Origin of the sequence: Algoriphagus aquimarinus (genome assembly GCF_007997215.1) — a bacterium.
In the GTDB taxonomy this organism is placed as follows: domain Bacteria; phylum Bacteroidota; class Bacteroidia; order Cytophagales; family Cyclobacteriaceae; genus Algoriphagus; species Algoriphagus aquimarinus_A.
In genome coordinates this window covers 115,344-173,014 of sequence record NZ_VORW01000007.1, presented here as the reverse complement: position 1 = coordinate 173,014, position 57,671 = coordinate 115,344, and the positions used below count along the sequence as shown (strand labels likewise).

Genomic DNA, 57,671 nt, shown 5'->3' with positions numbered 1-57,671 from the left:
TTAATAACCAGAAATTTATTTTATGGGAGTAAAGCTATCTCAATGAAATGTGAATGAATCAAACCTATGTATCAAAAAGTAGCACTAGTGTAACCTAACCCAGTTAATTCTTATCAATACTCGTTTTTGTTTAGGTAAAATACCACCTCTGTTCCGCTCTCGGAGGAATTGCCCTCATGGTCCAGAATTAAAAAATGATAATTGAATTTTTCGCTTTGATTAAAGAATTTAAGTCGATCTGAGGAAAGCGAAATACCGATGGACTGCTTTTGGATGGAATGACTAGATTTTAGTTTCGTGGACTCTGCTCTACCAATTCCGTTGTCTCGGATAGAAACCACAACACTATCGGCTTCAGTAAACACACGAACAAAAATTGATTTAGGGCCTTTTTTACTCATTAACCCATGCCATACAGCATTTTCTAAAAATGGCTGAAAAACCAATGGCGGTACTTTAGTATCTCTGAGACTTATCCCTCTTTCGACATCAATCGTGAAATCAATTCCATCTTCAAACCGGATCGCTTCCAAACTGAGATAAAGCTTTGCAATGTCTAGCTCCTCACCTAGTGAGATTTTAAATTCCCTAGAACTTTCCAATACCATTCTAATGAGCTTTGCAAACTTGTTTAGGTATAAGACAGCGTTCTCTTTATCACTTTCAATCAGAAAAACCTTGATAGAATTCAGGGCATTAAAGATGAAATGTGGATTCATCTGGCTTCTAAGTGATTGAAGATGTAGTAGCGTGATTTGCTTTTCATAATCCGCACTAAGCTTGGAGACCCGCTGTTCTTCTGCATCAGCTTCCAAAAATGATATTTGACTTTCCTTGAGTTGCAACTCACTTTTAAGGTTTTTATTTAACTCTTCGCGAAGCCCTTCATTTTCCTGAAGTTTTGATAAAAGCAAAGTCTGCATTTCAAACTTTTCCTCGTAAACTTCTCGTTGCTTGATTGCAAGAGCATAGGTGTACAAGTAGTTTTCAGCTAAAACCGCCAAGTAGTAGATGTAATGATATTTGTTAGTAAACGAAACATCTTTTCCAAAAGTCAAGGAAGCAAAAATGAATGAACCAACCCCTAAGATCAGGTATCCTGCGAGAATGTAATACCTAACCTTCTCTCCTGTTTTGATAGTGAGATACACTCCAAAAATCAAAAAAATCAATGTACAGGGCATGAACACCGTGATGTAATAACCCCGCATTAAAGCATACCCATCCCAAACATATCTTCCTAAAACCAAGACTCCGAAAATAGAACTGGTAATCAGAGCATAGTAAGTAAAGAAGGAAGTGAACTTTGGGAAATGCTTTCTGAAATTGAGAATCTCGATTAGGAAAAAGGAGAAAATCAGGTAGCTAGCAAATTGAATAGGGAAATTCAAATGGATAAAAACATCTGAATATTCAGTATAAACATTTTCTACAAATACGCCCTTTACTCGCTGAATTAGATTGATACCATTAATCAGCGCGTACATGCTGTAAAACAGATAAAACTTCTCCCTGCTTTTGATAAAAAGAACGAAATGGTATAAGGATAAGTAAAAAAGCACACTTGTAACTCCCCAGCCCAAGCCGTTAAAATTGCTGTTTTCTAGAATTTCGATCAAAGGATACTTATCAAAAAAACTCATCAATTTTTATTTCAGTGATTCGATAAAACCTGCCTTTTTTAACCTAGAGACTGGAAGCGAAATCCCATCAGTAAGCTTCACTTTTCCAGTAGATTTTTCATAGGACTTAACTTTTTTAAGGTTTATCAAAAATGAATGATGTATTCTATAAAATCTAGACTTGGAAAATAGACTATCCAATAATTTCAGCCTTTTAGAAACTAATACTTTCCCACCGTCTACAGTATGGATATAGGAATAACTCCCCTCACTTTCGCAGTAAATCACTTCATCCGGATCAATTAAGATCAATTGATCGTCCATATTGATCGCTATTTTTTCCTTTTGGATAGAGAAATTGGTAGAAGTAGAGCTATTTAATTTATTGATCAAATCTTGGTGGATTCTATTCAATAAATTCATCAAATCAGAACTATCAACTGGTTTGAGTAAGTAATCAAAAGCTCTTTCTCGTATAGCCTGAATGGCATGCTCGGCATGTGCAGTCACAAAAACCACCTCGAAATTGCGATTGGGAAAATGATCCAAAAACCTGAACCCATCCAAACCTGGCATCTCTATATCTAGAAAAATACAGTCAGGGTGAAGTCTATCCACTTCCTGCAATGCCTTTTCTGCTTCCCCAAATTTACCTACTACCTCTACTGATATCCCCGACTGCTTCAATTCCCACTCAAGAGAAATGATGGCCTTAGGTTCATCATCAATAATTACGATTCGAATCATAAACTCCCCATAATTTGGTATAACAAAAGAATCTCTTTTGAAAACATCAATACTCCAAAGTATTGAATAGATTTCAAATTCCAGATTAGTCTCAAGATTTTAGCACAAAAAAATCAAGATTCTAGAATTAAAGGTTTTACCAGTTATGAAGTATCAGCTACATCTAGCTGGTTCAGTTATAATTCTAAGTTTATTGAGAAAGGGATTAAGACTTTTTTCCATGACCTTATCAATTAGAAACTATTCGTATAGATTTTACTTAGCCGTCGTACTCCTACTTTTTGCGGGGAGCCAAACCTATTCTCAAGAAAACCTTTCCTTCCGTCAACTTTCAGTTAATGATGGACTATCCCAAAACAGCGCTATCTCAATAGCCCAAGATCAAAGTGGATTTCTTTGGATAGCTACTCAGGAAGGCTTGAATCGCTATGACGGTCGGGATTTTGTGGTTTATGATAAAAAATTTCTAGATGTCACAGAATCGACACGCCTACTACTTGGAAAAGTATTTTCAGACAGCAAAAATAGAATTTGGATTATTCCTGAAAGCTCGATTCCTGAGATGCTAAATAAGGAAGACGGGATATTCCAAGCAATCGAAGGAATTACTTCAGCGACTAGCATAATTGAAGATCCTCAGGGCAAGATCTGGTTTGGAACCCTTTCCGGTCAACTCTATTTCTGGAATGAGGAAATTAAAAAGGCCGAAATGGGTTGGTCTGACCCAAATAAGGAAATCGTCAATCTGGCCAATCTTGACGATGATAATCTGATTCTAACTTTTAGGGATGAGGTGGTTTTATGGAATAAAAGCTCTGAAATCCAAAAGCTGATCTGGAAACCTGAAAACGAGACAGTTTTGGCGGTCACCATCCAAGATCCCACAGGAAGATTTTGGTTCGGAACACTAAACCGTGGACTCTGGACGAGCTCAAAAGTTGGTGCCGATGCATTAACCATGGATGCTTTTTTTGATCAAAAGGAAAATTCTAACCCACAGACGATGATCTTAGACCTATTGGTTGATTCCAAGCAACGGCTTTGGGTTGCCACTTATGGAAAAGGAATTAAGCAAATAGACTTAAAGAATAAGGCCATGAGGCAGTTTTCATACTCCAAACAGAATCCAAGGTCAATTCACTACAATGACATCCTTTCGATTTTTGAAGATTATACTGGTACACTTTGGTTTGGTTCAGATGGTGCAGGATTGAGCTTTTACGATTCCTATTTAGAGAAATTCGATTTTTTTCATAATCAAGAAGTTCCCGAAAACATTAACATAGATGTGGTCCGATCGATATATGTGGATGAAAACGAAAATATCTGGCTGGGAACCTCTGGAAAAGGACTAACTCGATACAATCCGAAATCTAAAACTTGGAAGACTTTTGTCCATGATTCAAGAAACTCCAACAGCCTCGCCAGCAATAGAGTAATGAGCATTACCGGGGATAATAATGGCAAACTTTGGGTAGGGTATCAGGATGAAGGGTTAAGTATTCTAGACCTTCGGACAGATGCTTTTGAGCATTTTAACTCAGAAAGTAGAGTCAAACAACCTGGTACAACCGTGTGGAAAATCTTCATAGATAGTCAGAAGAGATTTTGGCTTTGCACCAGAAATGATGGTTTGATTTGGTTTGATCCTGAAAAGGGCGCTTTAAAGCAATTTGTCCATGATCCGCTTCGAGCAAACAGTATTCCTGACAACAATATTCGCACGATGCTTGAAGATCCTTCTGGGCAATTTTGGATTGGAACGGAAAATCATGGCATCGCCAAATTTGATTTAGCTACTGAGAACTTCGAAGTAAAAACTCATGATCCCGACAACCCAAATTCAATTAGTAGCGATCATATCAAATCCCTATATCTAGAAAAAAATAAACTTTGGATTGGTACAAATGGAGGTGGATTAAACCGAATGGACATCAATTCAGAGGAAATCAAAATCCTAAATATTGAAACCGGTCTTTCCAATAATGTGATCTATTCCATCTTAGATGATCAAAATGGGAATCTTTGGCTTAGTTCTAATAAGGGGATAACTAAAGTTGGACTGGAAAAAGAATCAGAAGATCAGTTTCAGATAACCAACTACTCCAATTATGATGGTCTAGCCACGGAATTTAATACTGGGGCATACTTTAAACATGAGGATGGCACTCTTTATTTCGGGAGTTTGGATGGATTTTACTGGTTTAATCCAGAGGATATTTCCATGAATGAAACACCTCCTAAAACTGCGATTACTGGACTTTATGTGTTTGATCAAAAAGTAAAAATGAGTCAAAACCTAAAGTTAAATCACAACCAAAATACGCTTACGTTCAATATGGCTAGTTTGGTTTTCTCTTCCCCTGAGAAAAATCAATTTGAATACATGCTTGAAAACCATGATAAAAACTGGGTTTCAAACGGCTATAACCATCAGGCTCGCTATACTAATCTTGCCCCTGGAAAGTATCGCTTTTTGGTCAAAACGAGTAACTACGATGGCATTTGGGCGAAAGCACCCGTCGTTTATGAATTCACTATTTTGACCCCTTGGTATTTTAGCACGTTGGCCAAAGCAATTTATTTGGCTTTACTAGCACTTATCATCTGGAGAGTCTACAACTACCTAAAGTGGAAATGGCAGATTCAGTTTTCCCTTAAAATGAAAGACAGGGAAACACAAACGCTGAAGGAGATGGATGACTTTAAGACCCAACTTTTCACCAACATCTCTCATGAATTTAGAACACCTTTGACGTTGATTTCAGGCCCGATCGATCGTGTAATCAGTCAATCTGAAAATCCCGTCATTAAATCACAATTGAATCTCGTAAAAATCAATTCTCAGCGGTTGTTGACGCTTGTTGATCAGCTTTTGGAAGTAGCCAAAATTAAGGCTGGTAGAAACCAATTGACTATCCGAAAAGGAAACCTGGGATTACTTATCCAATCTATTATTGCTAACTATTTCTATCAAGCTTCTGAAAAGGGCGTACGACTTACAGCAGATATTCCATTGATGACAGAGGTTTGGTTTGATTCTGACAAGGTTGAAAAAATAGTAAAAACCCTGATTCAAAATGCCATCAAATACAGCAAAAAGGACTCTGAGATAAAGTTTGAATGCAATATCTCTGAAGGGAATTTTCACTTAACTGTCAAAAATGAAAGTCTGGAACAATTCACTAAAGATGAGCTGAATAAGATTTTTCAAAAAATTCAAAATTCAAATGAAAACAAACAGGGGTTTGGCCTGGGATTGTCCCTGATCAAAGAAATGATCCATTTATATCATGGAGAAATTACAGTTGATTTCAAAAATTCCCGATGGTTTGAGGTCTCTATATTGCTGTCAGTGGACAAATATGCTTTCCATCCAGAAGAAGTTATCGATGAGGAAAGTGAGGATTTTGACTTGCCAGAACTACAAGTAGTAAATCAAGAAGAGCGAGAAAATCTACCGCATATTCTCGTAGTGGAGGACAACACCAAAGTCCGAGAGTTTATTATCAGAGAACTCAATCCTTATTTTCAAACCTTGGAAGCTTCCAATGGAAAAGAAGGACTTTTTGTGGCACTGAAAAACATTCCTGATTTAATCATTTCAGATGTAATGATGCCAGAAATGGACGGTTTTGAATTTTGTAAAAAAGTGAAAAGCAATGAATTGACATCACATATTCCTGTGATCTTACTGACCGCCAAAGCAGACGAAGAAAGTCAACTAGAAGGTATTCGAGTTGGTGCAGATGACTTTATCCTTAAACCATTCAAAACCAAAAGATTGCTTGTAAGAATCGAGAAGCTAATTGAGCTTAGAGCTCAACTGAGAGAAAGATATTCTAACAGAAATTCGATCACTCCAAAAGACATTGCTATCACTTCTATGGATGAAAGATTCTTAGAAAAGATTCAAGAGATCGTTGACAATGATCTTTCCGATAGCCATTTCACAGTAAATGAGTTCAGTAAAAAACTAGGGATGAGCAGAATGCAGCTCCATCGTAAACTGACGGCTTTGACGGGACTTTCCACAACAGCTTACATCCGAGACCAACGGCTTAGAATGGCACTTCAGCAACTGGAAAAATCAGGAGAAAACATTTCTGAAATAGCCTATGCTGTAGGCTTCAGTTCCCCTTCCTATTTTATCAAAACTTTCAAAGAAACATATTCGGTAACACCTGCAGAATATCAAAAAAGCAAAGTAAAAAAATAAACCACGATGCCTTCGTGGTTTATTTAGTAGTCTTAATAAGTTCTAAAGTTATTAGCCTTTGCCGTAATGCTCAGAATGATTAGTTCTGAATAGACGTTACAGTTTTTAAGGATAAAAGAATCCTTTTTATCTCCGTCCGAATTATATAATTTACTAGTCCTCTGATCCTTGTATTTGGTAAGCAACTATTTGTTCAAGACGAATTAGAAAATAAGCTAATCCAAACAAGAAAAGTTAATATTCCATTGATAGGTTCTATATTCCAGAGATTTCAAAAAAGTCAATCTTGAAAATTGAATAAATAAATGAAGTACCAATTCAATTAAACAACCCAAAATCAACCAATTGAAAATCAAGCGTCAAGATTTTTTTCGATCAATAGAGGAAAGTCCATTCCTTAGAAATGTAGGGTTGAAACCTCATCTTTTGTTTCTGATGCTCATGCCTTTATTTTCCATTTATTTCCAATCAAGTTATGCGCAGACTGAATTTACAGAAGTCAGTTTTGAACAGAAAAATCTTCCCAAAAGATCAAAATACTTTTTAACAGGCAAGGTCATTCAATCAGAGAGTTCCGAGGCACTGGAAGGTGTTTCCATTCATATCGACGGAATCTTTACTGGAAACAATACTGATGCAGCTGGGCAATATGCCCTTACACTTGATTCAGGAAAATACCGGATCGTTTTCCGGCAATTCGGGAAAAAACCAGCTCCTTATATTGTCTTTCTGTATGGGGATGGCCAATTGGATATATCTCTAACCGACCGCGATTTTGAATTGGAAACATTTACTGTTCAGGCAGAGGAGCGCGACAGAAACATACGGAGTGCTATTACCGGTGTCACCAAAATGAACATCAGCGAGATAAAACTTGTGCCGGCGTTTATGGGCGAGGCTGACGTGTTCAATGTGCTCCAATCCATGCCGGGAGTGACTTCTGTAGGTGAAGGGTCGGCAGGAATGAATATAAGGGGTGGTCAGGCAGATCAAAACCTGATCATGATGAACGAGGCCATAGTGCTCAGTAACAGCCACGCATTGGGTTTCCTATCATCATTTAATGGTGATGCGCTCCAAAATTTCACATTGTATAAAGGAACAGTGCCGAGCTACTTTGGGGGAAGGAGTGCGTCAGCATTGAACATTGAAATGAGAAAAGGTAACAGAGAAAACTGGAAAGGCAGTGCTTCATTAGGAACTGCGGTCAGCAAATTCCTGATAGAAGGACCTATCGTCCCAGAAAAGACCTCACTGATATTTGCCTCCAGGTTATCTAACGCTAATTGGATTTTGAACAAAGCAAATGAAGTTGATGTCAAAAACAGCAAGATTAACTTCCACGATTTTTATTTGGGGATCAACCACCAATTTTCTGAGAATAACAGCCTTGATTTTAACCTGCTAAATACCGGAGATTATTTCAGATTTTCCAATCAGTTTGGATTTGAATGGGACAATCTCGTCGGGTCACTGACTAGCCGCAATCTTTTGACCGATAACTTCTCTCTAGTCGGAATGGCAGCTTATGGGTCATTCAACAATGGTTTTTTTGAACCCTCGTCAATAGACCCATCCAAAATTGAAAATGGTCTTTACTATTACCAAGGAAAAATAACAGGTTTATTGACTCTCGAAAAGGTGGACATCAACTTCGGTGCAGAAGCTATCCAATACCAAATGAGGCCAGAATCTCTCAGTCCATTCTCGGCAGAGTCGGGGATTGCAGCACAGACAATTCAGAAAGAAAAAGGATTGGAATATGCACCCTTTGTATCTGCTGATTGGAATCCATCAGAAAAATTTTCTCTTTCTGGAGGAATCAGGTATTCAAATTATGTCCAACAAGGACCTGATTCTGTCTTTAGATATCAAGATGGCAATCCAATGTCGAGATTGACTATTACAGGTGTTGATTTTATAGAAAGTGGACAAGTGTCGAAGTATAGTGGTTTTGAACCAAGACTTTCCTTCCGCTTGACTTTTGACAACTCTAGTTCAATCAAAGGCGGCTATTCGGTCATGAACCAATACCTGCAGACCATCTCCAATGCCACGGGCCCGACGCCAATAGATCTCTGGCAATTGAGCACTACTTATATCCTACCCCAAAGGTCCCAAAATGCTTCATTGGGATACTTCCGAAACTTCAAAGAGGATGAGTGGTCTACCTCTTTAGAGGGTTTTTATCGGTCTACTGACAATCAGTTGGAATACAGAGATTTTGCTAATTTGTTTGTAAATCCGCACATAGAAACCGAATTGATTCAAGGAGAAGGCAAGGCTTATGGTGCGGAAGTATTGATCCAAAAAAACAGTGGCGGTATCACGGGTTGGCTTGCTTATACTTATACCCGATCGTTGATTAGAACCACATCTGAATTTGCTGAAATTCAGGTCAATCAGGGCAATTGGTTTGCTACCAATTTTGACAAACCTCATAACATTTCACTTGTCACCAACTTCCATATAAGAAAGGGTCGGACTTTCAACACAAATTTTAATTTTTCCTCAGGCAGACCGGTTACAGGGCTAACATCTAACTATGTCATAGGAGGGATTTATGTTCCAAATTTTGGAAACAGAAATAAATTCAGAATTCCAAATTATTTTAGGATTGACATCTCTTACCTAACCAATGGATTTGTAAGGAAATGGGATGACAAGATCAATTTTAGTGTCTACAACCTCACAGGTCGGAGAAATGCCTATTCTGTATTTTTTCAAAGAGAAGGAAGGACACCGAGATTGGTACCTTATCAGATTTCAATATTGGGTACCGCTTTTCCGTCATTCACCTACACTGTTTCTTTTGGCAAATGATCTCACACACTAAAAAATCTGTCCGACTGCTTTTGGTATTTTCTCTATACTTTTTTTTGCCGTTTTCCTGCATTGAAAAACTTGATTTTTTAGACGAAACCCAAGAAGTGCAATTAGTAATCTATGGACTTTTGACCGATATACCTGAAAGACAAGTAGTCTCAGTTAGCAGGACATCTGCTATTGGACTTGCACCAATGGGGGTTTCGGATGCGAAGGTTTCATTATTGACAGCATCTGGTGGAAGATTTAGATACTTTTTATCAGGATTTGGGGAATATACATTAGAAGGATTTGCTGCAGTAGATGGGGAAAGTTATGCCATTGAGGTAGTTCTGGAAAACAAGGTCTATATGTCAACTTTTGAGAAGGTTCCTGAGCTTCTTGCGGATGATGAAATCAGTTTTGAATTTAATAAAGAACCATTTAGAACGGAGTCTCCCGAATCAGTTTTTACTGTGTTTTCAGAAACGACACTGCCTAATTCCACAGATCCGATCTACCTTAGATGGATGGTTGAAGAGACTTATTTTTGGCCTTTGGTATATTTACCGGGGACGGGATTTCCTCCGCCGCCGCCTCCACCTTGTTTTATATCGGATGTATTTGAACCCAATAGAATCAATTTATTTGACGGTTCGGGTACAAGTACCAGAAAAGGGAATTTTGTATTGGGCAAAAGATTAGTGGATAATTCCTTCCTATATCCATTTTTCGCGAGCGTCAAGCAACTCAGCATCAATCGGGAAGCCTATGAATATTGGGAAAAAATAAAAATTGTGATCGATAATCAAGGATCCTTATTTGATATCCCCCCTGCTTCGGTATTTGGAAACATCTCCAATGTTGAAGATCGAAATGAAACAGTCTTGGGGTATTTTGAAGTCGCCAAAACCAAGGTGACCAGGATTTATACAACACGTGCAGATGTCCCGTTCAATCTCGTCGACCCTTGTCTGTATATTCCTAATAAACCTGAAAATTCTTATGCCTCTGAATGCACGTCTTGCGAAGGGCGTGCTCAGGGAAGAAGGTGGACAAACGACGCACCTGATTGGTGGAAGTTTGATTGAGATTGTTTGGGTTTGGGCTAGAATAATATCTTAAGATGAAAAAGAACTTTTATTCAAAATTAAAGCTACCTATTTGCCTTGTTTCTCTGTTTTTGGTAACATTCTCTTGTATTGAACCACTTGATTTTTGGCAGGAAACACAGGAGGGACAATTAATCATCTATGGACTGTTTACTGATATTGATGATAAGCATGTTGTCAATATAAGCACCTCTGCACCTTTGGCATTTCGTCCCAAAGGTGTTTCAAATGCAGCAGTTTATTTACTGACCGAAGGGGAAGAAAAAACATCATATTTCAACAAGGGAAATGGTGTTTATGAATTGGAAGGTGTAAAGTCTAAAGGAGGTAAAAGTTACGCTTTGGAGGTGATTTTGGAAGGGGTGACCTACAGGTCAAAATTTCAAGAAATGCCGGATGTTGTTGGTAAAGACAGTCTCAGCTACCAAGTGGCATATGAACCGTTCAGATCCTCGCTGGATGAGCATGTTTTTAAAGTATTTGCCAAATCAGAGTTGCCGGAAACAAAAGACCAGCTATTCCTCCGGTGGATAGTAGAGGAAGCACATTATTGGCAGCTACTCTGGATTCCTCCCGGTACCCCTCCGCCTCCCCCCTGTTTTATTTTTGATGTCATGGATCCAACACGAGTTAATTTATTTGACGGGACAGTTACTTCAAGTCGGCAAACAGAGAGATTATTGGCTATCAGGAAATTTGACAATGCCTTCTTATTCCCATATTTTGTAACAGTCAAACAGTTAAGTATTAACAGAGAGGCTTTTGATTACTGGGAAAAAATCAATATTGTCATCAATAACAAAGGCTCCCTTTTTGACATACCTCCTGCTCCGGTATTTGGGAACATCATAAATACTGAAAATCCAAATGAACTTGTTCTTGGCTTTTTTGAAGTTGCAAAATCATCAGTATCGAGGTTCTTCGTGACCTCTGAGATTTCTCCTATTTATTTGCAACCGATCTGTGATTACATTCCCGGAAAACCTACAAATCAATATCCGGCAGAATGCCTATCCTGTGAAGGTCGAGCAGCAGGCCGTGATTGGACAAGCACAAAACCTGACTGGTGGATTTACGATTGACCTGACAAAGGAAACGGCAATCGTAAAGTAGCTGGCCCGGTAAAACACACAGCCGTAGTCAAAATCGGAGACAGGTCTTACACTCCTCAAAAAATATCAGTCCACTCAGCAACTCATAAAAGAATACATTTCTTATTACAGCAATCAACGAATCAAAACGGAAAGAGCCCGGCAAAACACCGAGCTCTTTCAATAAATTTATACTATTCTTAATCCGTCCAACTTTGGGGCAAGTCCAGTAATGCTAGTGTTTTTTTCAAAGACTATAACGTCTTATCTATTTTCATATAATTCAGAATAGTAATCTTGATAGGCTCCTGAAGTCACGTGATCAAGCCACTCTTGATTATTCAAATACCAATCAATCGTAATTTCAATGCCTTCTTCAAATTGTAAACTTGGCTCCCAGCCTAGCTCCTCTTTGATTTTAGTAGCATCGATAGCATAGCGCATATCGTGTCCAGCGCGATCAGTGACATAGGTGATCAACTTTTCAGAAGTCCCAGCCTCACGACCTAGTTTCTCGTCCATTTTGGCACATAACAAGTTCACTATATCAATGTTCTTCCACTCATTGAATCCACCGATATTGTATGTTTCTCCAGGTTTACCTTGGTGAAAAACTGTATCAATTGCTCTTGCGTGATCCTTTACAAACAACCAATCCCGGATATTCTCCCCTTTTCCATAGACAGGCAGAGGTCTATTTTCCTTGATGTTGTGAATACAAAGCGGTATCAATTTCTCAGGAAAATGATTGGGTCCGTAATTATTTGAACAGTTCGAAATCACCGTTCTCATCTTGTATGTATTGGCATAAGCACGTACAAAATGATCCGAGGAAGCCTTAGATGCTGAATAGGGTGATTGTGGATCGTACGCCGTAGTTTCTAGAAAGAATCCTCCATCGTGCAAAGAGCCATATACTTCATCCGTAGAAACGTGATAGAACAGATGATCTGCAAGATTTTCATTCCAGAAAGTTTTTGCCGCATTCAATAAATTCACCGTACCAAACACATTTGTCTTCACAAAAGCTAATGGATCAGTAATAGACCTATCAACATGCGATTCAGCTGCCAGGTGAATTACATCCGTGATCTTATGCTTTTCAAAAATCGCCTTGAGGGCATCTTCATCTTGAATATCTGCTTTTTCAAAGATGTAGTTTGAAGCACCTTCTACAGCTTTTAAATTCTCTAGATTTCCAGCATAAGTCAATGCATCTAGATTGACAATTTTGTATTCTGAATACTTTTCTACGAATAGTTGCACAACGTGGCTACCTATAAATCCGGCCCCACCAGTGATCAAAATTGATTTGCTCATCTTATTTTTTGTAATAGTCTAAATACCAATCAGTGAAAGATTTTACTCCTTGGTCGATTGGTGTATCTGGTTTGTAGCCTGTATCTCTAACCAAATCAGAAACCTCTGCATGTGAAGCTGGCACATCACCAGGTTGCAACGGAAGCATATTCATTTTAGCTTCTTTGCCTAATCCCTTTTCTACCGCATGGATATAATCCATCAATAAAACCGGAGAAGAGTTTCCAATATTATAGACCTTGTAAGGTGCCTTGGAACTTCCTGGGTCAGGGTTTTGAGAATCAAACTCAGCATTTGGACTCGCAGGTCTATCTGCTACTTTGATTACTCCTTTCACTATATCATCTATGTAAGTGAAGTCTCGCTTCATATTCCCATAGTTAAATACCTGAATTGGCTCGTCTTTCAATATGGCTTCTGTAAACAGAAACAATGCCATATCTGGTCTTCCCCAAGGTCCATAAACCGTAAAGAATCTTAAACCAGTTGTTGGGATATTGAAAAGGTGGCTATAGGTATGTGCCATCAGTTCATTTGACTTTTTAGAAGCAGCATACAAACTGATAGGATGATCCACCGAGTCTGACGTGGAAAATGGCATCTTTTCGTTTGAGCCATACACAGAACTGGAAGACGCATACACCAAATGCTTGACAGGATGAAAGCGGCAAGCCTCCAAAATATTCAAGTAAGCCACAATGTTGCTCTCAATATATACTTCCGGATGGGACAGTGAATACCGAACTCCAGCTTGTGCAGCTAAATGAATAACTACATCAAACTTCTCCTGAGCAAAAAGATCTAGTAATGGCTCTTTGACAGATAGGTCCAACTGAATGAATCTATACCCTGAAATAGTATCTGATTGAACCATTTCGCCCTTTTTTACTTGATCTCGCTGAATACCCATGTGCGCCAAACGCGCATATTTCAGATTGATATCGTAATAATCGTTGATAATATCCAGTCCAACGACTTCATCTCCTCTTTCCAAAAGTTGCTGCGCAACGTGAAATCCAATAAATCCGGCAGTTCCGGTAACCAGGTACTTCATGTGTTTTTAATTTGATTGATATAGGCCAGATGGAATCGCGCAAGGTTGATAATCATTCCAATGCGTGACACATTAGTTATGCTCGATTTCATAGGTAAAAATTCAAGTTTTATCGATGACCAAATATAAGTTATTCCGCGCGATCATTCATCTTCAAAACGAGTTGGTACTGAGTAAAAATTTCATTCTGAACTTGAATTCGTTCATAATTTTCACAAACCTCCTCATATAGCTTAGCTGCCAGTTCTGCCATCTTATCACGCTTGACATAGGCAAACTCCATAGCTTCCTTAAGTATTTCCACATTTTTTACCGGGAAAATCAACCCAGTTTTCTGCTGTGAAATAACATCTGTATTACCAATGATATCAGAACAAATAACAGGAACTTCCATCGCCCCTGCTTCTAAGAGCACATTTGGAAAGCCCTCTCTATGAGATGGATGCACAAGCACATCTGCCAAAGCAAGATAGTGCGCCACATGATCTGACCAATCTATCTGTACGATTCTAGGGTGATCGGTAATGATTTTTATAGTCTCTGGATCAAGAGGATTTAGATCTTGTTCGAAGCTTCCAAGTAGTACGAGCTTTGATTTCCCTACGATTTTCGAGCTCAAAAAAGCATCTACTAATTCTTGTATCCCCTTGTCTTTGACTAGTCTGCCCACCGACAAAATAATAAAATCATCTTCACCAGGGAGTATTCGCATCGTAGCAGCTACCAGATGATTTTCCTTCAAAACTCCACGATTGAATTTCTCGAGGTCAATACCGTTTGAGGAGCCCTTACCTATTACTGTGAGTTTCTCCGAAGGACAAAGGTTATTTTCTATCACAAAATTCTTTAGCCCAATAGAATTTGGCCATACATGAGTAGCGTAACTGTAGGTCAGCTTCTCGATTTTTTCCAAAAGTCCTTTCTTTCTACCTTCAGCCGCCATGAATGGAATACCTGCAAGGGTGTGGATTCTCACTTGAACTCCAGCGAATTTTGCAGCAATCATCCCCAATAATCCTGCTTTTGGGGTATGCGTATGCACAATATCAGGCTGTTCTTTTTTGATCAGCTGATATAGTCTCCAAAGACATTTTAGATCTTGAAAAGGTGTGATTTTACGGGTAAATGGTATGACTTCATGCCGTGCACCTTCTGCGCGGACTACCTGAGGAATTTCTCTACCATCGGCACTTACCATCAGCACATCCCATCCCTGCTCCTTCATATACTTCATTTGCCCTGCAAGCAATAATTTCAGGGAAATAGGAACGGTGGTGATTCGAATAAGTTTTGGCATCAAAAAGGGATTCTATCTAAGGGGACGAATGTAAGACTTTTGAGTCTTTTAACCCTGAAAAAACGCAAATGGTATTCCAAAAAGAAGATTTAATAAGTGTGCAACAGGTTATATCTAGTCCAAACCTGCTGCAGTTATGTGGATCATAATTATAAAAAGAAAAAATTCATTGATTCTAACCCCTATCTTCCAACTCAGAGATCTCCTCCAAAGCTACGCATTGGAGGAGATCATTAAAGAAAGCGCGGTTAAGGACCTATACTTTCCTAATCTGATTAAATATCAATTTGGAGCAGAATGATAAAACCTGCATAATATTTTATGAATCTGCACAAAAACAGCCTTTTTGTTTACCTTTAATCAACAAATCCAATCAATAATTATATTTTCTATGATTTCGAAAGTAAAAATAGCCATCATCGGCTGTGGTAATCTGGGAGCTTCCATCGCAAATGGACTATTGGGACGTGCTGATTTTGATCCAAAGAATCTTACACTTACCAAGAGACATGTGGAAAGCCTGAGTGATTTTGCGAAAAAAGGCGTGAATGTCCAAAGTGACAATATCTCTGCAGCAGCTAATGCTGACATTATCATCTTGGGTGTAAAACCCTATAACGTCGCTCCCATTCTTACCGAAATCAACCCTTCTCTCGATCCTAAAAAACAAATCATAATTTCATTAGCAACTGGAATTTCACTTGAAGAAATGTACCAGGTGATTGATCCGACTAGTATTGCTTTCCGTGCAATGCCAAATATTGCCGCGGATATTCAGGAGTCGGTGACCTGCGTATGCTCACAAAATGCAAATTCAGATCAAGTCAACTTAGTGACTGAATTGTTTAATGGAATCGGGTTTACAATACCTATTGATGAAAGTCTAATGGAAGCAGCAACTGTGTTGGGTGCGTGCGGAATCGCTTATGTATTGAGATTTATGAGAGCGATGATCCAAGGGGGAATTCAAATTGGATTTGACTCAGTCACCGCAAGTAAGATTGTAAATCAAACAGTCAAAGGTGCAGCTGAGCTAATGATCCAAAAGAACATACATCCTGAAGCTGCCATTGACAAGGTAACAACTCCAAAAGGTTGTACAATTGTTGGCTTAAATGAAATGGAGCACCAAGGATTCAGTTCTGCGATGGTAAGAGGCGTGATTGCCAGCTATGAAAAAATAGCGAAATAATTGATTTATTAATGAAATGATAATTTTCAAAGAATATTAACTCTAATTCAGGGAAAATTAATATTTACTTGAATAAGAATAATTTAAAGGTTGTTTTTCTTTTGAATCTTTTCAGTAGATTTGTCTTGGGTGATAAACAACTTTTACTATTCCTTTTTCGGTGACTCGATTTTTAAAGGAAGGACTGTTTGGTACTTTTTCTTCCTTCCTTTCATATTTCTTATCCACAAAAAATCCTTCTGAAAAAATCAGAAGGCTTTTTTGATGCATTATGCTAAGTTCAGATTAGTCAAAAATCTCTTCGAGCTTAGCTCTCAGGCTAGGGCCCCGAAGGTCTTTTCCGATAATTTTACCATCTGGATCTATCAAGTATGTAGCTGGAATGGCAGAAATCTGATAAAGCTCTGCAGCAGCAGAATTGAAATATTGCAAATCCGACACCTGAGTCCAAGTCAAGCCATCTTCTGCAATGGCTTCTACCCAAGCCTCTTTGGTACGATCAAGTGATACGCCATAGATCTCGAAGCCTTTATCTTTATATTCATCATAAAGCTTCACCACATTAGGATTTTCTTCGCGACAAGGCTTACACCAAGCTGCCCAGAAATCTATCATTACATATTTTCCACGCAAATCAGAAAGCTTTACCGTTTCACCAGCAGGATTTGGAAGCTCTATTTCAGGTGCTATTTGCCCCATAGAGAGTGATCTCATATCATCCAACTGCTGCTTTAGCTGAATAATTGTTTTAGTATCAGGATACTTCTCGTCAAGCTTAGCCACCAAACTATCCATAAACTGAAACTCATTCTTTGGATTCAATAAGCCGATAGCAGCAAGAGAAGCAAAACTATCTCCCATGCTGTTGATTACATTCTTAACCTCTGTAGACTGATTACTCTCCAGCGCCATTGCATCAATCTGAATCTGCTTGATCGTTTCTGTATCATTTTCGCCCATAGCCTTGTAATAGGCCTCATTGAGCTGATTTACTTTGGTTTGATATGCTTCCATCAATTTCTCGATTTTTAGCATTTCCTGAGTATCCTTAGAACCTTCAATAACAAGGCTTTCTGGATTAGAAAAGTCATAAGAAAGACTCACATCATCTTTGAATAGCGCAAGTCGAACTAGCTTTTCTCCATAGAAATTCAATTCATAGAAAGTAGGAGAATTCACATCCACCTCATAATTGAATTCACCCTTGTTATCCAGTTCAAGTGTATCCAAAACTATTGGACGGCTATCGGTGAATTGTGATAGTACCACAGCGCCTTCACGGGCATTTTCTATAGTTCCTGATATTTTGACTTTTCCATCTTTTGATTGCTTTTCCTCACAGGAGAAAAATGATAAGAGTACAAGTAAAACGATTACGTTCATTCGATTCAGCATGGGTTAATTCTCTAGTAATTCAGTCAATAATTTTGTTGCAACTTTAGGGTCGGCTTTGCCTTGGGATTTTTTCATTACTAATCCCATAAACAAGCCCATCAAGCCTTTTTTGCCTGATCTATATTCTTTCACTTTGGCAGCGTTTGCAGCCAATACTTCTTCTACAATTGGCTTCAGAGATGACTCGTCACTTTCTTGAATCAGGTTAAGTCTTTGAGCTATTTGCAGTGGGCTTTCCGTTGCACTCTTCAGCATCTCAGCATAGAGATTTTGCGAAGCTACTGTATAACTCACTTTTCCTTCATCCACTAATGCAATCAATGCAACGAAAGCATCAGTGCTGATTGGAAAATCATCCATGTGAAAAGACTGCTCATTCATGGATGACTTTACTGGGCCCATCATCCAGTTAGACGCTGCTTTATAGTTTTGGGTTTTACTGCAAAGCTCATTGAACCACATAGCAACATCCTTTGATTCCGTCAAAAAGCTAGCATCGTACTCCGGCAAGCCAAACTCCTCCACAAACTTCTTGTGGAGTTCTCTAGGCAAGACTGGCATCGTAGATTTCACGGAATTCAACCACTCGTCAGAAACCACCACAGGGCTCAAGTCCGGCTCAGGGAAATATCGGTAATCGTTCAGATCTTCCTTCGTACGCATACTGGCTGTAAGTCCAGTGTTTGCATCAAAAGTTCTTGTTTCAGAGATGACTTCTATTCCTTGCTCGATCAATCCAATCAAGCGCTCATGCTCATGCTCAATGGCACGGAACACGTTTCTGAATGAGTTCATGTTTTTCACTTCGACCTTTTTGCCTAGTTCAGTAGCACCTTTCAGCATCACAGAGACGTTGGCATCACAGCGAAGTGAACCTTCTTCCATATTACCATCGCAGACATCAAGGTATTTTACCAGCTTTTTCACTTCAGCCAGGAACGCATAAGCTTCCTCAGGACTATGCAAATCTGGCTCAGTTACGATTTCTATCAAGGGTGTACCAGCACGGTTGAAATCAACCAAGGTATCATCCTCTTCTGCCAAGTGAATGGATTTACCAGCGTCCTCTTCCATGTGAACACGGTTTAGGATCACTTCCTTTTTTGTTCCGTCGGCTAGTTGAATGGGCACAGTTCCTCCTACACAAATAGGTCCTTTATCCTGCGTAAGCTGATAACCTTTTGGAAGATCTGGATAGAAGTAATTTTTTCTTGCGAAGACATTATGTCGAGTAATCTCAGAATTACAGGCCAATCCCATCTTGATGGCATAGGTAATAGCTTTCCTATTGACCTTAGGCAAAGTACCAGGATGGCCAAGGGTAATCACTGAAATCTGCGTGTTGGGCGCTTCACCATACTGATTAGCGTCAGCAGCAAACATTTTACTCTCGGTCATAAGTTGCGCATGCACCTCAAGTCCGATTACCAACTGGTATTTATTCTTTAATTCTTCACTAAGCATCCGCGCGTATTTTCTATTTGTTTAAAGATATAATTCCTTAGCCTTGGTCACTACATTTTCTAGTCCAGCTAGATTTTTTCCTCCTGCAGTGGCAAAAAATGCCTGTCCGCCACCTCCGCCTTGAATCTCCTTAGCCAATTCTCTTACGATTTGCCCAGCATTTAAACCTTTGCCTGTAATCAGATCTTCGTCTATAATCACTGCAATCTGGGGTTTGTCTTCAATTTTGGCAGCCAAAATCACGAAAGCATTCTCCGTCTCATTTTTCAACTCATACGCCAGCTTCTTCAGAGAATCCGCATTTGGCAATTCTACCTGTGCGATCAGAGTATTGATTCCATCACCAACTACAAACTGCTTAAGCAATTCCACTTTTACACCTGAAGCTTTCTCCATGTGTAAGGAATCAATCTCTTTTTTCAAGTCATTTCTCTCTTGGAGCAAAGATTCAATTGACTTCATCAGGTCTTTAGGATGTTTCAGCAATTCCTCAATCTCCTTCACCAAACTCTCCTGCTTACGGAAATAATCCTCGGCTGACTTAGCAGTGATCGCTTCGATTCTACGAACACCAGAAGCACTTGATGCTTCAGAAATTATCTTGAACAAGCCAATTTTACTTGTTTGAGGTACGTGCGTTCCTCCACAAAGTTCCACGGAGAAATCTTTATCGAATGTAATCACACGGACGAAATCACCATATTTCTCTCCAAAAAGCGCGGTAGCTCCTTGTTTCTTAGCCTCTTCTATAGGCACATTTCTTTGCTCGGACAGCGCGATATTTTGTCTGATTTTCTCATTCACTATATCCTCCACCTTAGCAATCTCCTCATCTGATAATTTGCTGAAATGTGAGAAATCAAAGCGAAGCAGATTCTGATTCACCAAGGAACCACGTTGCTGTATGTGATCTCCCAATACTTCTTTCAAAGCCGACTGAAGCAAGTGAGTTGCTGTGTGGTTGTTCTCTGTCAAAAAACGCTTCTCGGCATCTACTTCGGCACCGAATTGAGCTTCTGGATTACTAGGAAGTTTTTCTACAAAATGAACAATCAGATCATTCTCTTTCTTGGTATCGATTACTTTGACATTCTCAGTCTCAGAAATCAACCAGCCGGTATCCCCTACCTGTCCGCCACTTTCTGCATAGAAAGGTGTTTTGTCCAAGACCAATTGATATTTATCGCCCTTTTTATCCGAAATCACCCGATACTTGATGATATGACAATGCGCTTTAAGGAAATCGTATCCTACATACTCGACTCCATTGTCCTCATTCAATATCACCCAATCTCCGGTTTCAGATTCTGAAGCAGCACGAGAACGGGTTTTCTGAGCTTCCATTTCTTGGGCAAATCCTTTTTCATCCAATGAAAGTCCGCTTTCGCGGGCGATCAGAGAAGTCAGATCCAGCGGGAAACCGAAGGTATCGTATAAATCAAAAGCTGTTTTTCCTGGAATTACTTTTTCGCCTTTTTCACTCAATTCAGCTTTAATCTGATCGAGCATTTTCAGTCCATTATCAAGCGTGCGAAGGAAGGAAGTCTCCTCTTCGAAAATCACTTTGGAAATAAACTCCTGCTGCTGTCTCACTTCTGGGAAAATATCTCCAAAATTATCAGCAATCAGACTTGTCAACTCATATAGGAATGGTTCGTGAAAGCCCAAGAACGTGTAGCCGTAGCGCACTGCTCTTCTCAGGATTCTACGAATCACATAACCAGCCTTGTTATTGGAAGGCAATTGCCCATCAGCGATGGTGAATGAAATAGCACGAATGTGATCTACAATCACACGGAAAGCAATGTCTGTCTGTAAATCTTCTCCGTAAACCTTTCCTGATTTCTTAGCCAAAGCTGCCAAGAATGGCGCAAATAAATCCGTGTCGTAATTGGAAGATTTGTGCTGAATAGCTCTCACCAATCGCTCAAAACCCATTCCTGTATCTACGTGCGTTGCAGGCAGAGGCTTCAAAGATCCATCTGAAACTCTGTTGAACTGCATGAAAACCAAGTTCCAGATCTCGATCACTTGCTCGTGATCGTTATTCACCAAATCTCTACCTGCTACTTGAGCACGCTCAGCATCTGATCTCAAGTCAACATGAATTTCGGAACATGGACCACAAGGTCCTACATCACCCATTTCCCAAAAATTATCCTTTTTGGAACCCATGATGATACGATCTTCGGGCACTATGGCTTTCCAAAGATCATAGGCTTCCTGATCCAAACCTAGGTTATCGCCTTCGTCACCTTGAAATACAGAAACATACAATCTGTCTTTTTGCAGACCATACACTTGAGTCAATAATTCCCAAGCCCATTCGATCGCTTCCTTCTTAAAGTAATCTCCAAAAGACCAGTTGCCCAGCATTTCAAACATGGTGTGGTGATAGGTATCCACGCCCACTTCCTCGAGATCATTGTGCTTGCCACTTACCCGAAGACATTTCTGAGAATTGGCGACACGGGAATATTTGGCGATTTCATTACCTAGAAATGCGTCTTTGAACTGGTTCATTCCCGCATTGGTAAACATCAAGGTTGGGTCATTTTTGACCACAATCGGTGATGAGGGAACGTAGTGATGTTGCTTGGATTGGAAAAACTCTATAAAGGTGCTCCGTATTTTCTTTGCTTCCATGAAGGTGTTGAGGCAATTAAGAATGCTATTTAGGCCGATTTCAGCCTTATATATTGGGTGACAAAATTAATAGAATTGGCGGTGTTACCTGCATTGCGGGGAGAATTTCTCTCTTTGAAAATCTTCCGCAATGGAGGAAACAATAAAAAATATTCTCGCGGCGACGCAACGGCGCGGCGAAGGATAAAGTGTCGTTCCTTTGGCTTTAAAAATTAAATCTCCCGCGATGGCGCTCCAGATAGCTATACGGGAGGCGCAATTTCTAATCTCTACAGCCTAAAGGTGCTTAACTTTTAAAAACCAAGCCTCAACTCCTCGGGAATCTCGTAAATCGTAATTCGTATTTCTTAAATATAAACTGTGAGGTTTTCACTAATCTCTATTTTCGTTGCGTCGCTGCGTCGCCGCGAGCAAAACCAAACTCGTTCAACTCTTCGGGAATCTCGTAAATCGTACTTCTCACTTCGTAAATCTTTCTTACTTTCAATAAAATTTTTAAAAACTCAATTATAACTAATGAGCTACCTCGATCAAATAACCTCCCCTACGCTACTTCTGGATGAAAAAATCTGTCGAGCTAACATTAAGCGAATGGCTGACAAAGCTGCGCGTCATGATATGAAGCTTGTTCCGCATTTCAAAACGGCGCAATCTCACCAAATCGGCGACTGGGCTAAGGAATATAACATCACTGAAGTGACCGCTTCCTCCATCAAAATGGCCGAATACCTTACTGGCCAGGGTTGGGTGAATATTCACATTGCTTTCCCTTTCAATCCACTTGAGATCCCAAAACTCAATAAAATAGCTGCTAAGCAATCCATTTCAGTACAATTGGTCAATGCTGCAACTGCTCAAATGCTAATTGATCAATTGGAGTATCCAGTAGGTTTTTTCATAGAAATCGATGCAGGTTATGGAAGAACGGGTGTTGAAGTATCTGATTTCGGTTTGATTGAGGAGATTTTATTGATTGCCAAAAAGTCTGACAAGCTCAATTTCAAAGGATTTTACCTTCATGCTGGTCACTCTTACTATATGCCAGATATTCCAGCGCTTTATGAGCAAACTCGAAATGCCCTGAGCATGCTGAAGCATAAATACAATTCTGAATACCCAAAATTAGTCACCCGAACTGGAGATACGCCAGGTTGTGCTGTGATGGAGGATTTCGGAGATATTGATGAGATGGGCCCTGGAAATTTTGTGTTTTATGACTTAATGCAAGCAGAATTAGGTGGCTGTGATAAAGAAGACATCGCCGTCTGCTTAGCTGTACCGGTGGTGGACATCAAAAAAGACCGAAAGGAAATTCTGATTCATGGTGGTGGAGTCCATCTGGCAAAGGATGTTTTGGTGGGAGAAAATGGCCTGAAAAACTTCGGGGAAGTAGTTTATCTCAATGAAAATGGTTGGACTATTCCTGAAGATAAATCCTTCCTCAAAAGTATTTCTCAGGAACACGGCATCATCAAAGCATCGGATGAACTCTTAGCAAAAGTGAAAGTCGGTGACATCCTTGGAATTCTTCCTGTCCATTCTTGCATGACTGCTGACTGTATGGGCGAATACATGACTCTGGATGGGAAGATGGTGGATCACGCAGAAGGCAGTGTTTCTTAATCAAATTGACATTAAAAAATATGCCGTTTCGCTATGTTGTACGTGCTAACTCAGGAAGAATGGTTGAGGTTCAAATCCCCCTAACCCACTTTTCTAAAGTGGGTTAGGGGGATTTTCGCATAATAAAACCAACTTAATCCTGATACTTGCAAGATTACAGATACTCATTTTAAAAATCCCATAATAGACCCAGACCAAAACTCTGGGTTTCTTTTTAACCACAAGCAACGCTCATGATCAAGGACATCAAACTTTTAAAAACTGAAGTGCTATCAGACAATTGGTACACGCTTCGGAAGATCACTTACGGATACACAAAGAAATCTGGTGAAGTCATCACCCAAACCCGAGAAGTATACGACAGGGGAAATGGAGCCACAATTCTTCTGTATAATCAACAACAGAAAACCGTTATTCTTACTCGTCAATTTCGCTTACCAACCTACACCAATGGCAATGAAACAGGCATGATGATCGAAGCTTGTGCTGGGCTGTTGGATAAGGATAATGCAGAGGACTGCATCAGAAGAGAAACTGAGGAGGAAACTGGGTATGTGGTCAAAGATGTGAAAAAGGTCTTTGAAGCCTACATGTCTCCAGGTTCAGTAACAGAGATTCTCTATTTCTTTATCGCTGCTTATTCCAAGGATATGAAAGTCAGTGAAGGTGGTGGTGTAGATCACGAAGAGGAAAACATCGAAGTGTTGGAAATGCCTTTTTACGAAGCTTTCGAGATGGTTAGCACCGGTGAGATAAAAGACGCCAAAACGATTATGCTGATTCAGCATTTGAGGTTACAGGGGATTCTTTAAAATCAATATCATTCACTTATTTTAAAAGTCTAAAATCTTATCTTACAGGATGGAAACGATCAAAATAAAAGTCAGTGAGAAGATCCGTGATAAAGTTTTATCTCTTCTCAAGCAATTTGATAAACAAGATCTTCAAGTGATTGAAAATGAGCATGATTTTGGATTTTCAGAACCAGAATTACAGAATGAATATGAGAAACTTAATTCTGGGAAAGCAAAAACCTATTCTTTAGAAGAAGCTGACGAAATTTTAGAAGAAACTATAAAGCGTTATGAATATTGAGATTCAGGATCTATTTCTGAAGAATCTCAATAGACAAGTAGCTTACATAGCAAGTGATAAACCACAAGCAGCTAGGAGGTTTAAGCAAAAACTCTTGAAACAAATCAAAACTCTTGAGCATCACCCACTCAAGCATAGAAAATCCATTTATTTCGATGATGTCACTATTCGTGATATGATTTTTATGGGATATACGATTATTTACAAAACTGAAATTGATAGAATAACTGTTTTTGGCTTAATGAAATACGAGCAAAATTTCTCAAAACACTAATACCCAACTTCATGTCCGCACAACTCGAAATCACCCGATACTTTACACATTCTAAAGATGAAGTTTATAACGCTTTTACCACTTCCGTGAGTCTGCAACAATGGTGGGGACCGGCGGGATATGAGATGGAAGTAAAAACCTTCGAGTTTCATCCTGAAGGAATTTTTCACTTTGTACTCAAAGGAAAAGATGGCAATGAAATGTGGGCAAAATGGGTGATCAAAGACATCAAGGAATCTTCCAAACTTCAGTTTATCAATAGCTTCTCAAATGAAGCTGGAGAAACAGTCAAAGCTCCAGAAGAGCCATTTGGTTCTGATTGGCCTATGGAAACGATCGTAGATCTGGAGTTTTATGTGGAAGACGGCAAAACCAGAATCGACCTAGTCTCCTTTCCCCACCATGCTTCTGATGTGTCCAAACAGGTATTCACTGACAATATTGGTAATATGGAACAGGGATTTGGTGGTACTTTTGACCAGTTGGAAAAGTATCTTTCAAAGAAATAGTCTATGTCAAGATTCTCTTTTCACAACATCTCTCGATCTAAAATCTACCATACATGAAAGCCTACACAAGAAAGATTGTCTGGTGGATATTTACCTTCCTTTGTATAGTCATAGGGCTCTATCCTATCATATACTTTATTATTGATAGAAACTTCGGCTTGCTTCAGTCGAAATCTGAAGAATTGCTAAGCAATCCGCTTTGGAACACTGCATTTTACACCCATATCATTTTGGGAGGTCTCGCCCTACTGATCGGCTGGACTCAATTTCCTAAGGCATTTCGAGACAGAAATAGGAAGATTCACAAGAAAATCGGTATGGTTTACGTCACCGCCGCATTCTTCAGTAGCATCGCTGGAATATACATTGGACTATATGCTACAGGAGGAATCGTCAGCATTCTTGGCTTTGTATCCTTGGGAATTATCTGGCTAGGCACTACGATGATGGGATGGCTTACAGCTAAAAAGGGAGATTTTGATTCGCACGAAAACTGGATGACCTATAGCTATGCGGCATGCTTTGCAGCAGTGATGCTCAGAATCTGGCTGCCTATCCTTATGAATATATATCAAGGAGAATTTATCCCAGCTTATCACATCGTCGCTTGGCTGTGTTGGGTTCCAAATATGTTAGTGGCATTTTGGATTGTGAGAAGAAGGAAGATGGCGAGTGTTTTAAAATTCACCTAGCAGTAAAATGACATCATACATGAGTCTAACATAAAGCTAACCTATGATCGAAATCCTCCTAAAAAATAAAAAGTCCTTCAAGGCTCAACATGTGAGCGAACTGACTGTTTCCGAGCTGGACTTTCACGTCATGCAGTTCTTGGATCATACCAATGCTGATTTAAGATGGCTGGAGGAGAACTATGAGCTGGATTTCACCATTATGAAGCATTACGAGGATATAGAAATCAGTTCTCACTTTTTGGAAAATGAGACACAGGCAGCATTTCACTTTTCTATCCCCTATTACAATCATGAGAAAACCATGATTGAGGAGCCATTATTTATCATAATTACCCAATCTGGCCTTTTCCTTTTTACCAGTGTAAATCTTGATACCTATTTCAATGAGATGTATCCAGCTAAAATAAATTCCCTGCAGCGGATAACGGATTTGAATGACATTTTTAAATTTCAGTTTGAGTTTATCTCTGACTATTTCGCAGATATCACGGAAAACCTCAGTAGAAAAGTGAAAAATCTAGCGAATGATATTCTGATACAAAAGGATTTTTCAAGCAATGTCATGGACATTATCACTAGACATAATTTCAACAACTTACTCATAAAAGAATCACTCCTCGAGACCACACGTGTGTTGAGATTATATATCAAAAGTGATTGGGAGCAAAAAGCGGAATTGAAGGAAAGTATAAGAGGCGAGCTGAATGATCTGACTGTGATTTCTGATTACATACAGTTTAATTTTGACAGATTGGATGACTTAAAAGAGAACGTTTCGAATAAAATTGACTTGGAGCAAAACCATATTTTTAAGATGCTCACGGTAGTTACGGTGTGTATTTCTCTGCCTACTTTCATTGCTGGGGTTTACGGGATGAACTTTGAAATAATGCCTGAACTGAAATTAGGATTTGGCTACCCTTTAGTTTTGCTAATAATGATTTTCTCTGCGATCCTGCCCTTCATTTATTTCAAAAGGAAAAAGTGGTTGTAGCCTAGTTTTCATTGTTTGAGCCAAACAAGATAGTCCTTTGCTGATCTCTGTGGTTAAAAACAAAAAAAAGCCCTGACTTTCAAATCAGGGCTTGTGGTTATAGTTGGCTTAATTATTAAACCACAAAGTTCGCAGGGGTCACAGTTCTAGTTTTAGCATTTCTAGAAACTGGAACGAAGTCAGAATACATAAAAGCTAGTGAGCAATATTTAAATGGTGCAGAATGATATCACCCTGTCAGGGTTTCCAATGGAGTTTTTGGATCATTACTGTCTACAATATTATCACCTCTTCGAGGTTCTTTTTTTGAAATAAAAACCAATCCCAAAGGGATGACATAATTATAGAATAAGCAATTAACAAATTTCGGGAAACCCTGAAAGGGTGGTATTATTTCTCCCTTATTTATAGCACGCTTATTTGGTAAAAAAACACTTATCTATCATTTATAAGTATACCAGTATTTCACACGCTGCTACAAAATCATTACGATCACACCAACACCAAATCAAAAGGCCTAAACGAATCCAAAAGCGGGTCAGAAGGGTCAAGCTCAGTGACCAAGGTATGAACAGCTGTCATATCACAGGTCTTATATTTTTGGACAGAATGAAGCTTGTCTGAAACAGTTAAAATCACCGTCTTTTTCGCCGCTCTGATCATGGCCTGCTTTACCTGAATCACTTCCCAGTCAAACTCAGTCAACCCAAACTCCGCATCCAAATAGCCGGTTCCCAATATGCACATATCCACTCGTAGCTGTGAAAGTGCATTTACGACAGTTCCTCCTACAGCAAATTTAGCGTCGTGTAAGAGTTTACCACCAAGGAAAATAACTTCCACATTTTCATGATCAAGCAAGGCCATCGCAACGTGAAGACTTGGTGTAAACACCGTCAATACCAATTTCTTTGGAATCAGCTTAGCCACTTCCATATTCGTCGTGCCTCCACTCATGAGAATCACCTGACCATCGGTAAGCAACGAAACAGTCTTCTCTGCAATAGATATTTTCTTGGACTTCAGATAGATATTCCCATCGTCTTTGGTGAAAGTCATAAAACCAAAAGAAGTGGCTCCTCCGTGGACTTTCTTCAGTTTTTTCTCGCTATCAAGCTCCTTTACATCACGCCTCACTGTATCGATTGATACATTTAATGACTCAGATAAATCATTGAGCAAAACCCTGTGATGCAGGTGTACTTGATCCAAAATATACTTCTGTCTTTCTTCTTTGAGCATGGAATAATTACTTTCAGTTTGGGAAAGTAACAAAAACAGCAAAAACTTGCAAAAATATTCATGGATTGAAATTTCTGGCAAAAAATCGCTCCTATTACTTGTCTATCCTGCAATATTCTGGGTAGTTTAGCTGTGAAAAGCAATTTTCAACTCATTGAATTTGAAGTTCAAACACACCTGAAGAGCCATGAAAATCAATCCCTTAAATACTATTCTCTTTCAATTAGGGATCTGTATTTTCCCCTTTCTACAGTTTTCCTGTAGCCCCAAATCCACTTTTAGAATAATAGACAAACCCATCACTTGGAATCAAGAGCGCGAAGAGCTTTCGCTGAAATACTTAGAAGACCGCCACGGTCTCGATCAAAAAACTGCTTCCATAGACCCCAAAATGGTAGTGGTTCACTGGACTGCAATTAATACGGTAGAAGTGACTTTTGATGTTTTCGATCCAGCTACGCTGGCAGGAAGGCCTGATTTGACAGGCGCAAGTAACCTTAATGTTTCGAGTCAGTTTTTAATTGACCGAGACGGCACGATTTTTAGACTATTGCCGGACACTACTTTTGCCAGACACACTATCGGCTTGAATTACCTGGCAATTGGAGTAGAAAACATAGGTGGTGATGACATGCCGTTGACTAAAGAACAACTGAAAGCCAATGAAGAACTGATCAGATACCTGGAGAGAAAATATGAAATAGACTATGTAATTGGCCATCATGAATACCAAAACTTCCAGACCACTGATCTTTGGAAAGAAGCCGATCCAGACTATCGCACCGTCAAAACTGACCCAGGAGATGACTTCATGAAGAAACTCCGAAAAAACTTGGCTGACTTAAATTTGAAACCTGTACCAACGCTCTGATTACCCATTTATGAAATCCTTTTCTAGGCATCTCTTTGTTATTTTGGCCTTTGGCCTATTATTTTCCGCCTGTAAATCTCAAAAAAACACACCTACTTCCGGCAGACCATCTGGGCCAGTAATCACTTCACCCAATCCAAACAATGGTGGTAATCTCCCTGTAAAAAACTTACCTATGGCTCCGGTAGCCTTGCAGCATCTGACCTTCCAAATGCCAGAAATGCCCCGTGAATTTCGTGGAGTTTGGATCGCGACAGTAGCGAATATTGATTGGCCTATTTCTTCTACGGATCCCTATGAAAAGCAAAAACGGGATTTCCTGGAGCTTTTGGACTATTACAAGAACCTCAATTTCAACGCAGTAATCGTACAGATCAGAACTGCTGGAGATGCTTTTTACCCAAGTAATCTCGCTCCTTGGTCTAAATATCTCACTGGAGTGCAAGGTCAGGCTCCTAAAACTGATGAGAATCCTCTTACCTGGATGATCAAGGAATCTCATGCCCGGGGCTTAGAGTTTCATGGTTGGTTGAATCCATATCGCGCTACAATGAATCTCAGCACAGAGGGACTTAGCCCTGATCATGCCTACAATCTTCATAGAAACTGGATGCTGAAATATGGCACACAATATTATTTCAATCCAGGACTGCCAGAAGTTAAGGCGCATTTGCTTTCTGTGATCAAAGAAATTGTAGATAACTATGACATCGACGCCATACACTTTGATGACTACTTTTATCCCTATAAGATTGCCAAACAGGATTTCCCTGATAAATCTACCTACGACAAATACAAGAAGCCAGGTCAGTCTCAGGACGATTGGAGAAGGGATAATGTAAATCAATTGATCCTAGCACTTAACCAAACCATCAAGCAAAGTAAGCCTTGGGTACAGTTTGGGATTTCGCCGTTTGGTGTGTGGAGAAACCAAAGTATGGATCCAAAGGGCTCTCCTACCCGTGCTGGACAGACGAATTATGACGACCTCTATGCAGACGTGCTACTTTGGATGAAAAATGGCTGGGTGGATTACATGCTCCCACAACTGTATTGGAGCATGGATCATAAACTGGCATCGCATCGTGTTCTGAATGACTGGTGGGCAAAAAATCATTACAATACCAATGTCTACATAGGCAATGGCCCTTATAAAATCCGTGAAGATTCTGATGTAGCTTGGAACAATCCTCGCGAGATCAACTCCCAAATCTCTTACACGCGTACGCTTCCTACAATTCAGGGAAATGCATTTTTTTCTGCTAAATCCATGAAGCTCAAGAATCAGGATGTTGCACAGTTACTGAAAAGCGAACTGTACAATGAGCCTACTTTGCCTCCCGCATTTCAGCCGAAAAGCCCATCGATCATAGATACGCCTGTTGTATTCAGCGTGGAAGCTAATTCCACATTGACTTCGATCCGCATGGCAAATCCACTCGACCCAGCTATTCGCTACGCATTGATCCAAGGGGCTAATGAATTAAATCAACTCGCAAATGCGGAGATACATCCAGTATGGGTGGGTGGATTACGTGCCAGAACTTTGGAAGTGAAAAGCTTGAATACTAAATATCTCGCCATTCGATGGATTGACCATTACGGCAGAATCGTCCAAACTCAAGTGTACCAAATCCCTTAAATAGCTAGATATGAAAGACATGCTTGTCCGATTGATCGGTTTGCCGGATGCTTCTCTGGAAGAAGCACGACTATTGAAAAAGGAGAAAGTTGTCTTTCGAAGAGCAATTGCACCTGAGAAACACTTATTGAGCAATTGGGTGTTGGAGCATTTCGGTGAGTACTGGCAGTCAGAAGTGGAAGTAGCTTTCAGCAGACAGCCCGTAGCTTGCTGGCTCGCGCAAAGAGGAAATGATATTCTGGGCTTTGCCTGCTATGAAAGTTCAGCCAGAAATTTCTTTGGTCCAACGGGCACTCTGGAGGCCGAACGCGGAAAAGGTATTGGGAAAATTCTATTAATAAAATCTCTCGAATCTATGAAAGAAATGGGCTATGCTTACGCAATCATAGGCGGAGTCGGTCCTGCAGAGTTTTATGAAAAAGCTGTAAATGCTAAAACAATTGAAGGATCAGAAGTTAGTATCTACGAAAATCTGATCCGAAAATCATGAGCAAATCACCCCAAAGAACCCCATGGATCTGGATCCCTTCCCTTTATATGACCGAAGGGATTCCATATATAGTCATCATCGTCGTGTCGGTGATTATGTACAAAAAGCTAGGAGTTTCCAATTCTGAAATTGGTTTATACACAAGTTTACTTTACCTGCCCTGGGTAATCAAACCCATCTGGAGCCCTATTGTAGATCTTTTTGGCACAAAGAGAAAGTGGTTTCTCAGCATGCAATTGGTCTTATCGCTTGTCTTTATCGGTGTTGGACTGACTACTTCAGGTAGCAATTTTTTCTTTATGACCTTGGCCTTTTTCTGGATGGGAGCTTTTGCTTCTGCTACAAATGATATTGCTTCTGACGGTATGTATTTGATAGCTCTGAAGCCAGAACAGCAATCTTTCTTCGTTGGTTTGAGAGGAACATTCTATAGAATCGGAATGATCACCGGACAAGGCCTGATCGTCATGGTCGCAGGTTATCTCGAAACTACTTTAGGAGACAATAACAAGGCATGGTCCTATACCATGATTATTGTAGCTCTTTTGATGCTCACTATGACTGCCATTAACTTCTTTTCTACACCAAAAGTAGAAGAAGTATCAACTGAAAAGACATCCCGTGAAGCGAGCTTTGGAAAGGTATTTAGCACATTTTTCACCAAGAAAAATATCGGGATTTCATTGGCTTTTGTACTCATTTACCGATTAGGCGAATCTCAATTGGTAAAAATGGCCTCTCCATTTTTACTCGATATCAAAGAAAAAGGAGGATTAGGATTAAGTACTTCTGAAGTTGGTTTTATGTACGGAACCATCGGAGTGATCGCATTGCTATTAGGAGGAATCCTTGGCGGAATCGCCATTTCCCGCCATGGACTAGGCAAATGGATGATCCCAATGGCTCTTTCACTCAACCTGCCAAATTTACTTTACATCGCCTTGGCGTACTTTCAGCCCGACAATATTTTCTTCGCTGGTACGGTAGTAGTGATCGAGCAATTCGGCTATGGATTCGGCTTCGCTGCCTACATGATCTTTCTGATCTACTTAGCCGAAGGGCTTTTTAAAACTTCCCATTACGCATTGGCAACTGGCTTTATGGCTTTGGGAATGATGCTTCCGGGAATGCTTTCGGGCTATATCCAAGAATGGCTCGGCTATACAGGATTCTTTATCTGGGTAGGAATTGCTATGATTCCTGCGCTGGCAATTGCTGCAAATGTGAATTATCCGAGGGAGTTTGGGAAAAAACTTGAGTGATCTCGGATTTATGATCTCAGATTTATGATTTACGAGTTTCATAGGGACTTCCAACAACTTATATAGTTTAAACTCTTCGACTTCGCTCAGAGTGACATCAAAAGGCTAACAGGCTACTCAGATTAATTTTGCAATATTTCAATTTTCCAATCTTTCAATGAATCTAATCCAAAAAATAGCCCAATGCTTTTCTCCTGCTGCATTTATACATGATACAGAGGAAAATTACCAAGCCATAGAAAAGCTAATTCAAGAGCAGGAAATAGGCGGCTTGACCTTTTTCCATAGTCGCCATTCTGCTGCTGCCAACTTCGAAAAGCGGGCGGAAGTGTTGGATGTAAGCGGCACATTCGAGAAAATGATTGGATTGATCAATCGATATCAGGCAATTTCAAAAACACCATTGCTCATCAGCATAGACGGGGAATATGGCTTGGCTATGAGAATTGAAAACACACCACAATATCCCTTTGCAATTACGCTCGGAGCAATCAAAGAAAATGCACCGGCACTTCTCGAAGAAGTAGGTTATAGAATGGGTTTGGATATGAAAAAAGCTGGGATTCATTTGAATTTAGCTCCTTGTTCAGATGTAAATACCAACCCAAATAATCCGGTAATTGGTTACAGATCTTTTGGCACAGATCCTCAAAAAGTAGCTGAGTTTTCACTGGAGATGTATCAAGGCTTGGAGAAAGCCGGAATCGGAGCTTGCCTCAAGCATTTCCCAGGTCATGGAGACACGCAGACGGACTCACATTTGGGCTTACCCGTGATCCAAAAGACCAAGGAAGAACTGAAAAAAGAAGAGCTTTTACCATTTCAATATGGCATAGACCATGGTGTAGAAATGATTATGGTTGGGCACTTAGCCGCTCCGGCTTTGTCTGGCGGGAAGGAAACCGCTGCAAGCATCAGCAGGGAAATCATTACTGATTTGCTTAAGACTGAAATGGGATTTAATGGAATAGTGATCTCCGATGCATTGAATATGAAAGCTGTTGCAGACTTATTTCCAGAAGCAGGGCAACTCGAATGGGAAGCTTTTTACGCCGGAAATGACATCTTATGCTTTTCAGATCATGTGAAAGAAGGGATTTCCGCCATATCTAAAAATGCATCGGAAGATGAAATTGAGACCGTTTTTGAAAAAATTTGGGCACTAAAAGAAAAGCTGGGAGTATTTGATTTTAAGAAATTAGCCGTTCCTCAATTTGATTGGAAAAGTCATTCAGAACATCAATCTAGACTTGCAAAAGAATATGTGTCGGTTATTTCCGGAAAAGTTAATTCTGCAGAATTGAAAATACTGGCAAAGGAAGGGAAGCTTTCACATCAGTGCTTTTTTGGAAAAAATGACACAACCTTTTCGAAAAAACTGAATCAGAAATACAATTTAGATTTAGACAAAACCTCAATCGATAAAGCCGAAAAAGTGATCATTTCAGTTTTTGTCCCATCTCACAAACCGCTGAATCAATTCGGAATGGATGAGGAAACATTAGCAGAAATCAAACGTCTAGCACAAGCTAAATCCTGTATCCTAGTTCATTTTGGAAACCCTCTGGCCTTAAAACATATTGGGAATTTGGAAGCCTTTGAAGCGGTTATTTGTGGGTATCAGAGTTTTGAGGAGGCTCAGGAGGTTGTCAGTAAATTCTTTTAACCACAGAGTGCACTAAGGTCACACGGAGAACTACTGAGATACAGTTGACTTAGAATATTAAAGTCGCCTTACTCTCAAATCTATTTAGTCTTAAGGGATTTATAGGAACTAATAACATTCAACTTCATCCCCATTTGCACTAGCTGTATATCTAAATAACTAAACTCCCCTTTACTATAAGTTCTGCTTCTGGAGAAGCAGAACAACTATAATACTGCGACCTCTGCGAAATCTTAGTGCACTCCGTGGTTTTAAAAAGCCAGGGTTAAAAAAACAAAAAAAAGCCGGGTTCCTCGAAAGGAACACCGGCTCAAAAGAAATCATCACGCATTTGCAACTGGGTTAATCAGCCACAATTACATTCTGACTTCTTATAGATTTTCTAAATCTACCTCAGCTTTTACCACAACTGCTTTAGCTTTATGGTCTTTCACCTGGCCTAGAGTTTTGTCGGCATAGCCCTTTATTGTAAAGTTCTGGCCATTGTCGATTTCATTTTCAAACATAGACTTAGAATCATCCAAGATCTCAATTTGAGTTCTTATGAAAGCTTTGTCGAATTCTACTCCAGACAGGACTGCGAGTTCATCGTATTTAGCTTGCATATCTGCAGTAATCCCACCAGAAAGTTCTACGTCTTTTCCTTCTACAATACCTTCTAGCTCAGTTTTACTTGCAGAATTTTCATCTACTAGCATCCTTGAGTATTCCAAAATGGAATCATCTTCGCCATTGGCCAAGGCTAACTCACCGAAGCTAATTTGAGCGTTTACAAATGCCGAGGAAGACAAAGCGAAATTTTTATCCTGCTGACTTACCGTATCTACAATTGGCTCATCATCTTCGTTTTCGCAAGAGGTCATGCCTACTAAGCAAAATGATGATAGTAACACAGCTCCAGTGATCTTTGCTTTTCTGCTGAAGTTGTTTGTGGCGGGTTGGTTTAGAATACTTGTTCTCATAAGAATTTTAGTTGGTTTAGTGTTCTCCCACTACTCTTACAAGTACCATTCCGATGAGGTTTAACGCCAATTAGAGCTATTCCGTCAAATTTCCCTGTGTAATGCTTACGCAGTCTGTTGAATGAAATCCACTTTTAGTAGATCACTCCTTGTTCTTTTCCACAAGCTCCCATATCTCAAATGGATAATAGTCCAGTTCTTCTTCCTGATTGACAACTTTTACCAAAACGCGGTTATTTGGCAGAGTCATTTGAACCAGACCAGAAGGAATTGTCAACTCTCCCGGTAGCTGAACTCCGTTCTTAAAAAGTATTATTCTTTGAAATTCTGGATCGAACATCCAAAAAAGTTTTTTCTCACTTTTCCTCAATTCATTAGCTGCCTCTGAAATCTCCTTCACATAGATAAGTCCTAATAAATCCGAGTCGAACTTTAAAATTTCTTGATTCCTCGAAAAAAGTGCTGATTTAGTTGAAAGTCCTAAATTCGACTCTCTGAGCGGTATATCATCCAAAGCTTTAAAAAACTCATGTTTCACTGGGATTCTTTGAATTACATTCCAATTAATGGGGTTGTAAACTGTGATTTCATTGTCTATAGTAGTAGTGAAATACAAATTGCTATTCTGAGAATCAATTGTGAATATTGGATTAATGCTAACAGGAAACACCTTGTCTTCTATTCCTTTAAAGACTGGTCTGCTAGATAATGGAATAACCGATTGGACTGTTTTACTAGTTGCATCATAGTAATCAATCAAATCCATTTTTTTGGGGGCTTCATTCATACCCCTATTACCTATGCCAGATCCATTTACAATAAATGAAACTTCTTGCCCCCTTGTCAATGGAACAAACTTAGATCGTGGCCCAGAATATACAACAATAGTTGTCTTCGGCTCATATTTGACTTTATTTATCCTATTGAACTGGGTGTCGTATTTCACAAGCTCAATTGAAGTCTGAACAAATACGTCACCCTCAGGGGAAAACCCCATAGCTAATGCGTATGACTGGTAATCTTCCGGCCCCTCTCCCTGTCTTTTTTTACTGGTTAGTATTTTTCCATTTGTATCGAAAACAGCTAGCTCTATCCCTTCAGATCTATTATCGATAAAGCCGACAAAAACATCTCTCTTGGGATCATAGTCCCTTATCCCGACTTCTGCAAGGCTCTCTACTCGGAATTCCCTGACTTTTTTGAAGGTATATTCTTGTGCAAAAAGTGTAAATGATAAAAAAGTGGCGCTTAATGAAAGCGTAGTTTTAAGTAGAAGATTATTCATGGGTTAGTTAATTTAAAAAACAAGCTAATAAAATAGTTTCACAAACTAAACTTAAATTCCCGTTTAATCCTCAACCCCAAACTCATACACAATCTCATGCACGTATTTCTCGCCTGGAGCTAAACTAGTTGAGGGAAAGCTTGGCTTGTTTGGGCTATCTGGCCACGCTTCAGGTTCCAGACAAAGTGCCCAATGGGATTGATATGATATACCATCCGCTCCGGCAAAATTATTAAAGCCGTTTGCCGTATACAGTTGCACACCCGGAGCTGTAGAAAACACCTCCATAATACGACCACTTTCAGGATGCTTTACAATTGCTATTTTCTTCAGCTCTGAGGAATTTGCTCTCTTAGTGACGTAATTATGATCAAAACCCTCCCCCAAAGCATCCAACTGAGCACCTAGGTTTTTTGGTGTTTGGAAATCAAATGGAGTTCCAGCGATGAGTTTTATTTCACCAGTGGGAATCTGTCCTGGGCCGCCAGGGGTAATGGCATCTGCAAAAATCTGCAATTCATGATCCCTCACATCCCCAGTGATTCCGCTTAGGTTAAAATAAGAGTGATTCGTCAAGTTCACGACAGTTTTCTTATCTGTAGTTGATTCAAATCGAAGTTTCAATTCATTGTTGCTTGTCAATTCCATCCAAAGGTTAGTCTCCAAATTTCCTGGAAACCCCTCTTCTCCATCTACACTTAAATAAGTCATTTTCACTCCCACGGCTTTGTCAGTCTTATAAACCTCTGGTTTCCATACTTTCACTCCAAAGCCTTTAGCCCCTCCATGCAAGGTATTTTCTCCATTGTTTTTTGTGATCTCAAATGTTTCTCCTTCCAAAGTAAAGGAGGCCGTCCCAATTCTATTTGCATACCTACCGACCGCAGCTCCTAGATAAGGCCCATTCTTAGTGAAGTAGTCTGGAATATTGTCCAGCGCCAATACAACATTTTCAAGCTTACCGTCTTTATCTGGAGTTATAATTCTAGAAATGATTCCGCCATAATTGGTCATTTCAACCTGCATGGTACCATTGTCGAGGATATAATGAAAAACATCTTGTCCTTCCCAAGTGGCTACTTTCTCGGCTTTAATTGTGAGGCTAACTTCTTTTTGAATCACTGTCGATTTGGTTTGAGATTGACAGGCAGAGCCTGAAATAAGTATAGCTAATAGTACGATTTTCAGTTTTAGGTTCATGGGTGTGGTTTTAAAAATTAGAATCTTTTAAGAATTGAAATTGCCTGCTAGATGTAGCGTTATAAGGTAGCTTAAGATAATTTAAAGTCAATCCATCTCTTCAGTCTCCCAGATTCTGATAACAATTTATCTTTTGTGATTTGCCTCTATTTTGTCCAGTTGCTTTTTTAGCTCACTCCTGTCATACATTTCTCCTTTCATTACAACCATAAATGGCTTTTTCAAGGTATTCAGATCTTCCAGAGGATTATTTTCCACTAATACAAAATCCGCAGAAGCTCCTTCTTTAATAACTCCCCATTCGCCTTCCTGATCAAAATATCTGGCAGGATTGACTGAACCAGATTTCAAAATCTCAAAGTTTGACATTCCTGCCTTTGACATCAATTCTATCTCGTGATGAATGGAAAACCCGGGAACATTAAATACTTGCGGAGAATCCGAGGTCATCAACACAGGAACACCGGCTTTGTGCAAAGTCATAAAAAGCATATTTCGGAATTCCAGATAAGGCTTAACATGCTCCCTTGTCAAGACTCCAGATTGCTCATAAGGAGTCTTTGCATTGATCCAGCTTTGTACTTGCTCAGCAGACATGTATTTCATTTCTGGGATATTGCGATACTCTTCAGCTGGTTTTGATCCAAAATATCGATCAAAAAGTGTCAAGGTAGGTGCAATCCAAGCTTTTGCTTCCAGAGTCAAATCTACCAAGGCAGGAAGCTTGCTCAGATCTGCCTCATTGACCAAAAGCATCGTAAACGGCCCAGCGAGTTTTGAATCCAAAACTCTGGAATAATCGGGAATCATGGCCTCAATGTATCCATCCATATGCTCAATGGATTTATAACCTCCTTTTAAACTAGCCTCTAAACCTACATTCAAAGACACGTGTCCACCAAATGGTATCCCTAACTCCTTGGCCGTTGTGGAAATCTCTAAAAACTCATCCATCTCCAATCCCGGGTGTAACTTTAGGTGATCAAACCCCGCAGCATATTCATTTCTGACCATTTGCGCAGCTTGCTCAGGAGAAGAAACCGAACCTCCACTAAACGAGGGACCTGACAAAAACAGACGTGGCCCATCCAATTCTCCGGCATCTATCTTAGCTTTCAAAGGTAAATGGGATGCATGTCCTATCATTCCTCTCACTCGCAAAACTCCATTTGCCAAATACATCCACATAGCCTCCTCCTGAAGTTGTGTGTCACCATTTTGCGCAACTGGAATATGGGAATGAAACTCTGCCAGACCCGGATATAGGTATGATCCATTGCCATCTAATACGTGATTGACTTTCAAATCAAATGGCTCGGTCATAGGAGCTATTTTTTGAATTTTGCCATCAACTACAAGAATTGAGTGGTTTTTAAGAACCTGCTCATTTTCCATGGAAACGATGTTCACATTGGAAATAAGGTAGCTCTGCGAAAACCCAGGGCAGATTACAATCAAGAATATAAAACCAAAAGAGAGTAGTATCTTTTTCATATAATAGACTGAAGAAGTGAACAATCAATTTCGTCTTAAAAGAGACTTAATGCAATCCTTTGGAAAAAAAATACGGGGAATGAATAGAAAGTGCCATCCGCCTACCTCACTTAAAATTGTCTACTAATTATTTGCCACTGCTCATCGGAACTCCCAAATACCTAAGGGCTTCAGCAAGCATTTCCTCTGGAGTTTTATAAATATTAAGTTTCAGGCCGTAGCTAGGCTCTTCCCATGTAGCGAATTGCGAATCGAGCATGGAAGCCTTCATGTAGTGATTTTTGCGAGCTAACATTCGCCTCCAGATTAATTCTCGGTCTCCTTTGAGATGAATCCAATGCATATCCTTCTGCACCTTCAATATTTCCCGATAACTTTCTTTCAAAGCAGAACAGGCAAGAACAGCTCCATCATTTTGCTCAGATTTGACTAAAATGTCGGCCAAAGACTGAAGCCATGGCATTCTATCCTCGTCATTGAGAGGAAATCCTAGACTCATTTTTTCGATATTTTCTGCAGGATGAAAATTATCAGCATCGAAAAATGGCAAATCCAAGGTGTCTGCAATGTCGGATCCAATAGTTGTTTTTCCTGTTCCTGAGACTCCAGTGACTACAATTAGCATGCGCACAAGTTAAGTAAAAAAAGTATTTCCATATCTCAATAATCACAAGGAAACGAAGAAAAGGGAATTGAAGCAAACTAAATCCCCATTCAGAAACAGTTTTTATTTTTTAATAAGTATTAAAAAATTGAAATTCCTCTCTTGATCACCACTGTGAAATCAAAATACTACGGCCAAATACATGCATTTAAAAATAATAATCATAAAACTTTTATAAAATTTTTGTTAAAGTTCGTTTTATTAAAAAACATTTTTTAGATTTGCTTAAGTGAAGAGTCAACGTGAAATATGTTCATATTGTGTTATTCATCTGGATAAGCAATCAGATTTATTTAATGCTTTTATGAACATATATCATTGATTAACAAATATTTAAAAAAACAGCTTTTCATTATAAAGTCCCTAATAATAAACCTATCCGAACAGTATGCTAAGTAAGTATCCGCTTTCAGAAGTCGAAAAAAGTTTTCTTAAGGAATCTGGTGTAGAGAAAATCAGCACCCTAATTCCTTACCTTCAAGTTGACAATTTCCCAAAACTTGGCTTGCTAACGGCTTGCCGATTTTTGGAATGGGCAGCTGCAAACCCCGAAGGTGTCATCAGTTTGCCTACAGGTAAAACACCGGAATTTTTTATCAAATGGACTCAGTTCCTGCTAGAAAATTGGGATAATAAAAAAGGAAAAGATGTTAGAGAAAAATATGGTTTGGGCGATACTAAAAAGCCCATTCTCAAAGAGCTGACATTTGTACAGATCGATGAATTTTATCCGATTTCTTCCAAGCAGAATAATAGCTTTTTCGATTACGTAAATAAGTTCTACATCAATGGTTTTGGTCTGTCCAAAGAAAAGGCGATCCTAATCAACTCTGATGAGATACCTCTTGCAAATGGCCTTCATTTCAGCAAGGTTTTTCCTGACCTGAAAGTTGATCTTTCCTTAAGATTCCGTGATCCACAAACTGATCTAGAGAAACTTCAGCAACAATCTATCTACCTCATTGACCAATGGTGTGGAGAGTACGAGCAAAAAATCAGAGATGCTGGAGGAATTGGCTTCTTCTTAGGAGGAATCGGCCCAGATGGACACATCGCATTTAATACAAGAGGCTCACATTTATTCTCTGTCACAAGGTTGACAGAAACCAATTTTGAAACTCAAGCTGTAGCTGCTGGCGATCTTGGTGGAATAGAAATTTCCTCAAACCGACTGGTGATCACAATTGGATTAGATACAATTGTATACAATCCAGATGCAGTAGCAATTATCATCGCAGCAGGTGAAGCAAAAGCGGGCATCGTTAGAGATTCTCTTGAAACTCCACTAAACAACGTCTTCCCAGGCACAGTTCTTCAGAAATTAAAGAATGGTAGATTCTATGTCACCAAAGGAGCTGGAGTAAAACTTACTGATTCTATAGATGCTTATTATGAAAAAGGCGAATGGTCTTTTGAAAAGACTGAGAGATCTGTAATCGACCTTTGTAAAAAACTGGGTAAATACGGTCATAGAATCAAACTATCTGATCTAAAGGCAGATAAATACACCCGATTGATTCCAGATCTATCTGAAGACACAGTCAATCAGGTTATGGCAAGCATTGAGAATAAGCTTTCCAAAGGTTTAGAGCAGGAACGAGATGAAGTACTACTTCATACTGGTCCGCACCACGACGATATTTCTTTAGGCATTTTGCCTCACGTCACAAATCAACTTCATGAGCCTACAAACGAAGCACACTTTTCTGTGTTGACTTCAGGTTTTACGGCAGTGACCAACACTTTTGTAATCGACACCCTACAGTCAACCAAGAAACTTTTGGATGATGGCAAGATTCAAATGGTTCACTTTGAAGACTTCTTTGATGTAGGTTTCAAACTTAAAACAGATAAAGACGTCTATCACTACCTCACTAATGTAGCGTCTGAAAATGCAGATCAGCGATTGAGAGGTCTTTGTCACCGAGTAGTAAGAGCATTGGTGATCGTCTATGACATCAAAAATAAAACACAACTCAGAGAAACGATCAATGATGTCATCAGCATTCTGAAGAATAGCTATGATGGAGAGAAAAACTCATCCAAAGTACAAAAGCTAAAAGGGATGATCCGTGAGTTTGAAGAAGAACTAGTATGGGCTCATTTCGGAGTACAAGTGAAAAATGTTCATCACTTGAGACTTGGATTCTATACTGGAGATATTTTCACTGAGCAGCCAGACAAAGATCGCGATGTAGAACCGATCGTGGAAATGTTCAGAAAAGTGAACCCAACTAAGATTAGTTTAACGCTTGATCCTGAGGGCTCGGGACCAGATACTCACTATAAGGTGCTTCAGGCAACTGCCGCTGCTGTGAAAAAATGGGGAGAAGAAAAGGATATCAGTAAATTGAGAATCATTGGTTACAGAAACGTTTGGTTTAAATTTGAACCACATGAAGCTAATGTAATCGTCCCTGTTTCTCTTGGAGACATGTCGGTAATGGAAGATTCCTTCGCCAATTGCTATATGAGCCAAGTAAATGCTTCGTTCCCTAGCTATTCACATAATGGTAAATTCAGTACTGTTGCGAAGAGAATCTGGGTGGATCAACTTGATGCAATTCAATTATTGCTCGGTAAAAACTACTTTTACCAGCACGAGCGTGCAAAAGTAAGATCCAGCCATGGACTCATTTTCTTCCGTGATATGAATGTGGAAGAATTCCTAGCCACTGCCAGAGAGCTAGAAAAGTCTATAGAAGGAATGCTTTAAGAGTAAAGATCAAACTGAGCTGTGACTGATGGATAAGCTGATTAGTCACAGCTTTTGTAATAAACCTAACAACCTTATTATTTGTAGCGAATGGAAAAAGCCATTTTAGGATTAGATATAGGAGGCACCGGTATTAAAGGTGGCGTACTAATAAATGGACATCTTGAGGATATTCGATCCATTGCTACTCCTGCAAGAGAAAGTAAGGAGTTCATTCTGGAGACAATCGCTGAATTTATTGAAACCTATATGTCCTATGACTTGGTCGGAATTGGGGTTGGTATTCCTGGTCTGGTAGATGTACGAGAAGGCATAGTTTTAGGGCTTTCAAATATCCCAGCGTTTCAGCATGTGGAGTTAAAAAAGTTTTTAACAGAGCGTTTTTCAAAGCCTGTTTTCATAAATAATGATGCGAATTGCTTTGCATCCGGCGTACATAAGTTCGGCGTAGGTCGCAAGTTCAATCATCTGGTTGGACTTACACTTGGTACCGGCATAGGTGGTGGTATCGTGATCAACGGCCATCTTTATAGTGGTGTTAATTCTGCCGCCGGAGAATGGTGCAGTGCTACTTATTTAGATCATGATTTCGAGCATTATTGCAGTGGTAAGTTCTTTGAGAAATACTACCATAGTAAACCAAAGGCACTGGCCAAATTGGCATTGTCTGGAGATCCAGTCGCTACCAAAGCCTTTGATGAATATGGTCACCATCTAGGAGAACTTATAAAGCATATCTTGTATGCCTTAGCACCAGAAGCAATCATATTAGGCGGATCGATCAGGAAGACTTATCCCCTATTCAAGAAATCACTTTTAAAGTCATTGTCTACATTCAATTATCCTACTGTCATTGAGAGACTTCAGATTTTACCTTCTGAAATGGATGAAACTGCCATTCACGGAGCTGTGGCTCTAGTGGAATTGGAAGATGTAGTTGTTAATAGTTAGATGTAAATTGGTTTGTGGTTTAAAAAGGTGGCTTTCATAAAGCCACTTTTTTCTTTTAAAGCCACTTTTACCAAGCCCACAATATCAGGAATTTGGATTATCAGACTTGCTCTGAACTTTACCCCTAAATCATAAGCAAGCATTAAGAAATATTATTCTTTCACCTTTGGCTGGTGCATCATCAAGTCATTGATTTCCTTTTCGATGCCCATCATATTGCTTTTGCCAACTAACCTAAACTGCCCTTTTCCAGAAATACCCCATGAATTGGAGCCATCATCTGCCACCTGCATTTGGCCCTCCTCTAGCACAAAGTATTTTTCATACCCCATAGCTGCTACCCAAACTGCCGTCTGATCCCAACTCATACGCCCATTAACATCTTGTTTATCCATTGGGATTGAAAGTGCAAACACATCTTTGACAGGACTATTTTTAATCTCTTGATTTGAGATAAGCGGAATGCCTGAATGGATCCTCTCTCCTATTTCAAATCCACTGTAAATAATTATCCTAGGCCAATTCGTCACTACAAATTGAGATGCTTTTGGATCTTGATTCACGTTGAACTCTGATCCTGAAGGAAACTTTCCTGCCATACTGATTAGCTTCACAACCTTTGCACGAACTAGCTCCACACCGGATAGCGGCGAATGCTGATCCCCCTTGGATTTCAGCAAATTGGAAATATTGGTTAAAAACCCAACAGTGATCAACGTCACACTTTGGTCAGGTTGAGCAGCGAGTATTTTTCTATACAGATCTACCGCGTCTGGCACTTCGGTATTGCGTCTGATATTGTGCGGATAGTTTGCCAAAAGAGTATCCGTCCAGTGTTGCCAATCCTTTTGCTCTATCGCCTTATCCGTAGGAACAGCAATTGGGAGATCAGGCCTATCAAAATACGTATTCAGCACATCAAGTACTCCCGCAACTCCCTCATATTTCGTACTGGCAATCGTAGCAAGAATATCTATCTTTCCCTGATCTGCGAATGCATGCAATAAGGTAATTGCTCCCACATCATCATAATCAGGCCCCATATCAGTATCAAAAATCACTTTTGTGGGATTTGAATTCTGACTAAAAGCAGGTGAAAACAACAGAGAAAACAACAGAAAAAAGGGGGTGATTTTGAAGGCCATTTTGGGTCGGGTTAAAGTGATATAAGGTGAAACAATCAGCAGCTCATCTGCTAAAGTCCAAAGAAACTAGGTGTTTATAAAATCTACTATCTCCGCCTTAATACTTTCGAAGTGCTTTTTCAAGCCATCAAAATCTTCCTCACTGACCAGCTTTTTGTCAATCAACGAACTCCCCATTCCAACTCCGCAAGCTCCCGCTTGAAAAAAAGATTTGATATTATCCTTAGAAACTCCACCTGTAGGAAGCAATTTGATTTGATCCAAAGGTCCAAGCACATCTTTGATAAACTGTGGGCCTAATTGAGTCGCGGGGAAAAGCTTGACAGCAGAAGCTCCCAACGACCAGGCTTTATAAATTTCCGAAGGAGAAAATGCACCAGGGAAAATCGGGATGTTTTCGTCTACGGCATGCTCTATGACTGTCTCATCTATGATAGGCGTCACGATAAACTGTGCTCCGGCATCAATTGCCTCCCGGAGGTCATCCAACTTGCACACCGTTCCAGCACCTATATTCAGTAAAGGGAGTTTACTTCTCAATGTCGAAATCATCGCAGCTGCTCCCGGAGTATTCATCGTGATTTCTAGGGTAGTCAGCCCAGCCTCTTCATAGGCTTGAGCTATTTTCAGTACCGTGTCGAGCGACTGCCCCCGTATAATTCCCACAATTGGTGCTTCCTTATACCGTTTCCAAAAAAGTGAAGTTGAAGTTTCCATGTGGTTTTGGGTTGCTTGATAAATGGGTGATTGATTCTACAAGATAAAAACTACCTACTGAAGTTCAAGTAATATATTCAAGGCAGGTAGTAAAGCTATATCCTCCAGATTAAAGCAAATTCTATCAATTTTAAAGAAAGTCCAGGCCTGCGTCAAAACCAAAAAAGCCCGATTCTAATATAGGATCGGGCTTAGTTTGATTTTCAATTTGAAATTTTAAAATTCTCTATTTCGTCAGCGGCTTCTCTCGCTGCATTTCCATCATATCCACTGGAGGTGGAGTATTATCACCCAGTAAATGCTGCACGAAGTAATCACCCATTCTCCAGAAGAAATACTCGGTCATATCGCCATAGCCGTGGCGCTGATCCGGTAGCATGACGAGATCAAATCGCTTTCCCGCTTTGATCAGTGCACTTGCAACTCTGATAGTATTGGCAGGATGTACATTATTATCCGTACTTCCGTGAGAGAGCATTAAGTGCCCTTTTAGGTTCTTGGCCAAGTCGGGATTCTTATCGATCTGATAGATAAAAGTCGTGTCACCTTTGGCATTGATCTGCTCCTTTACCCCATGATGCTTCTCAGACCACCAGCGATTGTACACGCTATTGTCATGATTTCCAGCTGAGGAAACAGCAACTTTAAAGAAGTCTGGATATACCAACATCGCAGCAGTGGACATAAATCCTCCACCAGAATGCCCGTGAATACCAACCTTAGATTTATCGATGAAATCGTATCTGTCAGCCAACTGCTCCACAGCAGCTTTCTTATCCGCCAAACCATAATCTCTCAAATCTCCATAACCGTAATTATGATACCACTTCGAGCGACCTGGATGGCCTCCTCTATTTCCCAGTGTGATCACTACAAAACCAAACTGCGCAAGACGATCCGTTCTGTCTAATCTTGCAGAAAATGTCTTATCTACAGCTTCGGTCTGCGGACCAGGATAAACATACTCGATGATCGGATACTTGCGAGTTGAGTCAAAATCAAATGGCTTGTAAATGACACCATATAGATCTGTGATTCCATCATCAGCTTTGAAAGTGAAAGGCTCTGGGAATTGATAGCCTGTGGCAAAAAGATTAGAAAGATCAACCGTCTCCAAGTCCATCACCTTGTTGCCTGCTTTGTCTTTCAACACGGCAACCGGCGCAGTATTCACTCTGGAATAGTTATTTACAAAAAATGTAGCGCCATCATTGATCTCACTGGAGTGATTGAAATCCCCTGAATTCAACAGCGTTATCGCTCCACCATCCAAGCTCACACTATATAGGTGTTCGTAATAAGGATCTTCATCTTTCTCACGACCATTAGCTACGAAATACAACTTTCGGCCTTTCTCATCTATTCTTGCTACCCGATCTGAGTGGAATGCGCCTGAAGTCAATTGACGCTTCAGCGTACCATCTTTTCCATACAAATAGAAATGTCCCCAGCCGTCTCTCTCAGACCACCAGACGATTTCATTATCCAAAATTTCAGGCTTCAAAAAGTCTATATAGGTATTGCTACGTTCCTCGATCACCAATTCCTTTTCATTAGAGGCAAGGTTCCATCTATAGATATCCACTTTTTTCAAATCTCTGGACGTAACAGCATAGTAAAACTCATCCAAGTCACCCAGCCAGGTGATCGGTCTGAAGTCATCATCTCTGGAACTTTCAGTAGCGCTTGTATTATAAATATTCAATGATTGATCTTTGAATGTCGCCACTGGAAGGTTGGACAGCTCTTCTGAGTCAAAAGAATAATGCATCAAATAGGTAATTGGCTGTTCCTTATCACCAGGCATTGCATACTTATAAGTCTCAAGCGTTGGTCTAGGATTCTTAGTACTGTGAATCACCCAAAGGTCTTTCACCTTACGCTGATCCGTTCTGGTCATCACAAATTGCTTGGAATCTGTACTCCAATAAGCACCAACTCTCTGACGCTTCTCCTTATTTTTCTCCGTCTCCTCGTTGTCTTCTCCCCTTCCACTAGATCCATATTCGAAGTTTTCCTCTCCGTCCTCTGTCAACTGATGTTCTACAATGGTGCTGTCTTTTTCATCTTTTACAGCCTTCAGGAAGTTTGCCTTATCCATCCAGTAGAGATTACTTTTCTTCGCAAAAAGAACCTTGGAAGAATCAGGAGCGATATTCGCCCAAGACATTCGCTCAGGATCTTTCGCGGCATCGGTGATTTCTGTGAGCTGCTGATTTCCTATGTTATAGTGAAAAACAAAAGTCTTCTTTTCCATAGAATCCTTCTTGCTCTTATCTTTTTCCTTGATCTCAGCCCAGTCCTTTTTCAGCACATCTTCAGTTCCTTTTACCTTGAACTTGATCGTGTTTTCATCTTCAAGGAATTTCAAATCATCCAGTTTCAGATGAAGTCCATCTACAGGATCTTTGGTGATTTTGGTGATTTCCATCGCCAGCTTATCCTTGTCAAAAAGTTGACTTTTGGTTTTTCTAACTGGATCTACCAAGTACCAGTTTTTGCCCTTGCTAGTTTCGAATTCGTACCAAAAGCGATCTGATTTCTTCAACCAATGTGGGTCAACTCGGGTAGAGAAAACCAGTTTTTTCATTTTCTCCGGAGAGAATCTTGCTGCAAGCTCATAATTACCTGAATAAATCTGCTCCTGCGAGTAGCCATTCTGGAAAATCAAGAGAAATGCAAATGCGAGTAAAGTGTGCTTCATAGTTGTTCTATTTGGGAAAACGAATCTAAATCAAACTTCACCTTCTGGAATAACCACTAGTATAAAATCACTCGCTCATTATTCCATTTTCATGGAAAATGCTGACTGATTTTCTCCTTAAAACTGATAGGACGGCCTTTTTCACATCTAATTAACAATGGGATTACATTAGCACGAAAAGCATAAGTAATCTTACTAATTTTTTAATAATGTACTGACACTGAGTTCAATTGGAGGCTCTATCTTTCAACCAAAACCAATAGAGTGAAAACCCAATTCAAAACTATCGTCATCTCTGACGTACATCTGGGCACTAAAGGTTCGAAAGCCAAGGAAATCGCCCGATTCCTCAAGCAGTACAACTGCGAAAACCTCATTTTAAATGGGGATATCATTGACGGCTGGCAACTCAAAAAATCAGGTTCCTGGAAAAGGAAGCACACCCGCTTCTTCAACAGAATCCTGAAAATGATTGAGAACCATAGCACCAAGGTCTATTACTTGCGTGGAAATCATGACGATTTTCTGGATCAGATTCTACCGTTTCAAATGGGAAATCTGTCCATTCAGAAAGACATGATCTACGAAAGTCATGGTAAAAAGTACTTCATCACGCACGGTGACGTATTTGACAGCATCACGACCAATCTTCGATGGATTGCTTACTTAGGAGATATTGGATACACGTTTTTGCTTTGGCTGAATAGCGTGGTTAATCATTACCGCATCAAACGCGGGCTGCCCTATTTCTCTCTTTCGCAGTATGTGAAAGGCAAGGTAAAATCAGCCGTTTCCTACATCGATCAGTATGAAGAAGAACTATCAAAAATGGCTAGGGCAATGGGCTGCGATGGAATCATCTGTGGCCATATTCACAAGCCTGAAAACAGAATTATCGACGGAATAGAATACATGAATTCCGGTGACTGGGTAGAAACGATGAGCGCTTTGGCAGAGGATCATGAAGGAAATTGGCAGTTAATCTATTACAATGAAATCAACTTCAAGGAAGCCAAAGACGATAGTCTACAGCAATTCTTCATCGGTAAAGCAGAAGCTCCAGTGATCCCGATGCGAGAAGTTTCTTTCGAGAAACTAAAAGACGATCTAGAACCACCAGCATTTACTTCCATCTTATGAAGTTCATTTTTATAGTCCAGGGTGAAGGTCGGGGACACATGACCCAAGCCATCGCTTTCTCACACATGCTGCAAAATCAAGGGCATGAATTGACAGGAGTAATCCTAGGAAAAAGCAATCGGAGAGCTATTCCAGCGTTTTTCACCAGAGAAATTTCTGCTCCGATTCATTTGGTGGAAAGTCCAAATTTTGCCTGTGATAAAGATGAAAAGCAGATTTTGATTGGAAAAACGATTCGTCAAAATATAGCAAAAGCTGCCATTTTCTGGAGAAGTCTCAAGCAAATTCATGAAGTTGTAGAAGCTGAACAACCCGATATCATTCTGAATTTTTACGATTTATTGGGCGGGATTTATAATGGAGTCTTTCGACCAAAAGCTCAGTACTGGGTCATCGGACATCAGTATTTGATTTATCATCCGGAGTTCAAATTTGCTCCATCAAAAGGTTTGAACAAGTTCTTTTTCAAGTTCAACACCCGCTTGACAGCTTTAGGAGCTTCTGAAAAATTAGCTCTTTCCTTCTACGAGTTGGGATCTACAAATGAAATCACAGTAGTCCCTCCACTGCTGAGAGAAGATGTGAAGAAACTCACCCCGACCAAAGGCGACTTTTTCCTCACCTACATGGTCAATGCTGGCTACGGACACGAGGTAATCTCCTTTGCTAAAGCAAATCCTAACCTAAAAATACGCGCTTACTGGGATAAAAAAGAAGCTGCTGAAACCGAGCAACCCTTGCCAAACCTGAGTTTTCATAGAGTCCATGACAAAAACTTCCTTCGGGATATGGCGGCTTGCAAAGGACTGGTGAGCACTGCTGGATTTGAATCGATTTGCGAAGCGATGTATCTGGGAAAGCCAGTGATGGTGATTCCCGTGAAAGGTCAATACGAGCAGGCTTGCAATGCGCTTGACACGATTCATGCTGGAGCAGGAATAGCCTCAGACAACTTTGATTTCTCCAAACTTGAGCATACCATTCAATCACGAGAAATATCGGAGAATACTTTCCAAGATTGGGTAAGCACCTGGCCAAAAACATTCAGCCAAATTCTCCCAGAAACAAAAATGACTGAACCAGATTTTATCCTGACTCAGTCATTTTCATGATACGCTAAAATATTCTAGCAATTATTTAAAGCTTTTTGCTCTGGGCTAAGCTCACTTACCGCCTTAAATACAAACGCTCCATTTTCCTCCACGCGGTAGTACGGGAAATTGACCATTTTCACTTGTCTTCTCTCCGGAGCATCCATAGCTAGAAACTTAACCTGCAGCTCATTATACATTTGAAACATCGTTTGGCGCTCCTCAGCAGATTTATTTGCATCATTTCTACCTTCGTTTCGCTTTAGCTCGTATTGAAGAAAGAGTTTTTTATATGCTACTACTTGCTCTCTTTGAGTAGGTGGTGTAGGCAATTGACTGAGTTCTTCAGCTGTCAAGTCTTTCTTAAGCTTATAATAAGTTTCCCCTTTTGACGCCAGCTTTATATATGGCGCATAAGGATGCGCAGGTGGGCTAAATTTTGGTTTGTCATTAAATGATATTTGAGAATACATACTTCCCAAATCGGAAAACATTTCAGTTAGCTTGTCCTGTTCTACTTTACCTCTCTTTACAAAATGCGGAGCTTGGTTTCGAAGCTCTTCGTAGATCGACATAGCATCTTTGTAAGCTTGAAGATGTTCCTGTATTTTATTAGCTCTTACTGCAGGAGGCCATTTGGATGAAGTTTCTTCTTTCTGATCTGCCACAGGATCCTTTTCTTTTTTCACCTGGGGCTTGCCAAAATTTACTCTATTGTCTTTTGGATAAATGTAAAATTTATCATCCTTATCCAACAGATTTCCTTTTCCGGATTTTGCTCCATAAGCATTTTCATAAGCCTCATTGCTATACAGATGAACTTGATGCTCCTGTGGGAAACGCTCTGAACGGGCATTTAGATGTACAAAACTGTTAAAGAAAAAAACGACATCTGAAGTACTCATATTCTCTAGTTGAGAATTAGGAATAACCTTACCATCCAACCAAAGGGCAAAGTCATCAGCCTGCTTCCAAGCTTCAAAATCACTACTGCTTGGTTGTTTCTTAGAAGGTGCTTCTGTGACGGGCATCAAATGTGATTTTTCGAATTCTGATAGCTCACTATAAGTTTTAGCGATTAAGTCCCCCGCTTCATTCTCAACAAAAAATGAAGCATTTCTATAATACTTTTCTTTCTCTTCAATTTGTTCGGCTGTAAGTTTAGGTAATTGATCTTGGGTTACATCCTGATACTTATCTTCTTCACCACCCTTACTTTCTTGATTTTCAGCCCCATAATAATAAATTCTTCGGATATCTAGATCTCTTAACATTGCCTGAAAATCACTCAATTCACCCATTGAAACCTCAGGTCCGGTAATTAAATTAATGGTAAGGTGATTATCTACTGGCTCAGTCTTTTCTATAAGGTCTTTTACTTCCTCAATACTATATTCTTCACCTTTTGATATATAAACACCATTAGGCTTCAGTTCAAGCGTGAGGTCAAAATCAACTTCAACTGCATGTGAAGCATTTACATATACCTCACCTATGATATCGCTATCCACTTTTGCTGCTACTTTTTCACTGAAAAAATAGACTAATACTCCTACCACAGGAACCAAGACCAAAAGCTTGATCCAACTTTGTGAACTCATTGATTTTTTCTTCATCATTTCAAATCGTTTTTTGGTTAATGAAAAATTCAAACTACTGACCAATCCATACTTTTGGTTTGAAAGCATCATGGCTAGTAATTGACTCTCGTATTTCTCCAGTGGAGTGCTGCGCAAAGCAACTTCATCAGCTATAAATTCATGATTGAGCTTGATACTTGCCTTCGCCCAATGCAATCCTGGATGAAACCAAAACGGTACAAGTAATGCCTCAATAAATAGATTGTCCCAACTGTGTTTCTCTTCTATATGTGTGCACTCATGTGCAAAAACAGCATCTGTAAATTTCCCATTTTCCAGATCTGCTTCCGCCACGAAAATGTATTTGAGAAAGGAAAAAGGAAGGGAATCTTCTTTCAGTAAAACCAAAGTTTGCCCACGATAATTGATCTTAATGTTTCGCTGAATTTGATTGAACAGAATCTTGATGTTCCGTACAAAGCGATACAAAAAGATAAGTACAATCAGCCCATAGATACCAATTAACAGGTATTCCCAATTAAATTGAGATTCCGGAACTGCAGTGAATACCTGCTCTTGATTATAGTCCTGACTTGCCGCTTCAAAGTAAACAGGCTCAGAATTCACTTCGACTGGAGTGGCTACTATTTCCTGAGCAACTTCAATAGTAAGTAGTGGAATCAGAAAGGACACAACCACAGAAAAAAGTAGAAAAAATCTATTGAATCTATGCATCGCTTCTCGCTGCAGCAGCAATCGATGCGCAAGGAGTAGAATAAGCAAGCAGGCTATGGCTTTGATTAGATAAGAGATCATTTCTTCTGATTTAGCTGGTCATCAATAATACTTTTCAGATGGATTAGCTCCTCTTCGGAGAGCTCGGTCTTTTTGGTAAAAAAAGACGCAAACTGTGCTGGCGAATCGTTAAAGAAGTTTTTGATCAAGCCTTTCAAGTGCTTAGAAAAATAACTTTCTTTTGTAACTAAAGGATAGTATTGGCGTAACTTCCCACTAGCCTCATAGCCCACAAATTCCTTATCCTGCATTCTCTTCAATAATGTAGAGATAGTGGTAGAGGCAGGTTTTGGATCAGGATAAGCATCCATCAAATCCTTCATAAAAGCTCGCTTCAGCTTCCACAAATGATTCATTAGTTCTTCCTCAGATCGGGATAGTTTCATTACCTTTGGATTAAATTACATCTACAAATGTAGAACAATAAATTTCATCTACAAGTGTAGAGTAAAATTTTAAAGTTAATTTCTGTGAATTACCATTCTGGAGCTGTACAAAAAGTCATTAGAATGGGTAGAAAAAATTATACTTAAGAGTAAAAACATCTGATTTCCAGAATAGTCAACAATTGAACAAAAAGCATGTTTGATTAACAGTTCCAAAAAATAACTATACAATTCCTAAACGGATTTCGGTTTATCAAGCTATAATTAATAGAAATTGATAATTTCGGAGAATGCCCTAGAGAGATTATACATGTCAGCTGAAAATATACGATTACAAGAAGATAGGAACTTTACCAAACATTGGAAGAAATGGGGGCCTTACCTCACCGAAAGACAATGGGGAACAGTGCGTGAAGACTATAGTCCCGATGGCTCAGCTTGGGAAAATGTCACCCACGATGACGCTCGAAGTAAGGCGTACCGATGGGGTGAAGAAGGAATAGGTGGGATTTCAGATCATAAGCAAAAATTTTGCTTGGCTTGGGCATTTTGGAATGGAAAAGATCCATTCATAAAAGAACGCTTATACGGCTTGACTGGAAATCAGGGAAATCATGGCGAGGACGTAAAGGAAATCTATTATTACCTAGACTCCACTCCTACTCACAGTTACATGAAGATGCTATACAAGTATCCTCAAGCCGAATTTCCTTATAAGGAACTTTTAGAAGAAAACACGAAAAGAGGCAAAACTGATGCTGAGTATGAATTGATCGATACTGGGCTTTTCGACGAAGACAAATACTTTGACATCTTCATCGAATATGCCAAGCAAGATGCGGAAGACATCATTGCAGTAGCGACGATTCATAACCGTGGCCCTGAGGAATCAAAAATTTGGGTAATGCCTACTTTTTGGTTTCGCAAAACATGGTATACAGGACATGAGCCTTTTATGCCAAAGCTTTCCAAATCAGGTGATAATACAATTAAAGCTTTCAATCCAAAGTCAGGTAACTATTCTATCACATTTGACGGAAGTCCAGATCTGAAATTTTGCGACAATGAAACTAATCGGGAGCGGATTTACGGTATAGGAAACGAGAAGAAATTCCTCAAGGATGCGATCAACGACTTTGTAGTTCAAGGTGACACAAAGCACCTCAACCCTGCAAATAAAGGAACCAAAGCAGCTGCTATCTATGAAATCACCATTCCTGCTGGCGAAAGCAGACAGGTAAAACTTAGACTTCAGCACCAGACACAAGAAAACCCGCTTGAAATCTGCGATACCTGCCTAGAGCAGCGCAAAAAAGAGGCGGATGAATTTTACTCAAACCTTCAAGAAAGAGTAACAGATCCTGATCTAGTAAATATCCAGCGTCAGGCATATGGAGGAATGATGTGGTCTAAACAGTTCTACTATTACGATGTAGAACGATGGCTGGAAGGAGATCCAGGTCGATATGTACCACCAGTAGCAAGGAAAAAAGGTAGAAATAGTGATTGGCGACATTTGCAGAATTACGACATCATTTCCATGCCAGACAAGTGGGAATACCCGTGGTATGCCGCCTGGGATCTCGCTTTTCACACCATTCCCATCGCAAGGATAGATCCGGAATTTGCTAAAAATCAACTTATCCTCATGCTCAATGAGTGGTATATGCATCCAAATGGACAGATCCCAGCATACGAATGGAATTTCTCCGATGTGAATCCACCCGTGCATGCCTATGCCGTACAGCGTGTTTATCAGATAGATAAAAAAGCTAATAATGGCGTTGGTGATCATGAGTTTCTTGAAAGATGCCTACACAAGCTGATGCTCAACTTCACTTGGTGGGTCAATCAAAAAGATAGTGATGGCAAAAACATCTTTGAAGGCGGATTCCTTGGTCTGGATAACATTTCGGTATTTGATAGAAGTCATGCCCAGAAATATCACGGCAAACTAGAACAGGCAGATGCTACTTCTTGGATGGCGATGTTCTCTTTAAATCTATTGAGAATTTCCCTTGATCTCTGCGAATTCAACAAGGTCTATCAATTCACCGCGACCAAATTTTTAGAGCACTTTCTTTACATCGCCGGAGCCATGAGCAATATCTCTGACGAACATATTTCATTGTGGGATGATGAGGATAATTTCTTCTACGACGTATTCCATATTCCTGGAAAAGAGCCACGTAAAATGAAAGTTAGATCTATCGTAGGCTTGATCCCGCTTTTCGCAGTGGAGCCGATACGAGAAGATCTATTTGCAAATCTTCCTGAGTTCAAAAAACGATTGGACTTTTTCCTCCGGGAAAAACCAAAATTGGCAGCTTTAGTGTCTAGCTGGATCCAACCGGGCTATGACAAGCGCAGATTATTCTCCCTATTGAGAGGACATAGAATGAAAAGCGTCTTGCAAAAAATGTTGGATTCTGATGAATTCCTAAGTGACTACGGTATCAGGTCGCTTTCCAAATACCATGAGGAGAATCCTTACTCCATGAAAATTGGTGGAGAAACGCTATCCGTTAAATATACCCCAGGAGAATCGGACACAGTAATGTTTGGAGGTAATTCCAACTGGAGAGGACCGATTTGGTTCCCGATCAACTTCCTGCTTATAGAGTCGCTAAAGAAATTTGATTTCTATTATGGAGGAGATTTCTCTATTGAATATCCAACAGGCTCTGGTAAATACATGACTATGGATATTATCGCAAAGGAGCTTTCTATGCGCTGCATGCGCATATTCATGAAGGATGAAAATGGAGAACGCCCGGTATTTGGCAAAAACTCTAAATTCCAGACAGATCCACATTTCAAGGATCACATTCTATTTTATGAATACTTTCATGGAGATAGCGGCTTAGGGCTAGGAGCATCTCATCAGACAGGCTGGACAGGATTAGTAGCAGAGATGATTCACAAGTATTACAAAATCAGAGAAGATAAAGATCATGATTCTAAAACCCTTTTTAGAAGCTAATCGAATAGAAGCAGGATGTGATGAAGTCGGCCGGGGATGTCTGGCTGGCCCAGTGGTAGCGGCAGCAGTGATTTTGCCCGGTGATTATTCCAATCAATGGATCAATGATTCCAAAAAGCTTAGTAAAAGACAGCGGGAAGATCTGATCGAAGAGATCAAAGACAAAGCCCTTGCATGGCAAATAGCAGAAGCAAGTGTAGCGGAAATTGACAAAATCAATATTCTCAATGCTTCTTTTCTGGCTATGACTAGAGCCGTTCAAGGACTAAAAATTCTACCCGAGCATCTGCTGATCGACGGCAATCGCTGGAGATCTCAGCTGACCATCCCACATACCTGTGTGATCAAGGGTGATGGAAAATATGCCAACATCGCTGCAGCTTCCATCCTAGCCAAAGTTCATAGAGACCACTTCATGGAAAAGCTTGCTGAAAAATTCCCCCATTATGCATGGGAACGAAATGCAGGCTATCCTACCAAAGCGCATAGAAGTGGAATCGAAACTCATGGTGCCTGCATTTGGCATAGAACGAGCTTTAGATTACTGAAAGAGCAAATAGTGTTAGACTTGTAATAATGCTAGGTTTATCTCTCAAATCTTTTCAACCTAAACTCCAAAGATCGTGAGTTCAGAATCCCTAAGTGAAGTACATGGCTCTGTGCAAACCAATAAGAAAGGTTGGAGGAAGATTTTTGCTTTTTTTGGCCCAGCCTATCTAGTAAGCGTTGGTTATATGGATCCAGGCAATTGGGCTACTGACTTGGCTGGCGGGTCGGAATTTGGATACCAGCTGCTTTGGGTGCTATTGATGTCAAATCTTATTGCGCTGCTACTTCAGTCGCTCAGTGCTAGATTGGGCGTGGTAGCTAAGCTAGATCTCGCTCAGGCTTCAAAGAATGCCTATCCCAAATGGGCTAATATTCCACTGTATATCTTGGCAGAAATAGCTATTGCTGCTTGTGACCTTGCAGAAATTGTAGGGATGGCTATAGGATTAAACCTACTTTTTGACCTACCGCTAATCTGGGGAGTGGGTGTAACTGCTGTAGATACATTGCTTTTACTCTTTCTACTAAACAAAGGCATGCGGACGATGGAGTTATTCATCGTGTCCTTGGTATCTATTATTGGCCTTTCATTTTTAGTAGAGATGTTTATCGTAGGACCTGTATATAGTGATGTAGTTCAAGGTTTGGCTCCTTCCGCTCTTAGTGGAAATGCACTATACATCGCCATTGGGATAATTGGGGCGACTGTGATGCCTCATAACCTGTACCTACACTCCTCTTTGGTACAAACCCGAAAAATCAGCCCTACTCACAAGGGGATCAAAAATGCTATCAAATTTAATTTCATAGACTCTGCTATTGCGCTAAATCTTGCTTTTTTCGTAAATGCTGCAATCTTAATTTTGGCAGCAGCTGCTTTTCATGTGAATGGCTATTTCGATGTGGCAGAAATACAAGACGCTTCCAAGTTGCTGGAAAATCTCTTCGGAAGTATCGCTCCTACATTCTTTGCAATCGCTCT

The 57,671-nt window shown here is 39.9% G+C and carries 43 protein-coding genes (1 of these 43 only partly in view); 24 read left to right on the top strand and 19 right to left on the bottom strand.

Features of this window, described 5'->3' with window-relative positions:
- Nucleotides 1–113: 113 nt before the first annotated feature.
- Together ESV85_RS12725 and ESV85_RS12720 are read right to left on the bottom strand one after the other, a co-directional pair.
- A complete protein-coding gene (locus ESV85_RS12725; protein WP_146918153.1) occupies nucleotides 114–1,643 on the bottom strand; it encodes a histidine kinase in 1,530 nt (509 codons plus the stop codon).
- Nucleotides 1,644–1,649: 6 nt separating this feature from the next.
- The gene (locus ESV85_RS12720; RefSeq protein WP_146918151.1) at nucleotides 1,650–2,369 is read right to left on the bottom strand and encodes a LytR/AlgR family response regulator transcription factor; all 720 of its coding nucleotides are present in this window, start codon (nucleotides 2,367–2,369) and stop codon (nucleotides 1,650–1,652) included.
- A gap of 220 nt (nucleotides 2,370–2,589) precedes the next feature.
- On the opposite strand from ESV85_RS12720, the gene ESV85_RS12715 reads away from it, so the two are divergent.
- From ESV85_RS12715 to ESV85_RS12700, 4 genes are all read left to right on the top strand, one after another.
- The gene (locus ESV85_RS12715) at nucleotides 2,590–6,588 is read left to right on the top strand and encodes a two-component regulator propeller domain-containing protein (RefSeq protein WP_191322005.1); all 3,999 of its coding nucleotides are present in this window, start codon (nucleotides 2,590–2,592) and stop codon (nucleotides 6,586–6,588) included.
- Between the two features lie 441 nt (nucleotides 6,589–7,029).
- Entirely contained in the window at nucleotides 7,030–9,411 is a 2,382-nt protein-coding gene (locus ESV85_RS12710; protein ID WP_191322004.1) for a carboxypeptidase-like regulatory domain-containing protein, read from the top strand.
- A complete protein-coding gene (locus ESV85_RS12705) occupies nucleotides 9,408–10,484 on the top strand; it encodes a DUF4249 domain-containing protein (RefSeq protein WP_146918146.1) in 1,077 nt (358 codons plus the stop codon). Before ESV85_RS12710 ends, ESV85_RS12705 begins: the two co-directional genes overlap by 4 nt.
- Before the next feature lie 35 nt (nucleotides 10,485–10,519).
- Nucleotides 10,520–11,587: a DUF4249 family protein gene (locus ESV85_RS12700; RefSeq protein WP_146918144.1), complete on the top strand. Its 1,068-nt coding sequence runs from the start codon at nucleotides 10,520–10,522 to the stop codon at nucleotides 11,585–11,587.
- 273 nt (nucleotides 11,588–11,860) lie between these two features.
- Here ESV85_RS12700 and rfbB read toward each other — a convergent pair whose 3' ends face one another.
- From rfbB to ESV85_RS12685, 3 genes are all read right to left on the bottom strand, one after another.
- Nucleotides 11,861–12,916: a dTDP-glucose 4,6-dehydratase gene (rfbB, locus tag ESV85_RS12695; protein ID WP_146918142.1), complete on the bottom strand. Its 1,056-nt coding sequence runs from the start codon at nucleotides 12,914–12,916 to the stop codon at nucleotides 11,861–11,863.
- 1 nt (nucleotide 12,917) lies between these two features.
- Nucleotides 12,918–13,970 carry an NAD-dependent epimerase gene (locus ESV85_RS12690; protein ID WP_146918140.1) on the bottom strand — a complete coding sequence of 351 codons (1,053 nt, stop codon included), beginning with the start codon at nucleotides 13,968–13,970 and terminating at the stop codon, nucleotides 12,918–12,920.
- 130 nt (nucleotides 13,971–14,100) lie between these two features.
- Entirely contained in the window at nucleotides 14,101–15,267 is a 1,167-nt protein-coding gene (locus ESV85_RS12685; RefSeq protein ID WP_146918138.1) for a glycosyltransferase family 4 protein, read from the bottom strand.
- 391 nt (nucleotides 15,268–15,658) lie between these two features.
- Between ESV85_RS12685 and proC the strand changes: the two genes are divergently transcribed.
- On the top strand, nucleotides 15,659–16,459 hold the full coding sequence (gene proC, locus ESV85_RS12680; protein WP_146918136.1) for a pyrroline-5-carboxylate reductase: 801 nt from the start codon (nucleotides 15,659–15,661) through the stop codon (nucleotides 16,457–16,459).
- Nucleotides 16,460–16,744: 285 nt separating this feature from the next.
- On the opposite strand, the gene ESV85_RS12675 is transcribed toward proC, so the two are convergent.
- From ESV85_RS12675 to alaS, 3 genes are read right to left on the bottom strand one after another with little or no spacing between them, the layout of a single operon-like run.
- Nucleotides 16,745–17,842: a TlpA disulfide reductase family protein gene (locus ESV85_RS12675; protein WP_223275992.1), complete on the bottom strand. Its 1,098-nt coding sequence runs from the start codon at nucleotides 17,840–17,842 to the stop codon at nucleotides 16,745–16,747.
- Between the two features lie 15 nt (nucleotides 17,843–17,857).
- The gene (gene gatB, locus ESV85_RS12670) at nucleotides 17,858–19,318 is read right to left on the bottom strand and encodes an Asp-tRNA(Asn)/Glu-tRNA(Gln) amidotransferase subunit GatB (RefSeq protein ID WP_146918132.1); all 1,461 of its coding nucleotides are present in this window, start codon (nucleotides 19,316–19,318) and stop codon (nucleotides 17,858–17,860) included.
- A 21-nt stretch (nucleotides 19,319–19,339) separates the two neighbouring features.
- Complete coding sequence (alaS, locus tag ESV85_RS12665; RefSeq protein ID WP_146918130.1) at nucleotides 19,340–21,964, bottom strand: alanine--tRNA ligase; 2,625 nt, start codon at nucleotides 21,962–21,964, stop codon at nucleotides 19,340–19,342.
- A 516-nt stretch (nucleotides 21,965–22,480) separates the two neighbouring features.
- Between alaS and ESV85_RS12660 the strand changes: the two genes are divergently transcribed.
- The 7 genes from ESV85_RS12660 (at nucleotide 22,481) to ESV85_RS12635 (ending at nucleotide 27,154) form a co-directional block, all read left to right on the top strand.
- On the top strand, nucleotides 22,481–23,587 hold the full coding sequence (locus tag ESV85_RS12660) for an alanine racemase (RefSeq protein WP_146918128.1): 1,107 nt from the start codon (nucleotides 22,481–22,483) through the stop codon (nucleotides 23,585–23,587).
- 233 nt (nucleotides 23,588–23,820) lie between these two features.
- Nucleotides 23,821–24,399 (top strand): GDP-mannose pyrophosphatase NudK, encoded by a 579-nt coding sequence (gene nudK, locus ESV85_RS12655; protein ID WP_146918127.1) that lies wholly within the window; start codon nucleotides 23,821–23,823, stop codon nucleotides 24,397–24,399.
- Between the two features lie 49 nt (nucleotides 24,400–24,448).
- Nucleotides 24,449–24,682 (top strand): hypothetical protein, encoded by a 234-nt coding sequence (locus ESV85_RS22310; RefSeq protein ID WP_191322003.1) that lies wholly within the window; start codon nucleotides 24,449–24,451, stop codon nucleotides 24,680–24,682.
- Nucleotides 24,672–24,956 carry a type II toxin-antitoxin system RelE/ParE family toxin gene (locus ESV85_RS22305; RefSeq protein ID WP_191322002.1) on the top strand — a complete coding sequence of 95 codons (285 nt, stop codon included), beginning with the start codon at nucleotides 24,672–24,674 and terminating at the stop codon, nucleotides 24,954–24,956. Before ESV85_RS22310 ends, ESV85_RS22305 begins: the two co-directional genes overlap by 11 nt.
- An 11-nt stretch (nucleotides 24,957–24,967) precedes the next feature.
- A complete protein-coding gene (locus ESV85_RS12645) occupies nucleotides 24,968–25,465 on the top strand; it encodes an SRPBCC family protein (RefSeq protein WP_146918125.1) in 498 nt (165 codons plus the stop codon).
- A 53-nt stretch (nucleotides 25,466–25,518) separates the two neighbouring features.
- Nucleotides 25,519–26,157, top strand: coding sequence for a DUF2306 domain-containing protein (locus tag ESV85_RS12640; RefSeq protein ID WP_146918123.1), 639 nt, complete (start codon nucleotides 25,519–25,521; stop codon nucleotides 26,155–26,157).
- Nucleotides 26,158–26,200: 43 nt separating this feature from the next.
- Nucleotides 26,201–27,154, top strand: coding sequence for a CorA family divalent cation transporter (locus ESV85_RS12635; RefSeq protein WP_146918121.1), 954 nt, complete (start codon nucleotides 26,201–26,203; stop codon nucleotides 27,152–27,154).
- Nucleotides 27,155–27,646: 492 nt separating this feature from the next.
- Here the strand turns inward: ESV85_RS12635 and ESV85_RS12630 are convergent, their stop codons facing one another.
- Nucleotides 27,647–28,396, bottom strand: coding sequence for a DeoR/GlpR family DNA-binding transcription regulator (locus tag ESV85_RS12630; protein ID WP_146918120.1), 750 nt, complete (start codon nucleotides 28,394–28,396; stop codon nucleotides 27,647–27,649).
- A 187-nt stretch (nucleotides 28,397–28,583) separates the two neighbouring features.
- Here ESV85_RS12630 and ESV85_RS12625 point away from each other — a divergent pair, with 187 nt between their 5' ends.
- From ESV85_RS12625 to ESV85_RS12605, 5 genes are all read left to right on the top strand, one after another.
- Nucleotides 28,584–29,267, top strand: a complete 684-nt coding sequence (locus ESV85_RS12625) for an N-acetylmuramoyl-L-alanine amidase (RefSeq protein ID WP_146918118.1) — start codon at nucleotides 28,584–28,586, stop codon at nucleotides 29,265–29,267.
- Nucleotides 29,268–29,277: 10 nt separating this feature from the next.
- Nucleotides 29,278–30,909, top strand: a complete 1,632-nt coding sequence (locus tag ESV85_RS12620; RefSeq protein ID WP_223275991.1) for a glycoside hydrolase family 10 protein — start codon at nucleotides 29,278–29,280, stop codon at nucleotides 30,907–30,909.
- 10 nt (nucleotides 30,910–30,919) lie between these two features.
- A complete protein-coding gene (locus tag ESV85_RS12615; RefSeq protein ID WP_146918116.1) occupies nucleotides 30,920–31,399 on the top strand; it encodes a GNAT family N-acetyltransferase in 480 nt (159 codons plus the stop codon).
- Nucleotides 31,396–32,661: an MFS transporter gene (locus tag ESV85_RS12610; RefSeq protein WP_146918114.1), complete on the top strand. Its 1,266-nt coding sequence runs from the start codon at nucleotides 31,396–31,398 to the stop codon at nucleotides 32,659–32,661. Before ESV85_RS12615 ends, ESV85_RS12610 begins: the two co-directional genes overlap by 4 nt.
- Nucleotides 32,662–32,818: 157 nt before the next feature.
- Nucleotides 32,819–34,327: a glycoside hydrolase family 3 protein gene (locus ESV85_RS12605; RefSeq protein ID WP_146918112.1), complete on the top strand. Its 1,509-nt coding sequence runs from the start codon at nucleotides 32,819–32,821 to the stop codon at nucleotides 34,325–34,327.
- A gap of 371 nt (nucleotides 34,328–34,698) precedes the next feature.
- Here ESV85_RS12605 and ESV85_RS12600 read toward each other — a convergent pair whose 3' ends face one another.
- From ESV85_RS12600 to ESV85_RS12580, 5 genes are all read right to left on the bottom strand, one after another.
- Nucleotides 34,699–35,289 carry a DUF4142 domain-containing protein gene (locus tag ESV85_RS12600; RefSeq protein WP_146918111.1) on the bottom strand — a complete coding sequence of 197 codons (591 nt, stop codon included), beginning with the start codon at nucleotides 35,287–35,289 and terminating at the stop codon, nucleotides 34,699–34,701.
- A 142-nt stretch (nucleotides 35,290–35,431) separates the two neighbouring features.
- On the bottom strand, nucleotides 35,432–36,574 hold the full coding sequence (locus ESV85_RS12595) for a hypothetical protein (RefSeq protein WP_146918109.1): 1,143 nt from the start codon (nucleotides 36,572–36,574) through the stop codon (nucleotides 35,432–35,434).
- Nucleotides 36,575–36,637: 63 nt separating this feature from the next.
- Complete coding sequence (locus ESV85_RS12590; RefSeq protein ID WP_146918107.1) at nucleotides 36,638–37,774, bottom strand: aldose epimerase family protein; 1,137 nt, start codon at nucleotides 37,772–37,774, stop codon at nucleotides 36,638–36,640.
- Between the two features lie 126 nt (nucleotides 37,775–37,900).
- Nucleotides 37,901–39,268, bottom strand: a complete 1,368-nt coding sequence (locus tag ESV85_RS12585; RefSeq protein WP_146918105.1) for an amidohydrolase family protein — start codon at nucleotides 39,266–39,268, stop codon at nucleotides 37,901–37,903.
- Nucleotides 39,269–39,395: 127 nt separating this feature from the next.
- Nucleotides 39,396–39,893, bottom strand: coding sequence for a gluconokinase (locus ESV85_RS12580; protein WP_146918103.1), 498 nt, complete (start codon nucleotides 39,891–39,893; stop codon nucleotides 39,396–39,398).
- 427 nt (nucleotides 39,894–40,320) lie between these two features.
- On the opposite strand from ESV85_RS12580, the gene ESV85_RS12575 reads away from it, so the two are divergent.
- Together ESV85_RS12575 and ESV85_RS12570 are read left to right on the top strand one after the other, a co-directional pair.
- The gene (locus ESV85_RS12575) at nucleotides 40,321–42,648 is read left to right on the top strand and encodes a PIG-L family deacetylase (RefSeq protein ID WP_146918102.1); all 2,328 of its coding nucleotides are present in this window, start codon (nucleotides 40,321–40,323) and stop codon (nucleotides 42,646–42,648) included.
- A 90-nt stretch (nucleotides 42,649–42,738) separates the two neighbouring features.
- Nucleotides 42,739–43,599 (top strand): ROK family protein, encoded by an 861-nt coding sequence (locus ESV85_RS12570; RefSeq protein WP_146918100.1) that lies wholly within the window; start codon nucleotides 42,739–42,741, stop codon nucleotides 43,597–43,599.
- 152 nt (nucleotides 43,600–43,751) lie between these two features.
- Here the strand turns inward: ESV85_RS12570 and ESV85_RS12565 are convergent, their stop codons facing one another.
- The 3 genes from ESV85_RS12565 to ESV85_RS12555 all read right to left on the bottom strand — a co-directional run bounded on the left by ESV85_RS12565 (nucleotide 43,752) and on the right by ESV85_RS12555 (nucleotide 48,165).
- The gene (locus ESV85_RS12565) at nucleotides 43,752–44,744 is read right to left on the bottom strand and encodes a nucleoside hydrolase (protein ID WP_146918098.1); all 993 of its coding nucleotides are present in this window, start codon (nucleotides 44,742–44,744) and stop codon (nucleotides 43,752–43,754) included.
- A 66-nt stretch (nucleotides 44,745–44,810) separates the two neighbouring features.
- Entirely contained in the window at nucleotides 44,811–45,461 is a 651-nt protein-coding gene (locus tag ESV85_RS12560; protein WP_146918096.1) for a bifunctional 4-hydroxy-2-oxoglutarate aldolase/2-dehydro-3-deoxy-phosphogluconate aldolase, read from the bottom strand.
- A 226-nt stretch (nucleotides 45,462–45,687) separates the two neighbouring features.
- Nucleotides 45,688–48,165: a S9 family peptidase gene (locus tag ESV85_RS12555; RefSeq protein ID WP_146918094.1), complete on the bottom strand. Its 2,478-nt coding sequence runs from the start codon at nucleotides 48,163–48,165 to the stop codon at nucleotides 45,688–45,690.
- 264 nt (nucleotides 48,166–48,429) lie between these two features.
- Between ESV85_RS12555 and ESV85_RS12550 the strand changes: the two genes are divergently transcribed.
- Together ESV85_RS12550 and ESV85_RS12545 are read left to right on the top strand one after the other, a co-directional pair.
- Complete coding sequence (locus tag ESV85_RS12550) at nucleotides 48,430–49,305, top strand: UDP-2,3-diacylglucosamine diphosphatase (RefSeq protein WP_146918092.1); 876 nt, start codon at nucleotides 48,430–48,432, stop codon at nucleotides 49,303–49,305.
- On the top strand, nucleotides 49,302–50,417 hold the full coding sequence (locus ESV85_RS12545; RefSeq protein WP_146918090.1) for a glycosyltransferase family protein: 1,116 nt from the start codon (nucleotides 49,302–49,304) through the stop codon (nucleotides 50,415–50,417). The genes ESV85_RS12550 and ESV85_RS12545 overlap by 4 nt, the downstream gene beginning before the upstream one ends.
- A 14-nt stretch (nucleotides 50,418–50,431) precedes the next feature.
- Here the strand turns inward: ESV85_RS12545 and ESV85_RS12540 are convergent, their stop codons facing one another.
- Nucleotides 50,432–52,792, bottom strand: a complete 2,361-nt coding sequence (locus ESV85_RS12540; RefSeq protein ID WP_146918089.1) for a M56 family metallopeptidase — start codon at nucleotides 52,790–52,792, stop codon at nucleotides 50,432–50,434.
- Nucleotides 52,789–53,157 carry a BlaI/MecI/CopY family transcriptional regulator gene (locus ESV85_RS12535; RefSeq protein WP_146918087.1) on the bottom strand — a complete coding sequence of 123 codons (369 nt, stop codon included), beginning with the start codon at nucleotides 53,155–53,157 and terminating at the stop codon, nucleotides 52,789–52,791. Before ESV85_RS12535 ends, ESV85_RS12540 begins: the two co-directional genes overlap by 4 nt.
- 310 nt (nucleotides 53,158–53,467) lie before the next feature.
- On the opposite strand from ESV85_RS12535, the gene ESV85_RS12530 reads away from it, so the two are divergent.
- The 3 genes in view from ESV85_RS12530 to ESV85_RS12520 are tightly spaced (at most 49 nt apart) and all read left to right on the top strand, a layout consistent with a single transcriptional unit that may run on beyond the window.
- Nucleotides 53,468–56,140: an MGH1-like glycoside hydrolase domain-containing protein gene (locus ESV85_RS12530; protein WP_146918086.1), complete on the top strand. Its 2,673-nt coding sequence runs from the start codon at nucleotides 53,468–53,470 to the stop codon at nucleotides 56,138–56,140.
- On the top strand, nucleotides 56,112–56,714 hold the full coding sequence (locus ESV85_RS12525; RefSeq protein WP_191322001.1) for a ribonuclease HII: 603 nt from the start codon (nucleotides 56,112–56,114) through the stop codon (nucleotides 56,712–56,714). The genes ESV85_RS12530 and ESV85_RS12525 overlap by 29 nt, the downstream gene beginning before the upstream one ends.
- Before the next feature lie 49 nt (nucleotides 56,715–56,763).
- Nucleotides 56,764–57,671: the 5' end (the start) of an Nramp family divalent metal transporter gene (locus tag ESV85_RS12520; RefSeq protein WP_146918084.1), read on the top strand. The gene runs 955 nt beyond the window's last position; only the first 908 of its 1,863 coding nucleotides appear in the window; it begins with the start codon at nucleotides 56,764–56,766; its stop codon lies beyond the right edge, outside the window.

Excerpts from the sequence above, each read along its gene's own strand:
- ESV85_RS12610 (WP_146918114.1), top strand. The coding sequence starts at position 31,396 with ATGAGCAAATCACCCCAAAGAACCCCATGGATCTGGATCCCTTCCCTT.
- ESV85_RS12710 (WP_191322004.1), top strand. The coding sequence starts at position 7,030 with ATGCCTTTATTTTCCATTTATTTCCAATCAAGTTATGCGCAGACTGAA.
- ESV85_RS12530 (WP_146918086.1), top strand. The coding sequence starts at position 53,468 with ATGTCAGCTGAAAATATACGATTACAAGAAGATAGGAACTTTACCAAA.
- ESV85_RS12645 (WP_146918125.1), top strand. The coding sequence starts at position 24,968 with ATGTCCGCACAACTCGAAATCACCCGATACTTTACACATTCTAAAGAT.
- ESV85_RS12615 (WP_146918116.1), top strand. The coding sequence starts at position 30,920 with ATGAAAGACATGCTTGTCCGATTGATCGGTTTGCCGGATGCTTCTCTG.
- ESV85_RS12535 (WP_146918087.1), bottom strand. The coding sequence starts at position 53,157 with ATGAAACTATCCCGATCTGAGGAAGAACTAATGAATCATTTGTGGAAG.
- ESV85_RS12595 (WP_146918109.1), bottom strand. The coding sequence starts at position 36,574 with ATGAATAATCTTCTACTTAAAACTACGCTTTCATTAAGCGCCACTTTT.
- proC (WP_146918136.1), top strand. The coding sequence starts at position 15,659 with ATGATTTCGAAAGTAAAAATAGCCATCATCGGCTGTGGTAATCTGGGA.
- ESV85_RS12545 (WP_146918090.1), top strand. The coding sequence starts at position 49,302 with ATGAAGTTCATTTTTATAGTCCAGGGTGAAGGTCGGGGACACATGACC.
- ESV85_RS22310 (WP_191322003.1), top strand. The coding sequence starts at position 24,449 with ATGGAAACGATCAAAATAAAAGTCAGTGAGAAGATCCGTGATAAAGTT.
- ESV85_RS12725 (WP_146918153.1), bottom strand. The coding sequence starts at position 1,643 with ATGAGTTTTTTTGATAAGTATCCTTTGATCGAAATTCTAGAAAACAGC.
- ESV85_RS12630 (WP_146918120.1), bottom strand. The coding sequence starts at position 28,396 with ATGCTCAAAGAAGAAAGACAGAAGTATATTTTGGATCAAGTACACCTG.
- ESV85_RS12625 (WP_146918118.1), top strand. The coding sequence starts at position 28,584 with ATGAAAATCAATCCCTTAAATACTATTCTCTTTCAATTAGGGATCTGT.
- ESV85_RS12570 (WP_146918100.1), top strand. The coding sequence starts at position 42,739 with ATGGAAAAAGCCATTTTAGGATTAGATATAGGAGGCACCGGTATTAAA.
- ESV85_RS12660 (WP_146918128.1), top strand. The coding sequence starts at position 22,481 with ATGAGCTACCTCGATCAAATAACCTCCCCTACGCTACTTCTGGATGAA.
- ESV85_RS12720 (WP_146918151.1), bottom strand. The coding sequence starts at position 2,369 with ATGATTCGAATCGTAATTATTGATGATGAACCTAAGGCCATCATTTCT.
- ESV85_RS12585 (WP_146918105.1), bottom strand. The coding sequence starts at position 39,268 with ATGAAAAAGATACTACTCTCTTTTGGTTTTATATTCTTGATTGTAATC.
- nudK (WP_146918127.1), top strand. The coding sequence starts at position 23,821 with ATGATCAAGGACATCAAACTTTTAAAAACTGAAGTGCTATCAGACAAT.
- ESV85_RS12560 (WP_146918096.1), bottom strand. The coding sequence starts at position 45,461 with ATGGAAACTTCAACTTCACTTTTTTGGAAACGGTATAAGGAAGCACCA.
- ESV85_RS12675 (WP_223275992.1), bottom strand. The coding sequence starts at position 17,842 with ATGAACGTAATCGTTTTACTTGTACTCTTATCATTTTTCTCCTGTGAG.
- ESV85_RS12600 (WP_146918111.1), bottom strand. The coding sequence starts at position 35,289 with ATGAGAACAAGTATTCTAAACCAACCCGCCACAAACAACTTCAGCAGA.
- rfbB (WP_146918142.1), bottom strand. The coding sequence starts at position 12,916 with ATGAGCAAATCAATTTTGATCACTGGTGGGGCCGGATTTATAGGTAGC.
- ESV85_RS12525 (WP_191322001.1), top strand. The coding sequence starts at position 56,112 with ATGATTCTAAAACCCTTTTTAGAAGCTAATCGAATAGAAGCAGGATGT.
- ESV85_RS12540 (WP_146918089.1), bottom strand. The coding sequence starts at position 52,792 with ATGATCTCTTATCTAATCAAAGCCATAGCCTGCTTGCTTATTCTACTC.
- ESV85_RS12640 (WP_146918123.1), top strand. The coding sequence starts at position 25,519 with ATGAAAGCCTACACAAGAAAGATTGTCTGGTGGATATTTACCTTCCTT.
- ESV85_RS22305 (WP_191322002.1), top strand. The coding sequence starts at position 24,672 with ATGAATATTGAGATTCAGGATCTATTTCTGAAGAATCTCAATAGACAA.
- ESV85_RS12690 (WP_146918140.1), bottom strand. The coding sequence starts at position 13,970 with ATGAAGTACCTGGTTACCGGAACTGCCGGATTTATTGGATTTCACGTT.
- alaS (WP_146918130.1), bottom strand. The coding sequence starts at position 21,964 with ATGGAAGCAAAGAAAATACGGAGCACCTTTATAGAGTTTTTCCAATCC.
- ESV85_RS12700 (WP_146918144.1), top strand. The coding sequence starts at position 10,520 with ATGAAAAAGAACTTTTATTCAAAATTAAAGCTACCTATTTGCCTTGTT.
- ESV85_RS12620 (WP_223275991.1), top strand. The coding sequence starts at position 29,278 with ATGAAATCCTTTTCTAGGCATCTCTTTGTTATTTTGGCCTTTGGCCTA.
- ESV85_RS12715 (WP_191322005.1), top strand. The coding sequence starts at position 2,590 with ATGACCTTATCAATTAGAAACTATTCGTATAGATTTTACTTAGCCGTC.
- ESV85_RS12575 (WP_146918102.1), top strand. The coding sequence starts at position 40,321 with ATGCTAAGTAAGTATCCGCTTTCAGAAGTCGAAAAAAGTTTTCTTAAG.
- gatB (WP_146918132.1), bottom strand. The coding sequence starts at position 19,318 with ATGCTTAGTGAAGAATTAAAGAATAAATACCAGTTGGTAATCGGACTT.
- ESV85_RS12635 (WP_146918121.1), top strand. The coding sequence starts at position 26,201 with ATGATCGAAATCCTCCTAAAAAATAAAAAGTCCTTCAAGGCTCAACAT.
- ESV85_RS12685 (WP_146918138.1), bottom strand. The coding sequence starts at position 15,267 with ATGCCAAAACTTATTCGAATCACCACCGTTCCTATTTCCCTGAAATTA.
- ESV85_RS12565 (WP_146918098.1), bottom strand. The coding sequence starts at position 44,744 with ATGGCCTTCAAAATCACCCCCTTTTTTCTGTTGTTTTCTCTGTTGTTT.
- ESV85_RS12580 (WP_146918103.1), bottom strand. The coding sequence starts at position 39,893 with ATGCTAATTGTAGTCACTGGAGTCTCAGGAACAGGAAAAACAACTATT.
- ESV85_RS12590 (WP_146918107.1), bottom strand. The coding sequence starts at position 37,774 with ATGAACCTAAAACTGAAAATCGTACTATTAGCTATACTTATTTCAGGC.
- ESV85_RS12605 (WP_146918112.1), top strand. The coding sequence starts at position 32,819 with ATGAATCTAATCCAAAAAATAGCCCAATGCTTTTCTCCTGCTGCATTT.
- ESV85_RS12555 (WP_146918094.1), bottom strand. The coding sequence starts at position 48,165 with ATGAAGCACACTTTACTCGCATTTGCATTTCTCTTGATTTTCCAGAAT.
- ESV85_RS12705 (WP_146918146.1), top strand. The coding sequence starts at position 9,408 with ATGATCTCACACACTAAAAAATCTGTCCGACTGCTTTTGGTATTTTCT.